The organism is Peptoniphilus sp. HMSC062D09 (assembly GCF_001811425.1).
In the GTDB taxonomy this organism is placed as follows: domain Bacteria; phylum Bacillota; class Clostridia; order Tissierellales; family Peptoniphilaceae; genus Peptoniphilus_A.
The window spans coordinates 90918-138754 of sequence record NZ_KV804706.1 but is presented as its reverse complement, the minus strand read 5'-3'; the positions used below and the strand labels follow the sequence as shown (position 1 = coordinate 138754).

Genomic DNA, 47837 nt, shown 5'->3' with positions numbered 1-47837 from the left:
ATTAGGTCCAACTTTATGGGGTCACAACATATATTAACGTAAGGGTTTTTTTTAGTTCATTTTTCTGTAAAGTCCAACAATTTTTCCCAATATATCGACTTTGTCAAAATAGAAAGGTTCCATATTATCATTTTCAGGTTGAAGTCTATACCTGTCCTTTTCTTTGTAAAAAGTTTTTATAGTTGCTTCATCTTCTATTAAGGCTAAAATTTTTTCTCCATTTCTAGCAGAATTTGTCTTTTCAATAATTACATAGTCTCCGTCATAAATTCCTGCATTGATCATACTTTCTCCCTTAACCTTTAAAATAAAAAGTTCTTTATTTGAAACAAATTCAACAGGGAGTGGCATAGTATCTTCAATATTCTGAACAGCTAAAATAGGAGCACCAGCTGTAACTCTGCCAACAATTGGCACATCCACAGTTTTCTTTTTAAGCATTAGTATGTCGTCATCTTGGGGAACAATTTCAATAGCTCTAGTTTTTGAAGCATCTTTTCTAATATAATTTGTAGATTCTAATTTTTCAAGGGCATAATAAACAGTTGAAGTTGACTTAATATTACAACCTGAACAAATTTCACGAACAGTAGGTGGGTAGGACTTAGATTCAATAAATCTTTTAATAAAAAACAAAATTTCAAGGTCTCTTTGGTTTAAATCTTCGTACATGGGTTTACCTCCTAATTTTTCTATATTAATAATATCATACTTAAACAAGTATTTCAAACGATAGTTTAAATAATTGTATTATTTCCTTGACATAATAGAACTTTAGTTGTAACATATGTTTAGAACTTATATTTGACACACTTGTTTACTACAGGTGTTTAAACTTGATTCAAACAAATTTAAATGAGGTGATTTTATGAAGAGAATTATTATTAATAAGCCAAAAGTTCTTTTATTTTTATTTATAATTTTTATATTTAATTCTGGGTTGATCATTAAAAAAGATGAATCTATAAATTTTATGAGAGAAGAAGAAGCTATAATAGATGTTTACACTGTAAAAAAGGGTGATACTTTGTGGTCGATTTCAAATAATTATGAATATAAGAATAAGATGAAATTTATTAATGATGTGGAAAAATTAAATAATATTTCACCCTACGAGATTAAACCAGGTTATAAATTAGCTATACCAATATACGAAAACAAATAGATAAGCTTCATGCACACGCTTTTATTTGACTTATGCTTTTAAAAGATATACAATTATTTTAAGGCTTATGCCTAAAAATGATTTTAAAATTTGAAACATGAAAACTAAATAGGAGGTGTGTATGAATGGATTTTAATACTTTAATTATTGTCGTTATTATCGGAATAATTGGTATGGCTGTTGGCTATGCTATTCGAAAATATATTTCTGAAGGTAAACTCAAAAATGCTGAAGAATTATCACAAAAGATGATTTACGATGCTGAAAATCAAGCTCAAACTCAAAAAAAAGTTTTACTTGTTGAAGCTAAAGAAGAGATTCAAAAACTTAGATCTGAGCAAGAAAAGGAAGCAAAAATTAGAAGAGCTGAAATCAAAGAAATGGAAGACCGCGTTATCTCTAAGGAAAAGCTTTTAGATAAAAAGTCTGCTCAAGTTGAACATAAGGACGAAAAACTTACTAAGAAATTAGAAGGTCTTAGAGAAAAGGAAGACCAAGTTGACGAACTTATTAAAAAGAGAGAAGATGAACTTCAAAAAGTTGCTGGTCTTACCAAAGATGAAGGTAAAGAGATTTTACTCAATGAATTGAAAAAAGAAATTACTAATGAATCAGCACTTATTATTAAAGAAAATGAAAATAGAATTAAAGAAGAATCCGGGAAATATGCAAGAAATGTAATTGCACAAGCTATTCAAAGATGTGCCGCTGACCAAGTTGCAGAATCTACTGTTGCTGTCGTAAATCTTCCAAATGATGAAATGAAGGGAAGAATTATAGGCAGGGAAGGTAGAAATATTAGGGCTATTGAATCAATAACTGGAGTAGATTTAATTATTGACGATACTCCTGAAGCTGTTGTGTTATCCTGCTTTGACCCTATAAGAAGGGAGATTGCAAGAGTAGCTTTAGAAAAACTTGTAAATGACGGCAGAATTCATCCGACTAAGATTGAAGAAACTGTTGAAAAGGCTAAAAATGAAGTTGAAACTATTATTAAGGAATCAGGTGAACAAGCAGCTTATGATGCTGGAGTTCACGGACTTCATCCAGAAATTATTAAATATTTAGGTAGACTTAAATATAGAACTAGTTATGGACAAAATAACCTTAAACATTCAGTTGAAGTTGCTGAAATTGCTGGAATATTAGCTGGAGAAATTGGTGCAGATGTTAAACTTGCCAAGAGAGGCGGACTACTACACGATTTAGGAAAATCTGTAGACAGAAACCTTGATGCTCCACATGTTGATATTGGAGTTGAAATTGCAAGAAAATATCACGAATCTGAATTTGTAATTAACGCAATTCAATCACATCATGGCGATGTTGAACCAAATTGTGTTGAATCAGTTCTAGTTCAAGCAGCTGATGCTATTTCCGCAGCAAGACCTGGAGCAAGACGCGAAACAGTTGAATCTTATATTCAAAGGCTTGAAAAACTTGAAGAAATTGCCAATGAATTTGATGGTATTGAAAAGTCTTACGCTGTTCAAGCTGGTCGTGAAATTCGTATAATAGTAAAACCTGAAAAAATATCCGAGGCGGAAATCACTATTACTGCTAGAGATATTGTTAAGAGAATAGAGGCTGAACTAGATTTCCCTGGACAAATTAAAGTTAATGTTATAAGAGAAACTAGAGCAGTTGAATACGCTAAATAATTAAGAACCTGACTTGTGTCAGGTTTTTATTTTTGTAGGAGGTGATAGATTGATAAGTTCAAATCTAGTTGATGATTTTTTAGATTATATGAAGTCAACTAAAGGATCTTCTGATAACACTGTTAAAGAATATTACTACGATTTAAGAGTATTTGTTAGGTTTATAAAAAGAAGAAAAAACTTAGTAGATGATTCCATTGATTTTAATGACATTCCCATTGAAGATATAAGTCCAGAAGTGCTAGAAAGTGTTACTAAACAAGATATATACGCCTATAATGCTTTTTTAGAGAGAGAAAGAAAGATTTCCAATAGATCAAAATTTAGAAAAATTTCATCAGTTAGAAGCTTTTATAATTATTTATATGCTAAAATTGAGGTAATTAAGAAAAACCCAATTATTGATATAGATATGCCTAAGGTTGAAAAAACTCTCCCTGTATATTTAACCTTGGACCAAAGTTTAAACCTTTTAAAGACAATTGAGAAGGCAAAAATGAAGCCAGTTTATAAAAAAAGAGATTATGCTATTGTAACCTTGTTTTTAAACTGTGGCATGAGGCTTTCAGAGCTTGCTGGTATAAATATTTCTCACTTACAAGATGATAATACACTAAAGGTAATAGGCAAGGGCAATAAAGAGAGAACTATCTATCTAAACGAAGCTTCTGTTTATGCTGTTAACGAGTATTTAAAGCTTCGTCCTCAAATAAAAGATGACGCCTTATTTTTGTCCATGAGAGAGCAGAGAATGAGTAACAGGTCGATTCAGCACATGATTGAAAAACATATTAAAAACTCTGGACTTGACACAAATAAATACTCTGTCCACAAACTCAGACATACTGCTGCAACACTGCTTTATCAATATGGCAATGCTGACATAAGGTCTTTACAAGAGATATTGGGGCATGAATCTGTTAATACTACAGAAATTTACACTCACGTAAACAAAAAGTCCCTTAAAAAAATGGTAGAATCAAATCCTCTTGCCAAAGTAAAAGAAGAGGATTAACATTTAAAAACTTATAATAAAGGAGTAATTATGAAAAAATTTAAAAAACTTGCTATTGTTGGAATAATGTCTATGCTATTAAGTACATCTGTTTTTGCAGCTGGAAAATTGCCTAAGGACGCTCTTGATAAAAATATAAATATCTATATCAACAATAACCTTCAAAGCATACCAGAAGGCATGGGTAGGGCATACCTTGACAAAAACACTAATAGGGTAATGGTTCCTATTAGGTATATATCTGAAAATTTAGGCGCTCAAATCAATTTTTATCAAAGAAAGGAAACTAATACTAGTGGAATTTTAATTGGTGCCATAGATGTCCTTGTAGAGCTTGATATTAATTCAACTAAGGCAAAGCTAAACTTAGGAGGAGAAGATTCAGTTGTAAACTTAGATTCTCCAGCAATTTTATATGATGGAAGGACTTATGTGCCTATAAGATTTATTTCTGAAACTTTAGGTCTTAATGTTGATTGGAAAGATGATTCAGTTTATATTTCTGGTAAATTTAAAACTAAGGGCAAGAGATATAATTATGAAGAAGATAATAAGGAAGAGGAAATAAAGAAAGAAAACACTGCTGATAAATATTTAGATCAATTTAATATTCCAAGAGAAAAAGTTCAAGAAGGAAAAGAATCAAATTCTATTTTCCAATAATTTTTAGTTGATTTATATGATATTTTAAAATAAAAGGCAAAGTTAATTTGTTTAAATCTTTAAAATATCAATTTTCTCTATTAAAAGTTTTATTGGTATGATAGGGTATTGGAAAATATTTGAATTAAGAGAGACAAAAATAGTCACAAAATAATAATTTTGTGACTATTTTTTATGTTTTTCATTTAAATTAGCTTAAAATATGTTATTTTATAAGTTCTCTCATATTGGCAATAAATCAATGATTATTGAAGTATTTACATTAAACTTCAAGCAAAAATATTTTTTTACATAACCTTCAACCAAATTTTTTTTATTTTGTTCTTAACATATTATTTTTAAATCAATCTTTAATTTATATTGCTCTCATTATTTTTATTTTATTTATCACACACATTGATATTATTTTAAATAGCTTTTAATAATAATCATCATATAATATTATCCTTATTAAACTAATTAATTACGTTAAATTATTTTAAGCTCAAAAAACTTAATCAATTTAATAATTCTAATTTTTGCAGCAAATTATTTTTTTCTTAAATGATCTTATTTCTATACCACCAATAAAAATTTTTGTTTATGTCTAATTCTGTATTGTTAATTGTTTTAAAAATTTTCATTAATTTATAACATACATATGTTCTAAACATATATTTGTTTGGACATCTAAATCTGTAACTATACTCCATCAAATAAATTCCTAAAATATGTTATAATTATTTTCAGGTGATAAAATGTCATTAGACGGAACAGTAGTAAAAAACTTAGTTTATGAAATAAATAATCGCGTTATTGATGGAAGAATCGATAAAATTTACCAGAATAACAATGATCTTTTGATTAATATAAGAGCTAAAGGTCAAAGAGAAAGACTCTTTATATCCATTTCTGGAAGCCCTAGAATGTATTTTAGTGATGAAATCTTCGACAGCCCGCAAAATCCTCCAGCATTTTGCATGCTTTTAAGAAAACATCTTGAGAACAATCAAATTCTTAAAGTAAGTCAATATAAAATGGATAGAATTATAAAAATTCTGGTTAAATCTCGCGATGAGCTTGGCGAATATAGCAAGAAAGCTCTTATAATTGAGCTTATGGGCAAACATTCCAATGTAATACTTATTGATGATGATTCAAAGAAAATTATTGACTCATTAAAGAGAATTAATTTTAATTTATCTAGCGTGAGAGAAATTTTACCAGGCTTAACTTATAATCCTGAAGATATTTCAGAAGGACTTGATCCTTGCCAAGTAGATTCTATTAGTGATTTGATTAAAGATTCAAGGGAAAATTTAAACATAAAATCTTTTTTCTTAAAAAATTTTACTGGCATAAGTCCACAGATGTGTAACGAAATTGAATATATGTCTAATATTGACTTTAAACGAAACCTGTCAGCCTTAACTGAACCTGAGATTATTGAGCTTGATAAAATATTTTCTAAAATCTTTAAAATTGTAAGAGAAAATAATTTTAGTCCAATAAAAATTTATAGAGAAGATTTATTTAAAGACTTCTATTCCCTTGATTTAGAAAGCTTAAATGATAAGGAAAAAATAAAGGTTGAAAGCATCTCTTCCCTACTTGAAGAATTTTATAATTCTAAATTTTTAAGAGACAGTCTTGGTTCAAAGAGTAAAGAGCTAAAAAAACTTGTAAAGAAAAATATAGAAAAATTAAACAGAAAACTTTCAAATCAAGCCAATGAATTAAATGTAGCCCTAAATAGAGAGAAATTTAAGGTTTACGCAGACTTGATTTCTTCAAACTTTTATAAAATAGAAAAAGGTGCCGATTCAGTTACTGTGGAAAATTTTTATGACGAAATGAAAGAGATGATAATTCCCCTAGATCCAACTTTAGATGGACCATCTAATGCTGCTAAATATTATAAAAAGTACTCCAAACTAAAAAACGCAGCTAGCTTTTTGACTGAACAAATTGAAATTGGCAAATCAGAAATTTCTTATTTAGAATCAATTTTACTTAATATTGACTTTGCTGAAAGGCCAGATGAAATTGATGAACTCTATGAAGAGTTGGAAAAAGAAGGATACTTAAAGAAGAAAAAGAAAAATAATAAAAAGAAAAAAGATTCTGATGAAAATTATATTACAGTAAAGACTGAGGATGGCTTTGATATTTATGTAGGAAAAAATAATAGACAGAACGACTACTTGACGCATAAAAAGGCGAAAAAAAATGACCTCTGGTTCCACGTTAAGGACGCACCAGGATCTCACGTAATCCTAAAAAATGACAACAGAGATTTTACAAATAATTCTCTTTTAACTGCTGCAAAACTCGCAGCTAAGTATAGCTCTCTTTCAAAGTCACAAAACATCCAAGTGGACTATACCTTTAAAATGTATGTAAAGAGACATCCCGCAAAGAAGCCAGGACTTGTGACTTACACAAATTATAAAACAATAAATATAAACATATAAAAAAGAATAAGGTCGCCCCTTATTCTTTTTCTTCGTCTTCATCTATAATATTTAATCTAGTTAAAACTAATTTATAGCCATCAGCTCCGTAATTTAGAGATCTATTAATTCTGGAAATAGTTGCTGTTGAAGCCCCAGTTTCACCTTCAATTTGATGATAAGTTTTATTTTTTACAAGTAATTTAACAACTTGTAATCTTTGAGCTATTGCTTGCAATTCCTTAACTGTGCAAATATCTTCAAAGAATCTATAACATTCCTCTAAATTTTCCAAAAGCAAAATAGCTTCAAATAACCCGTCTACTTCTTTGCTCTTTATTTTTGAGTCGTAAATCATTTTATCCTCCTGACTTTATAAGTAATAAAAAGTAATATATGAACAATTCATATTTTCACTAATATATTAACAATTTTACTTGCTAAAGTCAAGAAAAAATTACTGATTGTATACACTTACCTCGCTTATTCCCTTCTTATTTTTCACTTGGAAAGCTTTGTCACAAATTTGAGAAAGATAAGGATTATGAGTGACCATAATTATCTGTCTGTCAAATAAATTTGAGGATTTTTTAAGAAATTCTCCCAAGTTAAAAACATAATCATTGCTCACATGTTTTCCTGGTTCATCTAGTATTAGTGGTCCAGATAATTTTGGCTGATTTAACTGCAAAAAAGCAATTCGAAGGGCAAGGGAAATAATATCAACTACCCCACCACCTCTTGCAATTTCAGGCTTAGTCTTTACACTATAGCCTTCAGGGTAATTGCTTTGCACAAAAAATTCAGCTACAGGAACAGATCTTGCTTCTGAAAGTTCAATTAAAAATTCAATATCAGTTTCAAAAATAAATTGCAGACATTTTGTCACAGTATCCTCAATTTGTCTTTTTGATTGTTCCCTAGCAAATTCAGAAGTCTTTTGGAATAAGAGAGAAACTTGTGTGAGAATATCGCTGTAGTTTTCCCTATCCTTTAAAACTTTTTCTGTTTTTTCTAATTGCTCTGATAATATTTCTATTTTTCCCTCATCGCTTAAGATTTTCTTATTAAGTTGATTTAATTTTAAATCAAGTTCTTTTAAGTCCAAAATATCACAACCTAGGCATTAAATTGTTGGCTTCGTCAAAAAGTTTGTCTATTTCATTTTTTAAATTAGAAATTTCACTTTCAAGGTCTTCTGGCTTAATGCCAAGCTTTTCAATTTCAGCAAGAATTTCTTTTTTTTGTGAGTTTAACTGTTCAAGCCTAGCTTCAGATTTATATTTCATACTTTTTAATCTGTCTAGTTGATCCTTTAAATTTTTTAAATTTTCTTCGTAATTCATTTAATCATTCCTCAAGTGGTACTTAATGTGTTCAATTGACTCGTCATCGATTTTACTGTAACAGAAAGGACAAACCCCCACAGCAAGAATTGTCTTTTCATAAGATGCAGTGCAATTCCTTATATTTTCATCTAAATTTTTTAATTCATTCTTTGTTTCAAAAATTTTAAGAGATAAATCTTTAAAACTTCCCTTAATATCCTTTAGTATTTTTAGATTCTTGGATTTATCTTCAATACTTTTTGAAATAAAATCAATTTTATCATTATTGTCAAAATTTTTTATGTAATTATTACCTAGAGCAAGCTTAGAATCAATATTATTTAAATCAGTTCTGTATCTATAAATTTTTGAATAAAAATCCATTTTATTTTCTAAATTTTCAGAAATTCTTTGAATTTCATCATTATTTTTATAATTTTTTAAATCCTTATTAACTTCTGAAAGTTCTTTAATATTTTTCTTGTATTTATCGTATAAACTTTCATAAATAAAGAGTCTATTTTTATTTTCACTAATTTTTGAAACCCTTAAAGATAAGTCATCCAAAGATTTAAGTTTATCCAAATTATTTTTTATTAAATCAATCTCCCTATCAGTTTTTACGATTTTTTCTAAATGATTTTCAAAATTATTTTTCTTTAAGAGAGAATTTTCCAAATTAGGAATTACTATCTCTAGTTTATTTAAATTTTTAAACTTTTCAACTAAATTAGAAACTTCTTCTAGCTCAATTTTATTTTTATCGAGATTTTCTTTTAATTTAAAACATAAATCGAGTCTGTCCTGTAAATCTTTTATTTTATTTCTAATTCTTGTAATTTTTTCATACTTTTCTTTATAATCTTTTATATAAGAAAATTCATCTAATTGTTCCTTAAGGTCGTCCCTATTTTTTCTCAATTCAACAATTTCTTGGTTAGTTCTCTTATTATCCCTAACTACATTTCTGAGAGCATCATCTACATAATTGACGCCAATTAATCTTCCAATAGCAGAAGCCCTAAGTGATGCCTGTTCATTTAACAGAAAAGGACCATCTAGTTGCTCAGCTATATTTAAAATCGTTTTATTGTTTGAATTGTCCAAGGGAACCTTATACATATTAGTGACATCAGTGATTTCTTTTGGCACATCTATACCAAAGCCTTCAAATCTCATTTCATTTCCTGAAGAATCTACAAGAAAGTATGAATTTTTCGATGGAGTTTTCGCTCTCTCAACTACAACGCCATTGGAGAAAGTGACTTTTACTGAGACCTCCTTCTCCCCTTGTCTAATAAAATAATCGCCCTTAGGTTCATTGTAAAGAGCCCACTTTATTGCTCTTAATATTGCAGTTTTTCCCACATCAGAATTGCCGAGGATTACATTTAGTCCTCGGTCAAATTCCATCTCTGTGTATTCATGAGATTGAAAATTATGAAGTTCAATTTTTTTTATATAAATCATAAATAACTAACTCCATTAATTTGAGCTTCTTCAACTCTCTTTAAAGCTTCTTTTTTTACTTCTTCAGAAATATTTTCGCTTTTAGAAATTTTTAAAAGCAAATCAAAAATATCTAAACTATTATAATTAGTGGTTGCATCAATACTTTCCTTAAATTCAGCAAGCTTTATTCCCTTAAATTGATGTCTTTCCATTTCAGACCTATCTAAAACTTCTTCGCCTGGCTTAGCACATTTTAAAAATCTGTCTTCAATTTTTATTTCATCAGCTAAGCTTATGATATTTACCTTTGGTCTTCTATTGATTTCAGCTTTTGAATTTGAAATTCTTATTAAGGCACCAGGGTTTACAAAGTATTTATTGTCTAGCTCAACTGTTTTGAAGCCAAAATGATAGTGTCCACCAAGAGTTATATCTGCTTTAGTGCTTCTTATGTCCTCTATTAAAGTATGTGAAACCTCTTTTAAAAAAGGTTTGTCAATTAAAAACCCATGGGTCATGTGGATTGAGTACTTGCAAGTATTATCCACTTCATCTAAAATATAATTTTCCCTATTGGAAGCATCATCCATGGAATATACATAGGGTGAACCAGTAAGCTGCACCCTAATATCCTTTTCTAAAATAATTTTTTTGTAATTGACTAAGTTCATGACTCCTAAATTACAAAGAAGTCCAAGCATAGTTCTATCAAGAGTATCGGGATTGTGACCAAAAATATCGTGATTGCCACTAATAATATAAATTGGTACTCCAAAACTTTGGAAAATTTTTGCGAAATCAGAGACTATGCTTACAGAGACATCAGGTCTATCAAAGAGATCTCCTCCGTGAAGGACGTAGTCAATTTTTTCTTCTTTAATAATACTTGCTACCTCTCTTAATTTTTCCTTTAAAGTCTCCTGGTAATCATCAAGTCTATTTTGTGGGCTTGTGCCTCTTATGTGAGTGTCTGTTAAATAGAGTAATTTCAAAAAATCACAACCTATTTATCTTCTAAAAAATTTTCTGATTTTGCATCTGTATTTTCAGCTTCGATTTCATCTTCTGGGATTAAATTATAATGAAGTCTAACTTTATGTTCAATTTCCTTTAAAAGTTCAGGATTTCCTTCTAAAAATTCTTTTGCATTTTCCCTTCCTTGACCAAGTCTTTCTTCACCATAAGAATACCAAGCTCCTGCTTTTTTTACAATTTCTGCTTCAGTAGCTACATCGAGAATATTTCCAACGCTAGAAATACCCTTTCCATACATAATATCAAATTCAGCTTGTTTAAAAGGCGGAGCAATTTTGTTTTTAACAACTTTAACTCTAACTCTGTTACCTATCATTTCATCGCCCTTTTTTATGATTTCTGTCCTTCTAATGTCAAGTCTTACTGAAGAATAAAATTTAAGAGCTCTTCCTCCAGTAGTTGTTTCAGGATTTCCAAACATAATTCCAACTTTTTCTCTCAGTTGATTTATGAAAACCACTGTACACTTTGATTTATTTATAGCACCAGTAAGTTTTCTAAGAGCTTGTGACATAAGTCTTGCTTGAAGACCAATTTGAGCTGCACCCATTTCCCCATCGATTTCTGCCTTTGGAACAAGTGCTGCTACTGAATCAATTATAATTAAATCTACAGCATTAGACCTAACTAAAGCCTCTGTTATTTCAAGAGCTTGTTCACCAGTGTCTGGTTGAGAAATAATCAAGTTTTCTATGTCAACGCCAAGATTTTTTGCATATCCTGGGTCAAGAGCGTGTTCTGCGTCTACAAAAGCACCAGTTCCACCCATCTTTTGAGCTTCTGCCAACATATGAAGTGCTAATGTAGTCTTTCCTGAAGATTCTGGTCCATAAATTTCAATAATTCTACCCTTAGGTATTCCACCAATTCCAAGAGCAATATCTAGTGCAAGTGAGCCTGTAGGAATTGAATCAATATCAAGCTTAACATCGTCTCCTAAAACCATTACTGATCCTTCACCATATTGCTTTTCAATTTTTGACAAAACATTGTGAAGGGCTTCTTGTTTTTCTTTGCTTAAATTACTATCTTTCATAATTACTCCTTAAAATTTTTTCTAAGTACAAAAAGTATTTGAGATAATACTCTGTTGACAGTGCTTCTTCTTATTTTATTTCTATCTCCGCTAAAGAAATAGTGCTTAGTATAAAAATTATCATCTGAAAAATAAATGCAAGTGAAGACATTTCCCACTTCAGTTTCAGATGAATTAGGTCCAGCTTCTCCAGTTGTAGAGACTCCAATATTAGCATTGGATCTTTCCTTAACGCCCCTTGCCATTTCAAAAGCTGTATTTTCGCTAATGGCTCCAAAATCATTTAAAGTATTCTTTGAAACCCTTAAATTTTTATTTTTTGAATCATTGGAATATGTGACAAGGGAAGTTTCCATAACCTTTGATGCTCCACTAATATCTGTAATTGCAGTGCTAAGCATTCCACCAGTTATGGATTCGGCAAAGGAAATTTTTAAATTATTATTTTTCAAAATTCTCACAATTTCTCCTGCCACATCATCATTATTTTCAGAATAGACATGAGTGTCAAATTCAGCATATAGAGACTTTACAACTTTTTCAATAGAAAATTGCAGTTCATCTTTTTTAGTGCTCTTGCCAATAATTTTAACTTCAGTATAAGTTCCATGAGCAAAGGTATTTATGCTGACAGAATCATCGTCAAAGGACATCTTTCTAATTCTATCTTCTATAATTGATTCTCCAAGACCTATAATGTCTATGGATTTTACCATTATATTTTCCTCAGTAAAGGATTTATTGGCAAAATAATAGTCCAGCATTGGCTCCATTTCATTTGGTGGTCCTGGAAGAAGAATTATTCTCTTTCCTTTAAATTCAATTGACTCACCAAGGGCTACTCCCCACTTGTTTTCAATCTTTTCTGAGCCTTCTATTAACATAACCTGCTTTAAATTATTTGGAGTCATGGTTCTGCCAAGTCTTGTAAATGTATCAATCATCTTTTCCTTTTCAGCTTGGTCAAGATAAATTTTTCTATTTAAAAACTTTGCCACAGCATCTCTAGTTATGTCGTCATTAGTGGGTCCAAGCCCACCACTTATTATGATTAAATCAGATGATTTTGTAGAGTATTCTAATTCCTTGACTATTTCATCTAAGTCATCATCTACAGAAACTTGCCTTACAACATCTATTCCCATGTCAGTTAACTTTACAGAAATGTACTTGGAATTAGTATTTGTAATTGAGCCAATTAAAATTTCTTTTCCAACTGTCAAAATGCTAGCTTTCATATTTCTCCTTAAATGTTTTCTAAATCAAGAACTTTTTTATTTTTAATTAAATAATCTGCACCTGAAATTACAGTAAATACAACAGCTAAATAAAATATTCCCATGCCAATAGGTCTAAATTTTTCTATTCCAGTTAGTAGTAAAATATTTGATATTAGCTGGGTAACAGTCTTAAATTTACCAAGAGGACTAGCTGCAATTGTAATATTTTCAGAAGCTGCAATAATTCTAAATCCAGTAATAGTAAACTCTCTTGCTATAATAATAATTACAGCCCATGCTGGCATTTCTCCAGTGCTAACTAGCATAATCATAGCTGAGCACACTAAAATTTTATCTGCAAGGGGGTCAGCAAATTTTCCAAAATTAGTAACTAAATTGTCCCTTCTTGCAAGATAACCATCTAAAAAGTCTGTAAAAGAAGCAATGGCAAAAATAAGTGTTGCAACTATTCTCGAATTATTAAAATCTAAATACATGCATAAGACAAAGATGGGAACCATTAAAGTTCTCATGAGAGTCAATTTATTTGGAGTATTCATATAGCTTCACCTACTAAATCATAATCTAAAGTATCAATAACTTTAACCTTAACAAAATCTCCTATTTCTAAATTCCTATTAGACTCAACATAGGTCACTCCATCAATTTCTGGAGCATCCATATATGTTCTTCCTACATAATTATTTTCGTCAATCTTTTCTTCTATTAAGACTTCTAAAGTTTTATCTAAATTTTTTGAAAGGATTTCATTAGAAATATCGCTTTGTATTTCCATAATTTCATCTTTTCGTCTCTTTTTAACTTCATCAGGAATTTGATTATCTAAAAGATCCGCCTTCGTTCCCTCTTCTCTGGAATATTCAAAAACTCCAAGCTTGTCGAATTTAATATCTTCTATAAAGTCTACAAGTTCTTTAAAGTCTTCTTCATTTTCTCCAGGAAAACCAACTATAAAAGTTGTTCTAATTACAATTTCTGGAATGGCTTTGCGTAAATTTTTAAGAGTCTTTATAATATGGTCCTTGCTAGTTTTTCTGTTCATACTCTTTAAAACATTGTCAGATATGTGTTGAAGAGGCATGTCCACATATTTCACTAATTTTTCATTAGTTCTAAATTCTTCTATTAATTCATCAGTAAAATGATCAGGATATAAATATAAAACTCGAATCCACTTTAAATCTTCTATTTTTGAAATTTCTTTAATTAATTTAGCCAAAGAATATTTTGAGTACAAATCAATTCCATAATCAGTAGTATTTTGTGCAATTAAAATAATTTCCCTTGCGCCTTTACTTACTAAGTATTGGACTTCAGCATATATATCTTCAATTTTTCGAGACCTGTTTTTGCCTCGAAGCGATGGAATTATACAGTAAGAGCAGTTGTTATTACAGCCTTCTGAAATTTTCACAAATTCTGTGGTCTTAACATCTTCTTTTTTTATTCCCTCAATATAAGCTGAGTTTAAATTGTCAGTCTTTACAAATAAATCTCCAGCCATACTTCTGTCTAAGAGCTCATTTATATAATTAATATTTCCTGTGCCAATAATCCCATCAATTTCTGGGATTTCCTTTAAAAGTTCCTCAGGATATCTTTGGGCAAGGCAACCTGATAGAAGAACTTTTTTGCATCTTCCCTCATTTTTATATTCAACTGACTCTAAAATTGTGTCAATTGACTCTTCCTTGGCTGCATCGATAAATCCACAAGTGTTTACAATTAAAATATCAGCATCACTTGCATCCTCTACCATTTTGTATCTATCCTTATTTAAAAGTGAGTACATCATAGATGAGTCGACTTCATTTTTGGAGCAACCCAAGGTAACTATATGCACATTATTCATCTTCATCACCTAAAATTGTATCTATTTCTTCCTTGGTCTTTAAAAGTTTTCTGGGCTTGGAACCTTCATGAGGTCCAATGATGCCCATTTCTTCCATTTGATCTACTATTCTTCCTGCTCTTGAATAGCCAACCTTTAATTTTCTTTGAATATAAGAAATTGAAGCTTGTTCGTCGTTAACTACAAGTTCAACTGCCTCTTTAAAAAGTGGATCCTTTTCATCATCAACTTTAATTTTCTTGTTTTCTATTGCTTTTTCTATTTTTGATTCAAGGTTAGTTTTTATTTCGTTATTATTTTTTACAAAGTCAACTACTCTTTCCACTTCGCTGTCACTAATTAGTGCACCCTGTATCCTTTTTGGTTTTGGATATTTACTTGGATAGAACAACATGTCGCCCTTGCCAAGAAGTTTTTCTGCACCGCCCATATCAAGAATAGTCCTTGAGTCCACAGAAGAGGCTACAGCGAAAGCAATTCTTGATGGTATGTTAGCCTTAATAGTTCCTGTAATAACATCAACAGAAGGTCTTTGCGTAGCTAGAATTAAGTGCATTCCAGCAGCCCTTGCCTTTTGTGCAAGCCTTGCTATATATTCTTCTATTTCCTTTGATGCAACCATCATAAGGTCAGCAAGTTCGTCAACAATAATTAAAATCTTAGGAAGTTTTTCATCTTCTCTTCCCTCTTCAACCATCTTCTTGTTGTAGCCCTTAAGGTCCCTAACATGATTTTCTGCAAAGGCAAGGTATCTTTTTTCCATTTCATCAACAGCCCAGTTAAGTGCAAAAGCTGCCTTCTTAGGATTTGTTACTACATCAATTAAAAGATGTGGAATGCCATTATAAACACTAAGCTCAACTACCTTAGGGTCAATTAGCATTAACTTTACATCCTTTGGTGATGATTTATAGATTACACTAGTAATTATAGAATTAATGCAAACTGATTTACCAGAGCCTGTTGCTCCTGCAATTAGTAAATGTGGCATATCTTCCATGCCAGAAATTAAAATATTTCCTTCAACATCTTTTCCAAGAGCTAATGGAAGATCAGACTTAATAGTTTTAAATTCATTGGAATCAATTAACTCTTTAAGTCCAACAGCATCCTTTTCGTTGTTTGGAACTTCAATGCCCACAACAGTTTTTCCAGGTATTGGAGCTTCAATACGAAGATCTGAACTTGCAAGAGCCATGGCAATATTGTCACTAAGTCCAACAATTCTAGATAGTTTTATGCCAGGCGCTGGTTTTAACTCATAGGAAGTAATGACAGGTCCACGATTTATGGCAACAACTTTAGATTCAATTCCAAAGTTTCTCATAGTATTTTCTATGATTCTTCCCTTTTCTATTACCTCATCTTTGGAAAATCCGCCCTTTGATTTGAGCCTATCTAAAAGGGCTGTATCTGGATAAGTATAGATATATTCTTCTTTATTTTTATTTTCAATATCATCTTTTATTGTATCGAGAACTTCTTCTTCGTCTATTTCAATATATTCAATATTTTTATCTACTGACTTATCCTTCTTGTCAATAAGACTAATATCGTCAGATTTTTCTTCTTCAGGTTTTTCCAAAGTATTATCCTCAGAATAATCTTTTATAACTAAATTTTCTCCAAATTCTTCGACTTCAATTGATTTTTCTTCTTTAGCTTTTTTTAACTCTAATTTATCTTTCTTTAGATTTTCTCTTTCAATTTTCTTCTTTTCTTTTTCATCTTGCTTTAATTTTTTTTCAGCCTTCTTTACTTCATGGGCTTTCTTTTTGTCTTCAAAATACTCGCCAAGATCTTCAGTAAACATGATTATTTGATCGATGTTAACTTTAAGCATGAAATAAATTGATGCCACAATTATTAGTCCAAGAACTAAATAAGTTCCAAGAGATCCTAAAAGTTTATAAGAGAAAAATCCAAAGATGGCGCCAATTATACCGCCACTTCTTGTAATGTCCATATACTCTGTTGACTTGATAATTCTCTCAATTAAAGTCATATCCATTTCCTTAGAACCATCGAGGAAGACTAAAATACAGAAAAATATTACAAGAGAGCAGATTATATATCTTCTCATGTGAAATTTCGTGGCTTGAAGATTGTATAGAATGCCCCAAAAAATAAGTAGAAGTGGAATTATAAAGTTACCTGAGCCTGAAATAACAGAAAATAATTTATAAATTAATGTGCCAATTATTCCCATTCTCTGACTGTAGAGAGAAATAAAAAATACTATGCCTATTACAATTAAAAATAGACCCATTATTTCTTTGCCAGAAGATGTTTCAGAACTTGTCCTTCTTCTTTTGCTAACATTTTTTTTATTGTTTTTTTTATTTTTTATCAAGAGATAGCACCTCAATAATATTATAACAATTTGTTGTCTTAAAGACCAGTGTGACCAAAGCCTCCATCGCTTCTTTCAGTTTCACTTATCTCTTCAACTTCAACAATTTCTGGAGTTTCTATTTTCATAAAAACAATTTGTGCAATTCTTTCTCCATCTTTAATGACAACTTCATCCTTGCTCATATTTATAAGAATTACTTTTAACTCTCCCCTGTAATCAGAATCAATTGTTCCTATTCCATTAGGTAGACCTAGACCTTTTTTTAATGCAAGACCAGATCTAGCTCTAACTTGAGCTTCGTAGCCCTTGTCAAATTCTAAAAATAATCCAGTTGGAACCAAAACTCTATCAAGTGATTTTAAAACTAAATCTTCATCAAGATTAGCCCTAAGATCCATTCCTGAGGAGCCTTCTGTTTCATATTTAGGAAGTGGATGCTTGCTTTTGTTAATAATTTTTAATTTCATAAATTCCCCTTTAAAAAATCGCATTAAAATAAATCTTAATGCGACTAAAATTTTATTTACTTATCTTGTTCTTTCTTATTATCTTCTCTCTTTAAAAGAGCTTTTCTTGAAAGTGAAATTTTACCAGTATCATCGGAAATATCAATAACTTTAACTTCTACTGTATCGCCAACTTTTAGAACATCATCAACACTATTTGTTCTTTCGTGAGCAATTTCTGAAATGTGAAGAAGTCCTTCAGTTCCCTTTTTAAGTTCAACAAAGGCACCAAACTTAACAATTTTCTTTACTTTACCAGTGTAAACTTCTCCGACTTCAATTTCTTTTACTATGTCTTCTATTATAGCAATTGCTTCCTTAGCTCTTTCATCACTTTCTGAAAGAATAGAAATTCTTCCGTCATCATCTATATCGATTTTAACGCCAGTTTGTTCAATAATTTTATTAATTATCTTTCCACCAGCACCAATTACTTCGCCAATTCTTTCAGGGTCAATAGAAATCATGTGGATTATTGGAGCGTACTTAGAAAGTTCAGCTCTTGGCTTTTCAATAGTAGTTGCTAGGTAATCTAGTATTTCAAATCTTGCAACCTTTGCTCTTTCAAGGGCAACTTCAAGGATTTCTTTTTTAATTCCTTCAACTTTAATATCCATTTGAATAGCAGTGATACCTTCTCTAGTACCAGCTACCTTAAAGTCCATATCTCCAAAGTGATCTTCAAGTCCTTGAATGTCAGTTAAAATTTTTATAACACCATTTTCTTCAATAAGACCCATAGCAATACCTGCTACTGGTGCCTTAATTGGCACACCTGCATCCATTAATGCAAGAGTAGATCCACATATAGATGCTTGAGAAGATGATCCATTAGATGATAATACTTCAGATACAACTCTTATTGTGTATGGGAAAGTTTCGCTATCAGGTATTACTGGAAGAAGTGCTCTTTCAGCTAAAGCACCATGACCAATTTCACGTCTTCCTGGTGATCTTGATGGTTTAGTATCTCCTACACAAAATCCTGGGAAATTGTAGTGGTGAATATATCTCTTTGGCTTGTCATCTCCAAGTCCATCAATTACTTGTTCTTCTGAAATTGCACCAAGAGTTGCAATAGAAAGCACTTGAGTTTGACCTCTAGTGAATAGTCCAGAACCATGAGTTCTTGGAAGGACTCCTACTTCAGAAGAAAGAGGTCTGATTTCTGTAAGTTTTCTATCATCGGGTCTTCTTTCATCTTCAAGAATACCACGTCTAACTTCAGTTACTTCTATTTCTTCTAAGGCAGCTTCTACGTCTTTTGCATTTTCTTCCATTAGTTCTTTAAAATGTTCTCTAATGTCTTCTTTTGCTGCTTCAGTTTTTTCAACTCTTACAATTTTATCCTTTTGTCTAATTGCATCAACTAATAAGTCTTTGCCATATTCCTTAACTTTAGAAACAATTTCTTCATTAGCTTTAAATACTTCGTAGGCTGCTTTTTCTTTTCCAACTTCTGAAGTGATTTCATTGATAAATTTACAAATTTCTTTGATAACTTCGTGTCCCTCTAAAATTGCTTCAAGCATTTCAGCTTCACTTACTTCTTGTGCTCCTGCTTCAACCATCATAATGGCAGATTCAGTTCCAGCAAGTGATAAGTTAATTCTAGATTGGTTTCTCTCTTCTTCATTAGGGTTTATAATATACTTTCCATCAATAAATCCTACTTCAACTGAACCAGTAGGTCCATCAAAAGGAATGTCAGAAATAGAAAGAGCAATAGATGAACCAATCATGGCAACAATTTCTGGTGAATGATCTTGGTCAACACATAAAACAGTTGCAACAATTTGCACATCATTTCTATATCCTTCAGGGAAAAGAGGTCTAAGAGGTCTGTCGATTAATCTAGCAGAAAGTGTAGCCTTTTCGCTTGGTCTTCCTTCCCTTTTAATAAATCCACCAGGAATTTTTCCAACGGCATACATCTTTTCTTCGTAATCAACACTTAGAGGAAAAAAGTCGATTCCCTCTCTTGGTTTAGATGAAGCTGTTGCTGTCACTAGGACAACAGTGTCTCCATATTGTACTAAACAAGCACCGTTAGCTTGTTCTGCAACCTTTCCAATTGTAACTTTTAACTGGGAACCTGCGAGATCCATAGTATAAGTTTTTTCCATTATTTCCTCCTTTTAATAAGAAAGAGCGGAATTACCGCTCCTATTATCCTCTTATTTGTAGTTTTTTAATAAGTGTACGATATCTTTCTATATCACTATTTTTTAAATATCTTAATAAGTTTCTTCTCTTACCTACCATTTTAAGAAGTCCCCTTCTTGAGTGGTGGTCTTTCTTGTGAACTCTTAAGTGTTCGTTTAAATCGTTAATTCTTCTAGTAAGAATTGCAATTTGTACTTCTGGTGAGCCTGTGTCACCTTCGTGAGTTTTAAATTCGTCAATAATAATTTTTTTAATATTTGGTTCTAACATATTTTCCTCCTAAATTTTTAATTCAGCTAATCAAAGTAGGCGTCGAGGAGCGACCAACTGTGAATAGCTATTTAACCTTTTATATATTACCACGAAATGTCATAAATGTAAAGTTATCTATTCCTTGTAATTAAAACATCTTTTGCAATTTGGTCAAATAATTCTTCTAGACTATTAAACTTTAATTCAGGTCTAACAAAATCTAAAAGTTCAAGCTCTACAATCTCTCCATATATATCTTCGTTAAAGTCTAATATGTGTGCCTCAATTTTTATGCCATCATGTTCAACTGTTGGATTAGTTCCAATATTAGTAGATGCCCTATATTTTTTGCCCTTAATTATAATATCTGTGTCATAGACACCAAACTTTGGAATAACAAAATTGTCAATTAGTTCAAAATTAGCCGTTGGATAACCCATTTTCTTTCCCAAACCCTTGGCATGAATAATTTTTCCAATGAGTTTATAGGGTCTAGACAACAAAAAATTTGCATCTTTTATATTTCCATCTTCAATTAAATTTCTAATTAGAGAAGAAGAAATTTTTTCGCCATTGTAAGAAATTTGATCAATCACTTCAACAGATTTAAATAAGTTTTTATTTTCCTTTAAAAACTTTACATCTCCAGATTTTTTATATCCATAGGTATAGTCATAGCCCACTACAACTCCCTTTATTTTTAAATTTTTTGCTAAAAAATCATCTAAAAACTTAATTGGACTGTAAGACATAAACTCTCTCGTAAAATTAATCAGGTAAATTATATCTACGCCTAAATTTTCTAAAATTTCAAATTTAGTCTTATTAGTTGTTATAATATCTTTTTTCCCTACTTTTACAAGATTATCTGTGTGCTCGTTAAAAAGCAATAGACTTGACTTAATATTTAATTTTTTTGCATTTTCAATTGCCTTACTTATTAATTCAATATGACCTCTGTGGACGCCGTCAAAATTGCCAAGGGCTATAACTGATTCTTGCTCTGCCTCATAATTTAAGTCAATTTCAATTATTTTCATAAATCACCTATTAAATTCTTCTTCATCTTGAGAAAAAATTCTCCATCTTTTTTCCTTATTTCTCCAATACCCAAAAATTTATTATCTGAATAAACTCTATAATTTTCATCAGAAAAATCTTCCTTTAATTTATAAAACTGTCCACTAATGAATTTGTCGCAAAAACTCTTTGGAATATCAATTCTCTTAAAATCCATTAGCGCTAAATCAATGGGTAAAATTTTTTCTTTTATTTCATCTAGGCTTGATTTTTCAAAATCAGAAACTTTTATGGCATCTTCAATTTTAAAAGACCCAGTCCTAATTCGTCTAAGCTCAGTTAATGCACCATATGTGCCTAAATATTTTCCTATATCGTAGGCAAGAGATCTAATATATGTTCCCTTTGACACGTGAACTAAAATAGTAAACTCATCTTTTCCATTAAAGTCTAAGAGTTTGTTTTTATAAATTTCAACATTTCTTTTTTTTATTTCGACGTCTTTTCCTTCTCTTGCATATTCATAAAGTTTTTTCCCCTTAACTTTTAGGGCAGAATAAATTGGAGGTTTCTGAGAGATTTTACCAGTGAATTTAATTAAAGCATCTTTAATTTCTTCTTCAGTAAAAATTACATCTTCTTCCTCCAAAATTTTTCCAGTTATGTCATAGGTGTCGGTCAAAATTCCAAGTCTTACTTTCGCTTCATATACTTTGTCACTTGATAAAATATAATCACTTGTCTTTGTGCCCTTCCCTATGGAAATCACTAGCACACCTGTAGCCATTGGATCAAGTGTGCCTGTGTGACCTACTTTTTTTATTCCCAATTTTTTTCTAACTTTATAAACTAAATCGTGAGAAGTGATTCCCTTTTCTTTGTCAAAAATTAAAAGTCCGTCCATCATAATTGTTCTTCAGCTACTTTTACCACATCTTCTTTGGCCTTTTTTAAATCAGTATGATTTATTGTGCCACCAGATGCTCTTACATGACCTCCGCCATTAAATTTTGATGCAACTTTTGTGCAATCAACATCAGACTTTGATCTAAGAGAAAGTCTTATGCAGTCGTCTTTTTCCTTTAATAAAACTGCAAGCTCCACTGTATCAATATCTCTAACAAATTCAACTATGCCATCAGCATCAGATTTTTCTGCCTTTGATTTTTCCATGTCTTCTTTAGTGACAAATACAACAGCAATTTTGTTGTCATGAAAATACTCAATTGAATTCATGGCTCTAATTAATAGATCTGTCTTTTCTCTAGACCTACTTTGATATACATTTACTGTGACTTTATCAATATCAATATCATATTTAAATAAATTTGATGCAGTTAAAAAAGTATCTGAAGAAACAGAACTATATTTAAAAGAACCTGTGTCAGTGGAAAGTCCTGTATATAGTGAAGTTGCAATTTCTTTGTTTAGTTCGAAATTCAAAGTTTCAAAAATCCTTGCAAGGACTTCACAAGTCGCTGGAGATTTTGAATCAACAATATTTAAATCAGCGTAATTGGTGTTACTAAAATGGTGATCAATATTTACAGTTTTCTTTGATGCTTCAAAGATTTTTTTTATATTATCTCCCATTCTATTTTCGTCAGATGAATCTAAGGCAATAAATAAATCAAAATTGTTATTTATTTCATCGGGAGCCTTAGAAAAGGATAAGTTTGGCAAAAATTTAAAGGATTGTGGAATCTTGTCATCTAAAACAAAAACAACATTTTTGCAAAGTTTATTTAGCATGCCCACCATAGCTGTAGCTGAACCTAAATTATCTCCATCTGGATTTAAGTGAGATGCAACTGCAATAATTTCACTTTCATCAATTAGTTTTTTTAATTCAGAGGAAAGTTCTACTAGATTATTCATTTCCACGATTTACCTCATCAATTAATTTGTCAAGTTCAAGAGCTCTCTCTATGGAATCGTCTTTTATAAAGATAAGTTCAGGCATTGCTCTAAGTTTAACTCTTTTAGACAATTCTTTTTTAATATATCCCTTTGCAGAATTTAATCCTTCCACGGCTTCATCTCTGTCAAAGTCATTTCCAAGCACAGACACATATACCTTGGCAAAGGATAGATCGTTAGTTACTTCAACATGAGAGATGCTTGTAATAGATGGAATTCTAGGATCCTTTAGTTCATTTTGGACAATATTTGAAATTGTTCTTTTTACTTCTTCAGATATTCTATTAATTCTCTTATTGTTCATTATGCTCTCTTAACTTCCTTTAGTATATATGACTCAAGAAGGTCTCCTTCTTTGATGTCGTTAAAACCATCGATAACAAGTCCGCCTTCAAAACCAGTAGCAAGTTCCTTTGTATCATCTTTAAATCTCTTTAGTGAAGCTATGTCTCCTTCGTGAATTACGACATCGTCTCTAAGAACTTTTACTTTAGAATTTCTTAAGATTTTACCATTTAAAACATATACTCCTGCAACCATTTGGTTATTAGGAAGTTTAAAGGTTTGTCTGATTTCACATCTACCAAGAATTTCTTCAACAATATCTGGATCTAACATACCCTTAGCAGCTTGTTCAATATCATTTATGATTTCATAAATTACTCTGTAAGTTCTAATTTCAACATCTTCAGCCTTAGCAAGTTCAATGGCATTAATATTTGGTCTAACATTAAATCCAATTACTATTGCATTAGATGCAGAAGCAAGTGTTACGTCAGATTCATTAATTCCGCCAACTCCAGAGTGAATTATTGAGATTTTTACTTCATCAGTAGATAGTTTTAGAAGTGATTGATTTAAAGCTTCAACAGAACCCTTAACATCAGCCTTTACAACTATGTTTAATTCCTTTACATCTTCTTCAGAAATTTTTTCAAATAAATTGTCTAGACTAATCTTTGTAGTTTGGCTAAGTCTTTTTTCTCTAGTGATTTCTGCATTTTTGTCAGCAATAGCCTTTGCAGTCTTATCATCATTAACTGCATAAATTGTATCACCTGCATTAGGAACTTCGTTAAGACCAAGAACTACAACTGGCATAGATGGACCAGCCTTTTTAACTTGCTTGCCCTTATCGTCTTGCATAGCCCTAATTCTTCCTGAACATACTCCAGAAACTATTGAGTCGCCAAATCTTAAAGTACCATTCTTAATGAGAATAGTTGCCATAGGTCCCTTTGCCTTGTCAAGGTTTGCTTCGATAATAGTTCCAATAGCTCGTCTATTAGGATTTGCCTTAAGCTCTCTCATTTCGGCAACTAGAAGAATCATTTCAAGAAGTTCATCTATGCCTTCTCCTGTTTTTGAAGAAACACCTACAACAATTGTGTCTCCTCCCCACTCTTCAGCTAGCAAGTTTTCATTCATAAGCTCTTGCTTTACCCTTTCAGGGTTAGCTTCTGGCTTATCAATCTTTGTTATAGCAACAATAATAGGCACTTCAGCAGATCTTGCGTGAGAAATTGCTTCAAGTGTTTGTGGCATTACACCATCATCTGCGGCTACAACAAGCACAGCAATATCTGTAGTTTGAGCTCCTCTAAGTCTCATAGAAGTAAAGGCTTCGTGACCAGGCGTATCTAGGAAGGTAATTTTCTTTCCAGCTAAATTAACTGTGTAAGCTCCTATGTGTTGAGTAATTCCACCAGCTTCTGATTGTGTTACATGAGTCTTCTTGATTGAATCAAGAAGAGAAGTCTTGCCGTGGTCAACGTGGCCCATTACTGTAACTACAGGTGGTCTAGTCTTTAAGTCTCTTTCTTTATCCTTTTTTAGAAGACCGTATTCTTCTTCAATTGATTCGTCTAGCTTTGGCTCTTCAATGTCTATTTCAACACCAAGTTCATCTGCTAATAAAATACAAGTGTCTTCATCAATGCTTTGATTTTGATTAGCCATAACTCCAAGGCCTATTAATTTTGTAATTACTGTAGATACAGATACTCCAAGTTGATCTGCAAAATCTTTAACTGTAATTGGTGCAATCACTGTTATAGGATCATCTCCTCTATTTTCTTCCTCTGTTTTATGTCTTGATTTAACTTTTTTCTTTGGCTTTTTCTTAGTTAAATCTCTGTTGTAGGAGTTGTTATTTTCCCTTTTATTATCTTTTTTGTTTTTAAATCTATTTTTTCTATTACTGTTAAAATCCTCATCTTCAAAAGATTCTTCTTTTTTATTTTTGTGATTTTTATTGCCTTTATGATTTTCTATTTTTCTTTCATCAAAAAATTCTTTGTCATAATCTTTTTTTTGCCTTTGGTCATTAGAAGTTTTAACTTTATTTGTTTTTTCTTTCTTATCCTTACTATTTTTAGCAACTTCACTTTTTGCTTTTACATCTCTACTATTTTTAGAATTATCATTCTTTACAGGAGATTCATTCTTAGAAGAACTTTTTTTGTATAATTTTCTTATTCTTTCTTCATCAGCACTTTCTAAAGTTGACATATGGTTTTTTACAGGTATTTCCATTTCATTTAATTTTAAAATTAATTCTTTGCTTGTAATACCAATTTCCTTTGCCAAAGCGTGCACTCTAATTTTTGACAAATTGAACACCTCCTCAAAAGAAGCTTAATCCACAGAATTTATTAGTTTCTCATATACTTCCTCACTAATTTCTGTCGTAAATGCCCTATTTAGGGCCTTTGACTTTATCGCTTTTTCCAAACAACTTTTGTCATTACATAAATAAGCTCCTCTTCCATTTGCCTTTCCCGTTTTATCAATAAAGATTTCATCTTCCTTGTTTTTAACAACTCTGATTAAATCTTTTTTTGGTTTTTGTTCCCTACAACCTATACAAGTACGCATAGGTATTTTCCTAATTTTAGTCATTTATTACTCCGTTAAATTAAGAATTTTTTAATCTTCCTTTTCTTCAGATTCTTCACTATTTTCTCTAGAAGATTCTACTTCTAAATCATCTTTTTCATTGATATCTAAATCATTATCTTGAGAAACTTCTTCACTGCTAACTTCATCAGAATTCTCTAAAGTTATATCATCTTCAGCTTCAAGATCATCAGACACATCTTTCTTTGCATTTTCAAATTCTTCAGCTAATTCTTCTTCAGAGATTCCCCTATCTTCAAGATAAGCTTCAAACTGTTCCTTAGACTTAATATCAATTTTCCATCCTGTTAGCTTTGCTGCAAGTCTAACATTTTGTCCCTCTTTACCTATTGCAAGAGATAATTGATAATCTGGCACTATAGCCAAAGCAGATTTTTCAGCTTCATTTACAAAAACTTTTTCTACCTTAGATGGACTTAGTGAGTTTGCAATAAATTTGTCCATTTCCTTTTCGTAAATAACAATGTCAATTTTTTCATTGTGTATTTCATCTACAATTGCATTTACCCTTTGACCCTTGTATCCAACGCAAGCCCCTAGTGGGTCTACTTCAGGATCTCTTGAAAATACAGCAATCTTTGTCCTTGATCCAGCTTCTCTAGAAATAGAATAAATTTCAACAATTCCTTCACTTACTTCAGGCACTTCTAATTCAAAGAGTCTCTTTATTAAGTCAGGGTGTGACCTTGAAAGGACAATTTGTGGACCCTTTGTAGACTTTTCAACAGATAAAATTAACATCTTGTATCTGTCGCCATGGTCGTATCTTTCATTACTTATTTGCTCACTATAAGGCAAAATTGCTTCAGTAGTTCCTAAATCAACATATACATTATTGTAGGCCTTCCTTTGAACTACTCCCGTAATGATTTCCTTTTCTCTTTCAACATATTCGTCAAAAACAATATCTCTCTCAGCGTCTTTTATTCTTTGGATAACTACTTGTTTAGCTGTTTGAGCAGCAATTCTTCCAAAGTTTTTTGGATGTATTTCTAAATTATATACATCTCCAACTTCATAGCTTGGGTCAATCTTTTTTGCCTCTTCTAAAGATATTTGAAGTTGATCGTCTTCTACTTCATCAACAACATCCTTAGATGCAAAAAGTTTTATCTCTCCAGTTTCTCTATTCATGTTAACAATCACATTTTGAGATGTACCATAATTTTTTCTATAACTAGAAACTAAAGCTGATTCCAAAGCCTCGAAGACAATTTCTTTTGAAATCCCTTTTTCTTTTTCGATTTCATTCAAAGCGTCTATAAACTCTTGGTTCATTTATTCCTCCATTAAAATTTAATAGTTTGTTTCATAGATGAAATTGATTTAATAGGAATTTTTAATTCTTCACCATCAATGTTACAATATACAAATTCATCATCATATTTGTCTAAAACAAAACTAAATTCTTTTTTTCCGTCAATTGGTGCATAAAGTTTAAGTTCAATTTCCTTGCCAACATTTCTTCTATAGTCATCTTTTGTTTTTAAAGGTCTATCAAGTCCTGGCGAAGAAATCTCAAGATAATAAGGACTTTTTAAAATGTCAAGATCGTCTAACTTTTTCTCTAAATTTCTACTCATTTCTGTGCAGTCATCAAGATCAATTCCTTCTTTTTTATAAATAAAAATCGAAAGAAGATCGTGCTTTGATCCATTTTGAAATTCTATGTCTACAATTTCGTAGCCAAGTTCTTCTGCTACCTCTTCAGCTAGTGGGTAAATCTCTTTTCTTAATTCTTTTTTATTCACTTAACACCTCACTACTAAAAAACAAAGAGTGGGCTAACCCACTCTTTACACTAAAATATCTTTCTTATTAAATTATAACACAAATTAGTAGAATTACAACTTATAACAAAAATTACTTAATTTACAAATTTTAAAAATTAAATAGAGAAATTTGGTTTGTCTCATCAAGATCAATTAACATTCCATTTTTTTGTAAAATTGTAATTACTGAGTTGCCTGCCTTAGTTCTTTTAGAAAAGTCTTCTATGGATAAAAACTTTGACTTCATAGCCTCTTCTTCTATGTTATTAGCACAGTTCTCACCAATGCCTGGTATTGCCCTTAGTGGCATTCTTATCTTTTTATCTTCTATAGTAAACTTGGATGCCTTTGATTTATATAGATCAGCTGGCAAAAATTCAAAGCCTCTTGCATACATTTCAAGAGCAACTTCAGACACTCTTATTTCTCCCTTGTCCTTTGCAGTTGGTTTTTGAATTTCCCTTAAAATTTTTATTCTATTCTTTAAAAAGCTTGGACCTTCAATAATATTTTCTCCATTAAAGTCATTTAATTTAATAGTGAAATAGGTTGCGTAAAAGGCTAGAGGATAATTTAATTTATAGTAAGCTATTCTAAAGGAGAGCATTACATATGCAACAGCATGTGCCTTAGGGAACATATACTTGATTTTTTTACAGGAATCAATATACCATTCAGGTAAATCTAAATTCTTCATTATCTTTTCTTGTTCTTCAGTAAGCCCCTTTCCCTTTCTAACTTTTTCCATGGTGTCAAAGGCCATTTTATTTTCTGCACCTGCATTTATTAGGTAAACCATAATGTCTTCTCTTGTTGAAATTACATCTTTAAGTTCTGCCCTTCCTGAGTCAACAAGCTCTTGGGCATTTGAAATCCATACATCAGTTCCATGTGATAGCCCAGAAATTCTTACCAGGTCCGCAAAATTCTTTGGCTTTGTTTCCTTTAGCATAGAAATTACAAAAGATGTACCAAATTCTGGTATGCCCAGAGTTCCTGTTTCGCAAGAAAAAATTTCTTCATCCATGTTAAAAATTTCTGCACTATTAAATATGGATAGAGTCTTTTCATCGTCTAGTCTAATTTTATTTGAATCAAGTCCAGTGAAGTCTTCAAGCATTTTAATAATAGTAGGACCATCGTGACCAAGAATATCAAGTTTTAAAATCTTTCCATGAATGAAGTTGTAGTCAAAGTGAGTAGTTATTACTCCTGATGTTGCGTCATCTGCTGGATACTGAATTGGGGTGAAATCGAAAATACTTTTGCTCTTAGGCACAATCATAACACCGCCTGGATGTTGTCCGCTAGTTCTTTTTCCGTCAGTTATTTCCTTTGCTAACCTATCTATTTCAACAGGCGAAATATTTTTGCCCTCAAAATATTTTTTTACATAGCCATAGGCAGTTTTCTCTGCAATTTTTCCAATAGTTCCTGCCCTAAATACATAACCCTCACCAAATAATTCTTCTGTGTATTTATGTGCTTGTGGTTGATATTCACCAGCAAAGTTTAAATCGATATCTGGTTCCTTGTCTCCATAAAAGCCTAAAAATACTTCGAAAGGAATGTTGTGTCCATCTTTTCTCATTGGACTTCCACATTCTGGACAAATTTTATCAGGCATGTCAACACCAGAACCGTATGTTAAATCTTTTGTAAACTCTGAGTGTTTACAATTTGGACAGATATAATGTGGTGGAAGAGGGTTAACTTCTGTTATGCCAGACATTGTTGCAACGAAAGATGAGCCAACAGATCCCCTTGAACCAACTAAAAATCCATCATCATTTGATTTTTTTACAAGCTTTTGAGCAATTATATAAAGGACTGAATATCCATTTGAAATTATAGATTTTAATTCTTTCTCTAATCTCTCTTCAACTATCTCCGGGAGCTTATCACCATAAATTTCGTGAGCCTTCTTATAAGTCATTTCTCTTAAACTTTCGTCAGAACCTTCTATTACTGGTGGATATTTGCCATCGGGAATTGGTTTAATGGCTTTTATTTCATCCTTCAACTTATTTGTATTTGTTACTACTACTTCATACGCTTTTTCTTCACCAAGATAAGAAAATTCATCAAGCATTTCTTCTGTAGTTTTAAAATAAAATTTTTGCTCTCGACTAGCCCTTGGATCAGGTCTACCTGGCTTTCCATTTAAAACAATTCGCCTTAAAATATCTTCTGACTCTTCAAGATAATAAGTGTCTGAATCAGCAATAACTGGAATTTCTAATTTTTCTCCAAGCCACAAGATCTTTTTATTTATTTCTCTTATATCTTCTATTGTGAATTTTCCATCTTCAATTGCCATTATATTATCGCTTGCTGGTTGAATTTCTAAAAAGTCATAATACTTTGCTATTTCTAAAAGTTCATCATCGGGACACATTCTGTAAACTGCATCGAAAAGTTCTGAGCTGGCATTGCCTGAGCCCACTAAAATTCCTTCCTTATATTTATCCAATAATGTTCGAGGAACTTTTGCGGTAAAATTATAAAATTGCATATGAGATGCAGATATCAGTTTGTATAAATTTTTTAGTCCAACTTCATCCTTGGCTATTAATAAGAGTGAACTTTCGAACAGTCGTTTAGAATCTATGTTTATAATTTCTTGGTTTAAATTGTCAAAATTAAATTCCTTATCTCTTTTAAATCTTTCAATTAATTTTATAAACATTGCAGCAGTAGCTTCAGCATCATTTACAGCTCTGTGAGCTCCAACAAGTGAAACTCCAAGATTTTTACAAAGTGTTCCTAAGTTAAATCTCTTCACATCAGTCATAAGAGCTCTTGACAATACTAGGGTATCTAAGATTGGGTGACTAAATTCTAAATTATTATTTGCATATTCCCTTCTTATGAAAGATATATCAAATTTCGCATTATGTGCAACTAAGACGGAGTCCTTTGAAAATTCATAAAATTTTGGGATTACTTCTTCGATTGTAGGTTCATTTTCTACTTTTGCATTGCTAATGCCAGTAAGTTCAACTACTACTTGTGGAATTTCTCTTTCAGGATTCACTAATTGTGAAAATCTATCTACAATTGTTCCATCAACAATTTTTACTGCACCAATTTCTGTAATTTTATCATTTCTAGAAGATAGTCCAGTAGTTTCTATATCGAAGACAACATAAGAATTATAATTTTTATTAGAATCATAATTTGTAACGATTTTTTCTTTGTCGTCAACAAAATTTATATCTGTGCCATATAAAATTTTAAGTCCAGTAGCTTCTCCTGCTTCCATTGCTTCTGGAAATCCCTGAACATCATTGGTGTCAGCTATAGCTAGTGCATCGTGACCCCATAGTTTTGCTCTTTTTGCAAAATCAGTAAAGGAAGTTACACCAGACATTTGGGACATTTTTGAGTGAATTCTAAATTCCGTTCTCTTTTCCTTGGAGTAATCCATGCGAATTACTTTTTCCCTTTTTTCAATGTATCTTATCATAAGAGTCTCACATTTTGAAAAACTATCATAATTTACATTTCCAGTTATTAAAACATGATCGCCCTTTTTGAAACTTTCCAAAAATTCTTCAAGCTTTTCTGGCTTTAAAAATATTTTGGCAAGACTTGAAGAAGTATAGTCTGTCACAGATAGGGAAACTAAAAAATTCCCAGATTTTATTTCTCGACTATCAATGTTAAAGATATCAACTTCTACAGTGACTTTTTGCGAATTGACATTTATATCAATAAGCCTTTGAGTATTATCAATATCTTTTTTTCCATAAGAATTTACTTTTTTTGCTTTGCTTTCCTTTATATTATTTTCTGCCTTTGTTTTAATTTCCAATTCATGCTTTGCAGAAATCACTTCTTCTGCCTCGTCAATCTGCGAAATAAAGGACTCAATATTGTCTTCTTCTACAATTTCTTTTACAAAGTCAAAGTCGATTTTATAGGAACCAAATACTTTGAGTTCTTCTTCCAAATAGTGACCAAATCCATTTTTTGTTAGGGTGTAATAGGCTTCCTCACTTGGAAGTTTTATTTCAATTTTATTTTTTTCTTTTTTAATTTCAATTTCTTCAATCCATATTTTTGAAGATGGATTGTACTTTTGTATTTCCGCACAAATTAAATCATCTTCACTTTTATAGAGAGAAGATGACTTGAATTCAATATAAATTTTATATTCTTCTAAATTTTTAGAAAAAATCTCTTTAATTTTTTTCTTTAAATTTGTATCTAAACCTTCTTTAGAAGTTATTACAAAAAATACCTCGCCACTATTCTTATTTCTCTTAATAGAATCTATGGATATATCATCTGAAACTTCTAAAGATGTGATTTCTAATTTTTTAAAAATATCTTTTAATAAAAGCAACTTCTCACCCGATTTTTTCTATTTCTGATAAAAGTTCACTTAAAAGTTTTTCTTCAGGAACTTTTTTTACGATTTCGCCCTTTTTAAAAATAAGTCCATTTCCATTTCCACAGGCAATTCCAATGTCTGCTTCCTTTGCTTCACCTGGACCATTTACTGCACAGCCCATTATTGCAACTTTTAAATTCTTATCCATTGCATATAGTCTGTCTTCAACATTTTTTACAATTTCAATTAAGTCTACCTTGGTCCTTGCACAAGTTGGACAAGAAATTAAATCTATTCCTTCCCTTCTGAGATCTAGTGCCTTTAAAATATCTTTTCCAGCTATTACTTCATCTAAGGGATCAGATGTTAGAGAAACTCTTATTGTGTCGCCAATTCCTTCAGCTAGAAGAGTCCCGATTCCAATTGCAGACTTAACAATGCCCTTCTTTGGTGTACCTGCTTCAGTGACACCAAGATGAAGTGGATAATTTGACATCTCAGAAAATTTTCTATAGCTTTCTATGGTCAAGTTTACACTGGAAGCCTTAAGAGATACAGCAATATCGTAAAAATTATTTTTTTCAAGAATTTCCACTTCTTCCATTGCACTATAACATATAGAAGATGCATTGACACCCTTAAACTTATCCAAAAACTCCTCTTTTATAGAACCAGAATTCACGCCAACTCTTATGGGAATGTTATAAAACTTACAAGCTTCTATTACTTCTTTTATCTTCCATGATTCGCCAATATTTCCTGGATTTAATCTTATAGCATCACTTTCGTTTTCAGCAGCAGCTATAGCCAGTTTATAATCAAATTGAATGTCAGAAATTATTGGAATTTTTATCTCCTTTTTTATCTCTCTAAGTGCGGCTGCATCATCTAAATCATTTACAGCCACTCTAATAATTTCGCAACCAGCTTCTTCCAATTTTTTTATTTGCGAAACAGTAGATTTTACATCTTTCGTATTGGTGTTAGTCATTGATTGGATTGAAATAAAAGAATCTCCTCCAACTGGCACCTTGCCAACATAAATTTTCTTTGTCTCTTTTCTCTTTATCATTTACTAAACAACCTTCCAATATCATTAAATATAGTTACATAAATCATTAAGCTAAATAAAATACTAATTCCAATTAGTGAAAGACCTTGTTCAAATTTTTCATTTATAGGCTTGCCTCTTAGAGCTTCAATTAACAAAAATAAAAATTTTCCTCCATCAAGAGCTGGAATTGGAATTAAATTAAATACACCGAGATTGACAGAAATCAGAGCCAAAATCTGTAAAAAATTTAAAAAGCCCTTAGATGATTCTGAGCCAATCATTTGTACAACTGCAACAGGTCCAGAAAGATATTCCATTTTAAAGGAACCATCAAAAATCATTTTTAAGCTCTTTAAAAACATGAGGGACATTTCGCCTGTCCTCTTGGCACCAAGTTCTATAGACTTAAAAAAAGAATGCTTAAGCTTAGATGTAATGCCAATTAAATACATTTTATTTTCTTCCGAATATCTTGGCTTTAAATTAATATCTAAGTTTTCGCCATTCCTATTTATTTTTAGATTAATTTCTTCATCCTTTTTGTCTCTAATTAAAGAATTAATATCGTAAATATCCTTAGTTTTAATTTTATCTATTTCTACTATTTTATCTCCAGCTTTTAATCCAGCAATTTCTGCTGGAGAATCCTTAATTACTGTGTCAATTTCATTTGAACCATAGCCAAAAATAGAAAAAATTATGGTAAAGGCAAGAAAGGCTAAAATAAAATTCATAAAAGCTCCAGCAAGAACAACTGCCATTCTCTTTAAAATAGGAGCATTGTTAAAGGATCTGGGATCGTGAGAACTTTCCTCTTCCCCTTCCATGGCAACATAACCACCAATGGGTAGTGCTCTAAGACTGTAAGAAGTCTCGCCCTTTTGTTTTTGGAAAAGTTTTGGTCCCATACCTATGGAAAATTCATTGACTTTTATTCCTGATAGTTTTGCCACTGTGAAGTGCCCAAATTCATGAAGCATTACAACTAATAGAAAAACTACTAGAGAACTAATTAAAGTGATCATCTGTCCTCCTTAAATAAAGTTGTACAAGATATAAATAAAGGGACTGATAAAAATTAAACTGTCAAACCTATCCAAAATACCACCATGTCCAGGAAGAATTTGTGCGTAGTCCTTTATCTCTGTGTATCTTTTTATCTTAGACGCAAATAAATCGCCAAATTGACCAGAAATAGAAGATAAGAATATAATAATTACTACAAGAGCATTAATATCATAAATTGCATTGTCCTTATTGAGCATTACAAAATAAATACTTGTAATGACAAGGGCAAAAAAAGTTCCCCCAATTGCACCTTCAATAGATTTATTTGGGCTTACCCTTTCAATTAACTTGTGCTTTCCAAAAGTTGATCCCACGAAGTAGGCAAAGGTATCTGTTGAAAAAGAAATAATAAAGCCAGCTATGATTAAGTAAATATCGTCAATACTTCCAAGCAAATTAAGCAAAAATATTGCATAAAAATAAGTAAATGTTGTATAAGCATAGTTGCTCAACTCATAATCATCTAAATGAACAAAAAGGCATGAGTTTACAACAAAAAATAAGACAAGAGAGAAAATTAAGTTTTTATCAAAAAAAGAGCATAAAAAAGTTATAAGAGCTCCAAAAAACAAGATTGGCAAAAATAATTTTATGCCTTTTTTGTAAAGAGCATTGTACATTTCTCTTACAGCTTCAAGACTTATAATAAAAAAAGAAATTTTTATTGCCTTTAGCCCCAAATAAAAAATTAGAATTATTAATAAAATACCAACTGCACCAGTGGTAACTCTCTTTTGTAGATCTGTCAAATTTAAAGTCCTCCATACCTTCTATTTCGTTTTTGAAAATCATATATAGCCTTGTAAAAATCATTTTCATGAAAATCTGGCCACAAAATATTTGAAAAATAAAATTCACTATAGGCTAATTGATAAAGTAAAAAATTAGAAACTCTAAGCTCACCACTTGGTCTAATTAAGAGATCCAGATCATCTTGTCCTGTGGTATATAAATAATTTTTAAAGCTTTCTGTATCAATATCATCAAGAGAAATTTTCCCATCAATAATATCCTTACAAATATTTTTACTAGCTCTAACTATTTCACTTTGGCCGCCATAATTTAGCCCAATATTCAATATCATTTTATCATTTGATTTTGTTTCCTGCAACGCATCTTCAATTAGTTTGACAATTGGGTCTGGAAAGGCTCTGTAGTCACCTAGAACTTTAATTTTTACATTATTCTTTTTAATTTTTTCCAACTGGCTTTTTATGTAAAAGGCTAATAAATCCATTAGCTTTGAAATTTCTTCTTCTGGTCTCTTCCAATTTTCTGTTGAAAAAGCATATAGGGTTAAGGATTTAATATTTATTTTATAAGCTGCTTCAACAATTTCAATAACTCTTTTAGTACCTTCTTTGTGACCAAAGCTTCTCGGCATATTTCTATTTTTTGCCCATCTTCCATTGCCATCCATTATTATTCCAACGTGTTTTGGAATGTTATTTAAGTCTAATTCTTCGTAATAATTCATAAAACTCCTTAAAAAAAGAGCCTTAGAATAATCTAAGGCTAAAATTTAAATTTCCATAAGTTCTTTTTCTTTATTTTCTGCTACTTTGTCAACTTCTTTAATATATTTATCTGTCAACTTTTGAATGTCTTCTTCATAGGAAGCTTTATCATCTTCAGAAATTTCTTTAGCTTTTTCTGCTTTTTTAATATCTTCCATAGCATCTCTTCTTACATTTCTAATAGATATTTTTGCCTCTTCAGCATACTTTCCAACTAGCTTTGTAAGATCTCTTCTTCTTTCTTCTGTAAGTTGAGGAATAGCTAATCTAATAATTTTTCCATCATTAGAAGGAGTTATTCCTAAATCAGATTTTAATATTGCCTTTTCAATATCTGGGATTAAATTTGCATCCCATGGTTGAATAGCAAGAAGTCTTGGCTCTGGAGCAGAAAGACTAGCAACTTGATTAATTGGAGTTTTTTGTCCATAATAATCAACATGAATTTTGTCAAGTAAAGTAGTATTAGCACGACCTGCTCTTATAGACTGAAGTGATTCAGTAAGTGAGCCTACAGTTTTATTCATTCTAGACTCAGTATTCTTTTTTAGATCAGATATCATAATATCCTCCTATTTAACGCTTGTACCAATATCTTCGCCACATACAACTTTAAACATTGCATCTTCTTCATCTATTCCAAATACTCTTAAAGGAATACTGTTGTCCATGCAAAGAGTTGTTGCTGTGCCATCCATAATCTTTAAGTTTTTATTTAAGATTTCTCTATAACTTAAATTGTCATATTTTTTTGCATTTTCATTTATATTAGGGTCAGAATCATAAATTCCATCTGTTCCCTTTTTAGCTAGTAATATAACATCAGCATCAATTTCTGCAGCCCTAAGTGCAGCCGCAGTGTCAGTTGAAAAATATGGATTTCCAACTCCAGCTGAAAATATTACAACGCGACCTTTTTCTAAATGTCTAATAGCACGCCTTCTAATATAAGGTTCAGCAACTTGCCTCATATCGATAGCAGTTTGCACACGAGTAATAACGCCTAATTTTTCAAAAGAGTCCTGCAATGCTAAAGCGTTCATTACAGTACCTAACATACCCATATAATCAGATGTAGCACGATCAATATTATTTTCGTCGCGTCCTCTCCAAAAGTTTCCGCCACCTACAACAATACCAATCTCAACACCTAAGTCATAAATTTTCTTTACTTGCTTTGCAATTAAATTGACATAATTAATGTCAATGCCAACGGAATTTGAACCAGCTAAGGCTTCTCCGCTGAGTTTTAAAACAATTCTCTTATATTTTGGCATTTACTCCTCCAATTTGTTAACCTATTTGTTTTGCTACTTCTGCAGCAAAGTCTTCTTCTCTCTTTTCAAGACCTTCGCCTACTTCAAATCTAACAAATCTTCTGATTTTAATGTTTTCACCAATTTTTGCAATTAAATCATTTAAAATATCTTGGATTTTTTTGTCTGGATCCTTAATGAAATCTTGGTCTAGTAAACAAATTTCTTCATAGAATTTTTCAAGTCTACCTTCAACCATTTTTTCAATAATGTGTTCAGGTTTATTTTCGCCTCTAGCTTGTTCAGTAAGCACTTTTCTTTCATGTTCTACTTCTTCAGCTGGAACTTCTTCACGACTTACATATTTTGGAGCAACTGCTGCAACTTGCATTGCAATATCTCTTACAAAAGATTTAAACTCATCGTTTTTAGCAACGAAATCTGTTTCAGAGTTAACTTCAACAAGAACTCCAATTCTTCCACCGTGGATGTAAGAATCAACAAGACCTTCAGATGCAATTCTTGAAGACTTCTTTGCTACAGATGCAAGGCCCTTTTCTCTTAGAAAGTCTATTGCCTTGTCCATATCACCATTTGTTTCTGTTAAAGCCTTCTTGCAGTCCATCATGCCTGCTCCAGATTTTTCTCTCAATTCTTTAACTAATGCTGCTGTAATAGCCATTTTAATTCACTCCTTATTTATTTTAAAAAAAGAGAGTCTTAAAGGATTACTTTAGAACTCTCGAAATATCTTTACTCTTCTATAGTTGACTTTTCTTCCTCAACAGTTTCTTCAACTTCTTCAATTTCTACAGAAACTTCTTGAGCGGATTCATCATAATCGTTGTCGCTATCTTCAATTTGACTACCTTGTTTTCCTTCAATAACTGCATTTGCAATAGTTTCAGTAATAAGTTTTACTGCTCTAATTGCATCATCGTTTCCTGGAATTGGAATATCAACTTCTTCAGGATCACAATTTGTATCAACGATACCGATAACTGGAATTCCTAGAATATGAGCTTCTTTAACTGCAATTCTTTCTTTTTTAGGGTCAACAACAAATAAAGCTTGAGGCATTCCCTTCATTTCTTTAATTCCACCAAGGAATTTTTCAAGTTTTTCTCTTTCATGTAATAATTGAGCAACTTCTTTTTTAGGAAGAACATCAAAAGTACCATTTTCTTCCATTTCGAATAACTTGTAAAGTCTTTCGATTCTCTTGTTAATAGTTTTGTAGTTAGTTAAAAGACCACCTAACCATCTTTGGTTAATGTATGGCATTCCACATTTTGTAGCTTCTTTTTCTATTGCATCTTGAGCTTGCTTTTTTGTACCAACAAATAGAATTTCTCCATTGTTTGCTGCAATCTCTCTTACAAAGTCATAAGCTTCTTCTACTTTTTTTACAGTTTTTTGAAGATCAATTATATAAATACCGTTTCTTTCGGTAAATATAAATCTCTTCATCTTAGGGTTCCATCTTCTAGTTTGGTGTCCAAAGTGAACACCAGCTTCTAATAAGTTTTTCATTGAAATTACTGACATTTAAGCCACCTCCGTGTTTTTTTCCTCCATTTTTATCATTTATCAAAGGGACCAAATTGGCAACTCCTTCAATATCAAAAAATGTGTGTATTACTTACCGCATAAAAGTATAACATAGGCAAATAAAATTATCAATAATTTGTTTCTTTTCTATTAAAATTTGTATTAAATAATTTTATAAAAGTTATATATAATAGATTTAGATAATAAATTACTTATAAATATACTTACAAAAATCTTAAGGAGAATTTATGAAAAACTTTGAATATGAATATAATAAAGATAGAATGGCACTTATATATTTTTCAGGTACAGGAAATACCAAACTTATTGCAAACAGAATTGCTGAAAATTTGAAAATCCAAATAATAAACATTGAGAATAATTATAATTTTGAAAAACTTTTTTCTGAAATAGAGACACTAATTATTATGTACCCTGTCTACTACTCAACTCCTCCTATAATAATAAGAGAGTTTTTAAATAAATATAGAGAAAATTTGGAAAATAAAAATATTATGAGTCTTGTTACTCAAATGTGTTTTTCTGGAGATGGAGCATATGTAATAAGAGATTACTTACCAAAGTCAGCTAATTTAATTTATTCCAGACACATTGATATGCCAAGTAATATTTCTAATTTACCTATACTTCCCTTTTTTGAAAATTTTTTAATAAATTTTAAAATTCATCATGCTTTAAAAAAGTCTGATAAAATATCTATTGAAATCAAAAATGGAAATCTGAAAACTCAAGGAAATACAAATTTTGGGAATAAAATGGGACTATCCCAAAGAATTGGTGGCCTAGAAAAAGAAAGTGAAAAGAGAAATAATCTGTGGATTGATGATACTTGTATTGCTTGTGGCCTTTGTGTAAAGAATTGTCCAGTCAATAATTTATTCATAGAAAATAAAATAGCTCATTCAAAGGGGAGTTGCATATTCTGCACAAGATGTGAAAATATTTGTCCTAAAAAATCTATAAGGGTATTGCTAGATAGAAAAGTAAAATATCAGTACAAGTTACCTAAAAAGTTCTTAAATAATTATAGATAATTTATTTTAAAATTTAATTTAATTATTTTTTAATTTTGTCCATAAAAAAACTCTCCACTAATTTGGAGAGTTTTTTCTTAAAAAAAATTAGTAAGCAACAAATTTGCTTCCTGCGCATCCGCAAATTGGACATTTATCTTCTTCTTCAAAAGTGATATATCCACATACAGGACATAGATAGATTTTTTCAACATCAAGATCTTTTCCTGCATCAACTGCTTCTTTTGCTTCTAAATATCTTTCAGCATGAACTTTTTCTGCAGCTGTGGCGAATTTCATAGCCTTAACCGCTTCTTGTTCACCTTGCATTTCTGCAACTGCTATAAATGCTGGATACATTTGAGTTGATTCAAATATTTCACCATTTCTTGCAGCTTCAAGGTTATCAGATGTGCTGTTGATTCCAAATCCTGCCATAGAAGTTACAGGAAAATCTCCAGATACGTCTCTTAAAGCTTTGAAGTGAAGTGTTGCGTGAATTTTTTCTGCATCAGCAGTTGCATCAAAAAGTCTTTTAACATTTTTGAAGCCATCTTTTTCAGCTACATCGCCCCAGATATTATATCTAGTACGAGCTTGAGATTCTCCACCGAATGCGGATCTTAGATTGTCACTTGTCATTTGATTCATAATATTACCCCCATAAAATTAATTTAATAATAAAATTACAATTAATATTATAGACTATTGTTTATGAAAAATCAAATATATGCACTAAATAAATCTAATATTTATTTTTTGTTTTTTAATCAATATTTTCGATTTTTTGAGTTTGATCATGTGTTATCAACGCATCAATTATTTCATCTAAGTCACCGTCGTTAATGGCGTCAATTCTGTGAGATGTGAAGTTAATTCTGTGATCAGTTACTCTTCCTTGCGGATAATTGTAGGTCCTAATTCTTTCAGATCTATCTCCAGTTCCAATTTGTGAAGATCTCTCCATGGATTCTTTTTCATTTTGTTCTTGAAGTTTTAAATCATATAATTTTGATCTAAGTAACTTCATTGCCTTCTCCTTATTTCTAAGTTGGGACTTTTCATCTTGGCAAGAAATAACTATTCCAGTAGGAATGTGAGTAAGTCTAACGGCAGAGTCAGTAGTGTTTACACATTGTCCACCATTGCCTGATGCACGGAAGACATCAAATTTAATTTCAGATGGATCAATTTCAATATCCACATCTTCAGCCTCTGGTAAAACTGCAACAGTTGCTGTAGAAGTGTGAATTCTACCGCCACTTTCTGTTTCAGGAACTCTTTGAACTCTGTGAACTCCTGATTCGTATTTAAGTCTTGAGTAGGCGCCATTACCTATTATCATAAAGACAATTTCTTTAAATCCGCCAATGCCAATTTCATTGGAAGAAATAGTTTCTACTTTAAAGCCTTTTCTTTCGGCGTATCTAACATATTGTCTGTACAATACTCCAGCAAAAAGTGCTGCTTCATCTCCGCCAGCACCTGCACGAATTTCTACCATAACATTTTTGCTGTCATTTTTATCTTTAGGAATCAATAAAACCTTTAAATCATTTTCCAAAGTTTCAACTTTTTTTGTTCCTTCGTTTATTTCTTCTCTAACTAAATCTTTAAATTCATCATCTAATTTTTCTTTTATCAATTCTTTATTTTCGTTTAAAGCCTTTAGCGTATTTTTATATTCTCTATATTTTGCAACAATTGGCTCAATCTCTGCATGTTCAATGGCCTTTTGTTGGTAAAGTTTAGAGTCATTAATAATTTCTACATTGCTCAAATCTTTTTCAAGCTCTACTAACCTATCTTCAAAAACCGAAAGTTTTTCGTACATATTTACCCCTATACCTTTAATCGTCCAACTACTACTCTATCTAAATTATTCAAATCCTTATAAATTTTAAGGTCAAAATTTTCCCTCATTATTGAAGAAATATCCTCAGCTTGGTCATAGCCTATTTCAAATACTAAAAATCCATGACTGTTTAAAAACTTTGGTGCATCTTTAATGATCTTTCTGTAAAAATAAAGTCCGTCGCTTCCGCCATCTAGTGCAAGTCTAGGTTCATGATCTCTTACTTCTACTTGCAAGTTTTCTATGTCATGAGATTTAATATAGGGCGGATTTGAATAAATTAAATCAAATATCTCATTAATTTCATCGAATAAATCGCTCTCTAAAATTTTAATATTTGAATTTAAATTATTTTTATTTATATTTGTATTTTTAATAGCCTGAGGACTTATGTCAACTGCAGTTATACCCACCTGTCCCTTAGTCTCAAGGCCCAGTGTAATACTAACAATCCCACTTCCACATCCAATTTCAAGAAGATTCTTAATATTGTTATTTTTTAGAATTTTTAAAATTACTTCTACAGAAATTTCTGTATCCTGCCTTGGTATTAAAACGCCTTCTAATACAGTAAAAGTTCTTCCGTAAAAATCTTCTCTTCCCAAAATATATTGTAGAGGTAGACCCTCTTGCCTCTTTTTTAATATATCAAAATATTTTCTTTCAACTGACGCAGATAGTTCTTCATTTTCGTGAGAAACTAAATAAGATAAGTCTCTCTCCAAAATTTCACCTAAAATTTTTCTAGTTTCATAAATTGGATCTGTATATTCTAAGTTTTTTAAAAAATCTCTTCCCTCTATTAGGGCTTCTTTTATCTTCATAAATTTAAGTAATAAAAAAGGTTAGCTAGGCTAACCTCATTGTCATTTATTTCTCTTGTATCTGCTATTGAATTTTTCAATTCTTCCGCCATGATCAGAGAGTTTTTGCTTTCCTGTAAAGAAAGGATGACAAGCTGAACAAATTTCAACTTTTAAATCTTCTTTAACAGATCCTGTTTTAAAAGTATTGCCACAAGCACAAGTTACTGTAGCTTCTTTATAATCTGGATGAATTCCTTTTTTCATTGTTTAGCCCCCTTAAACTTTTTTATAACTCAATTTTAATATTATAACACAATTTTCATTGTAGTACAAATATATTTATTACCTTAATCATTATACAATATATAAGGCTATAAATCAACATTTGAAGCAAGAAAGATAATTATTTTTCTAAAAATTCTTTGTTGTTTTTCGTCTTTGATAATTTATCTAAAAATTTTTCTGTCACATCTTCAATGTTGTCTTCATTTAAATTATTTCTAAATTCATAATTAAAAGCAAGTTCTTCCTTAGTCAACAAGAACTCTTCTTTCCTAGTGCCTGATTTTAAAATATCAATTGCTGGGAAAATTCTTTTTTCTGAAAGACTTCTGTTGAGGTGAAGCTCCATATTGCCTGTTCCCTTAAACTCTTCGAAGATTACATCGTCCATCCTTGAACCAGTATCTACAAGAGCAGTGGCAAGGATTGTTAAGCTCCCACCCTCTTCAATATTTCTTGCTGCTCCAAAAAATCTCTTTGGTTTGTGAAGAGACAATGGATCAAGACCACCCGAAAGAGTCTTTCCACTTGTTGGTGTAATTAAATTATAAGCTCGAGAAAGTCTTGTTAAAGAATCTAAAAGAATCACAACATCTTCTTTATTTTCCACGAGCCTCTTTGCCCTGTCAATTACCATTTCTGCAACTCGAGTGTGGTTTTTAGGATTTTCATCAAAGGTTGAATAGACAACTTCTCCCTTCACTGATCTTTTCATGTCAGTAACTTCTTCAGGCCTTTCATCTACAAGAAGAACGATTAAATGTAAGTCAGGATAATTTGTATTTAAGGATTTAGAAATCTTTTTTAATAGGGTTGTCTTTCCTGATTTTGGCTGTGAAACTATTAGTCCCCTTTGACCTAGACCTACTGGTGAGAGTAAATCAATTACTCTCATGGCAATATCTTCTTCCTCAGTTTCAAGATTTATTTTCTTCTTAGGATAAATTGGTGTCAAGTTGTCAAAATAAGGTCTATTTAAAATTTTTGAAGGGTGCATACCATTTACTGATTTAATAAACAGGAGGGCGTTGAAATTTTCTCCATCCTTTGGAGGTGATTTAATTCCAAGAATTTCATCTCCATTTCTTAGCCTAAATTTTCTTATTTGCGATGGAGATACATAAATGTCTTCTTCGCTTGGAAGATAATTAATTCTTCTCAAAAATCCATAGCCATCTTGATGTAGCTCTAAAATACCCTTAACATAGTCCTTATCTTCTAAATTTTTTAATGTTTCTTGAGCATTTTCAGAAAGGTCTAATTTTTCTATTTTTTCATTATCTCTTATTGAGTTTATTTTTTTAATTAAGTCTTCTTTTTTTAAATTGTAGGATTTTTCTATTCCATAATCCTTTGCAATTTCCCTAAGCTCAGCTACCTTTAATTTGTCTAAAGGCATATCTTTTATTGGCAATTCTCCTCTTATAATATAGTGCTTCAAATCATCAATATCGTAATTATCTGCATCTTTTAAACCCAAGGATTTAGAAATTCTCCTCAAATCATCAATTGACTTATTTTTTAATTCATTGTCATTACTCATAATAAATTATTTAGCGTAGTCTGGTTTTAAGTCAAGTGAATGGATTGATTTAATAAATCTTTGAGTTCCACTTGGAAGTCTTAAAACTAAAGTATCAGTTTTTGCCTTATTGTCTCCGTAATATTTTACTCCTTCAAGAATTTCTCCTGAAGTGATGCCAGTTACTGAGAAAATAACTTCATTGCCCTTAACTAAATCTTCAATTGTATAAACTTTTTTCAAGTCTGAATCTAAGTCTCTACATCTTTGTTCTTGTTTTTCATCTGTTGGATGAAGTCTTCCTTGGAAATCTCCACCTAAACATTTTAGAGCTGCTGCAGCAATTACACCTTCAGGAGCACCGCCACGACCAATAACAAGGTCCACTCCAGAATCTTCATAACAAGTTTCAATAGCTGTAACTACATCTCCGTCAGAAACTTTTTTAACTCTTGCACCAATAGAAATAATTTCATTTATTAAGTCTTCATGTCTAGGTCTATCAAGAACTGCAACTACAATATCATCAATGTTTTTGTTTAAGGCCTTGGCAACTCTCTTAATATTTTCTGATGGACTATCATCTAACTTTATAAGTCCCTTAGCCTTAGGTCCGCAGGCAATTTTATCCATATAAATATCAGGAGCATTTAAAAGGCATCCCTTTGGAGCTACTGCCAAAACAGCAATAGAATTATCCATACCATTGGCAATAGAATTTGTTCCGTCAATTGGGTCAACGGCAATGTCTACTTCTTCTTCCCCATCTTTTGTGCCAATTTTTTCGCCAATGTATAGCATAGGAGCTTCATCAATTTCTCCTTCGCCTATTACAACAGTTCCGTCAATGTCAACTGTGTCAAACATTCTTCTCATGGCATCTACTGCAGCCCCATCTGCTGCGTTTTTGTCGCCTTTTCCAAGCCATTTGCCTGCTGAAAGTGCTGCTGCTTCTGTTACTCTTGCTAAGTTTAATGCTAAATTTCTGTCCATCTTATTTCTCCTTTGTCTTTACATTTTTAAAATCTTCTAAAAATTTTTCTAAACCACTATCTGTCAATTGATGCTTAATCATTTCTTTAAATATTTTATATGGAATTGTTGCAATATCAGCACCAGTTCTTGCAACATCTTCTACATGATTAATGTGTCTTATGCTTGCCGCAATAATTTTAGTTTCATATCCATACTCTTTAAAAATATAGGCAATATCAGCCACAAGATCCATGCCAGATTCACCAATATCGTCTAGCCTACCCATAAAAGGACTTACGAAAGTAGCTCCAGCATTTGCTGCAAGAAGAGCCTGTGAAACTGAAAATACTAAAGTGACATTGGTTCTTATGCCTTCTTTACTTAAAATACTTACAGCCTTAAGTCCTTCTTCAATCATGGGAATTTTTATTACAATATTTTTGGAAATTTTAGCAAGTTCTCTCGCCTCTTTAATCATTCCATCTAAGTCTGTAGAAATAACTTCTGCTGAAATATCTCCATCAACAATATCTGAAATTTCTTTAATTACATCTTCAAAAACTCCACCGCTCTTTGCAATTAAACTTGGATTAGTTGTAACTCCAGAAAGCACTCCCCAAGAATTAATTTCGCGTATTTCTTCGATATTTGCTGTGTCAATAAAAAATTTCATCTTTTTTAATCATCCCTTTCAAGTAAACATACTGCTTCTGAGGAAATTCCCTCTCCTCTGCCAATAAAGCCAAGTTTTTCAGTTGTTGTCGCCTTTATAGAAATATTTTCTACATCAGTGTTTAAAATTTCAGCAATTACCTTTTTCATGTCATCAATATAAGGTGCCAGCTTTGGCTTTTGGCAAGCAATAACTGAGTCTATATTACCAATTTTATAGTTTTTTGCTTTCATTATTTCATAAACTCTCTTTAAAAGAATTTTTGAATCAATATCCTTGTATTCATTGTCAGTATCTGGAAAATGATAGCCAATGTCACGAAGGGCAAGGGCTCCTAAAATTGAATCCATAATTGCGTGGATAAGCACATCTGCATCTGAATGACCAAGAAGTCCTTTCTCATAGGGGATTTCTATGCCGCCAATAAAAAGTTTCCTATCATCTACCAACTTGTGGACATCATAACCAATTCCTATTCTCATGTCTTCACCTTCTTCACAAGTATATTTGCAATAGATAAATCTTCTCTTGTAGTAATTTTTATATTGTCATAGGAGTTGTAAATTAATTTCACCTTAACTCCAGTTTTTTCAACTAAGGAACAATCATCAGTCCCATAATAGCCTTCTGAATAAGCTTGCTCATAGGCTTTTATAAGAATTTCTTTTTTAAAAACTTGTGGAGTTTGAACTTGCCAAAGTCTATTCCTATTTGGCGTGTAATCAACTATTTCTCCATCCATGGAGACCTTTATAGTGTCCTTAACAGGATTTGCCAAGACTGTTGCCCCAGTTTCCATTACACTTTCAATGGCTTCATCAATTTTTTCTACTGAAACAAAGGGCCTTGCACCGTCATGAGTAAGGACTATGTCAGTTTCCTCAGGCATATTTAAGAGACCGTTATTTATAGAATCTTGCCTCTCCTTGCCTCCGTAGACAATTTTATAGTTCATGTTGATTTTGTATTTATCAATTATGTCATTTACATAGTGCATGTCACTTTTCTTTACGATTAAGATCAAAAAGTCAACATACTTAGATTTTTCAATTTTTTTAATAGTATGAGCAAGAATTGGCTTTCCATCAATGGCAAGGAATTGCTTGTTAATTCCCATTTTCATCCTCTTGCCCATGCCTGCTGCTGCAACAAAGGCTGTTACAAAATTATTATTAAACATGGCATCACTCTTCTTCAATCTGCAAATTATTTACAGCGTATTTTAAAAGTTCACCTGCTATAGGAGCTGCAGCTTGTGACCCAAAATCCTTTACATTTGGAATTACAACTGCAATTGCAACCTTTGGATCATCTGCTGGAGCAAAGCCAACGAACCAGGCGTTGTTTGTTCCTTCTTTTAAGTCTAGTTGTGCAGTACCAGTCTTACCTGCAACCTTCATGCCAGATACATAGGCTTCTGTACCAGTACCATTGTTGACAACATTTATCATATATTTTGTAATTTGATCTGCATTTTCCTTAGAAGTAACTTCACTTAAAACTGTTGGTGTATTTCTCACAATATTCTTGCCATCAGAAGAATCAATTCTCTTAACTATGTGAGGTTGCATCATTACTCCATCATTGGCAATAGTTGATGCCACCATGCACATTTCTAGAGGTGTAACTAAAAGCGTATCATGGCCAATCCCTGCAGCTCCAAGTGCAGTTTTGTCAAAACCACTTCTCTTATAGTCCCAAGTCGAAGTTTCTAGTGGAAGTTCAAATTCAACTTTTTTATTTATCATGTATTTTTCTGCAACTTGTGACATTACATCTATGCCCATATCTACAGATTTTCTTACAAAGTAAGTGTTTAATGAATTTGTAAATGCCTTTTTAAGGTCAACTCTTCCATAAGTTTTATTGCCGGCATTTTTAAATTCACGACCATTGTCAATTTTTTCCACACCTTCATCTGTATATTTTTGAGAAATTCCAGACTCAAGTATAGCAGTTGTTGTAACTATTTTAAAAACTGAACCAGGAGCAAACTTGCCCTTTGTTGAAGCATTAAAGAGAGCTCCATTGTTGGCTTCATTAATAGCTTGCATATCCTTGGCTATATTTTGAGAATTAAAATCTGGCAGAGATACCATTGACAGAACCTC

The 47837-nt window shown here is 31.5% G+C and carries 47 protein-coding genes (1 of these 47 only partly in view); 6 read left to right on the top strand and 41 right to left on the bottom strand.

From position 1 onward, the window contains the following. Positions 1-51: 51 nt before the first annotated feature. Positions 52-672 (bottom strand): transcriptional repressor LexA, encoded by a 621-nt coding sequence (lexA, locus tag HMPREF2801_RS04645; RefSeq protein WP_070610808.1) that lies wholly within the window; start codon positions 670-672, stop codon positions 52-54. A gap of 196 nt (positions 673-868) precedes the next feature. Between lexA and HMPREF2801_RS04640 the strand changes: the two genes are divergently transcribed. From HMPREF2801_RS04640 to HMPREF2801_RS04620, 5 genes are all read left to right on the top strand, one after another. Beyond that, positions 869-1165 (top strand): LysM peptidoglycan-binding domain-containing protein, encoded by a 297-nt coding sequence (locus HMPREF2801_RS04640; RefSeq protein ID WP_070610806.1) that lies wholly within the window; start codon positions 869-871, stop codon positions 1163-1165. A gap of 125 nt (positions 1166-1290) precedes the next feature. Further along, entirely contained in the window at positions 1291-2829 is a 1539-nt protein-coding gene (gene rny, locus HMPREF2801_RS04635; protein ID WP_070610804.1) for a ribonuclease Y, read from the top strand. 49 nt (positions 2830-2878) lie between these two features. After that, entirely contained in the window at positions 2879-3844 is a 966-nt protein-coding gene (locus HMPREF2801_RS04630) for a tyrosine recombinase XerC (protein WP_070610802.1), read from the top strand. Between the two features lie 30 nt (positions 3845-3874). Then, entirely contained in the window at positions 3875-4507 is a 633-nt protein-coding gene (locus tag HMPREF2801_RS04625) for a copper amine oxidase N-terminal domain-containing protein (RefSeq protein WP_070610800.1), read from the top strand. A 737-nt stretch (positions 4508-5244) separates the two neighbouring features. Then, a complete protein-coding gene (locus HMPREF2801_RS04620; protein ID WP_070610798.1) occupies positions 5245-6960 on the top strand; it encodes an Rqc2 family fibronectin-binding protein in 1716 nt (571 codons plus the stop codon). Positions 6961-6979: 19 nt separating this feature from the next. Here the strand turns inward: HMPREF2801_RS04620 and HMPREF2801_RS04615 are convergent, their stop codons facing one another. The 30 genes from HMPREF2801_RS04615 to rpsB all read right to left on the bottom strand — a co-directional run bounded on the left by HMPREF2801_RS04615 (position 6980) and on the right by rpsB (position 38576). Then, entirely contained in the window at positions 6980-7297 is a 318-nt protein-coding gene (locus HMPREF2801_RS04615) for a YerC/YecD family TrpR-related protein (protein ID WP_019124432.1), read from the bottom strand. A gap of 99 nt (positions 7298-7396) precedes the next feature. Then, entirely contained in the window at positions 7397-8047 is a 651-nt protein-coding gene (locus HMPREF2801_RS04610) for an OLD family protein (RefSeq protein ID WP_070610797.1), read from the bottom strand. A 4-nt stretch (positions 8048-8051) separates the two neighbouring features. Then, complete coding sequence (locus tag HMPREF2801_RS04605; protein WP_070610795.1) at positions 8052-8285, bottom strand: hypothetical protein; 234 nt, start codon at positions 8283-8285, stop codon at positions 8052-8054. Continuing rightward, positions 8286-9737, bottom strand: a complete 1452-nt coding sequence (locus HMPREF2801_RS04600) for an AAA family ATPase (protein WP_070610793.1) — start codon at positions 9735-9737, stop codon at positions 8286-8288. It lies immediately after the preceding gene. After that, on the bottom strand, positions 9734-10711 hold the full coding sequence (locus HMPREF2801_RS04595) for a metallophosphoesterase family protein (RefSeq protein ID WP_070610792.1): 978 nt from the start codon (positions 10709-10711) through the stop codon (positions 9734-9736). The genes HMPREF2801_RS04600 and HMPREF2801_RS04595 overlap by 4 nt, the downstream gene beginning before the upstream one ends. A gap of 11 nt (positions 10712-10722) precedes the next feature. Further along, entirely contained in the window at positions 10723-11790 is a 1068-nt protein-coding gene (recA, locus tag HMPREF2801_RS04590) for a recombinase RecA (protein ID WP_070610790.1), read from the bottom strand. A gap of 2 nt (positions 11791-11792) precedes the next feature. After that, positions 11793-13028, bottom strand: a complete 1236-nt coding sequence (locus tag HMPREF2801_RS04585) for a competence/damage-inducible protein A (RefSeq protein ID WP_070610788.1) — start codon at positions 13026-13028, stop codon at positions 11793-11795. An 8-nt stretch (positions 13029-13036) separates the two neighbouring features. Beyond that, the gene (gene pgsA, locus HMPREF2801_RS04580; protein WP_070610786.1) at positions 13037-13570 is read right to left on the bottom strand and encodes a CDP-diacylglycerol--glycerol-3-phosphate 3-phosphatidyltransferase; all 534 of its coding nucleotides are present in this window, start codon (positions 13568-13570) and stop codon (positions 13037-13039) included. Beyond that, the gene (gene rimO, locus HMPREF2801_RS04575) at positions 13567-14883 is read right to left on the bottom strand and encodes a 30S ribosomal protein S12 methylthiotransferase RimO (RefSeq protein WP_070610784.1); all 1317 of its coding nucleotides are present in this window, start codon (positions 14881-14883) and stop codon (positions 13567-13569) included. Before rimO ends, pgsA begins: the two co-directional genes overlap by 4 nt. Further along, complete coding sequence (locus HMPREF2801_RS04570; protein ID WP_070610782.1) at positions 14876-17236, bottom strand: FtsK/SpoIIIE family DNA translocase; 2361 nt, start codon at positions 17234-17236, stop codon at positions 14876-14878. The genes rimO and HMPREF2801_RS04570 overlap by 8 nt, the downstream gene beginning before the upstream one ends. A 38-nt stretch (positions 17237-17274) precedes the next feature. Next, positions 17275-17706: a dUTP diphosphatase gene (gene dut / locus HMPREF2801_RS04565; RefSeq protein ID WP_019124421.1), complete on the bottom strand. Its 432-nt coding sequence runs from the start codon at positions 17704-17706 to the stop codon at positions 17275-17277. A gap of 56 nt (positions 17707-17762) precedes the next feature. Then, positions 17763-19871: a polyribonucleotide nucleotidyltransferase gene (locus tag HMPREF2801_RS04560; RefSeq protein WP_070610780.1), complete on the bottom strand. Its 2109-nt coding sequence runs from the start codon at positions 19869-19871 to the stop codon at positions 17763-17765. Positions 19872-19914: 43 nt separating this feature from the next. After that, the gene (gene rpsO / locus HMPREF2801_RS04555) at positions 19915-20181 is read right to left on the bottom strand and encodes a 30S ribosomal protein S15 (RefSeq protein ID WP_019107165.1); all 267 of its coding nucleotides are present in this window, start codon (positions 20179-20181) and stop codon (positions 19915-19917) included. A gap of 113 nt (positions 20182-20294) precedes the next feature. Then, positions 20295-21203: a bifunctional riboflavin kinase/FAD synthetase gene (locus tag HMPREF2801_RS04550; protein ID WP_070610777.1), complete on the bottom strand. Its 909-nt coding sequence runs from the start codon at positions 21201-21203 to the stop codon at positions 20295-20297. After that, a complete protein-coding gene (gene truB, locus HMPREF2801_RS04545) occupies positions 21200-22090 on the bottom strand; it encodes a tRNA pseudouridine(55) synthase TruB (RefSeq protein WP_070610775.1) in 891 nt (296 codons plus the stop codon). The genes HMPREF2801_RS04550 and truB overlap by 4 nt, the downstream gene beginning before the upstream one ends. Further along, positions 22087-23061: a DHH family phosphoesterase gene (locus HMPREF2801_RS04540; protein ID WP_070610819.1), complete on the bottom strand. Its 975-nt coding sequence runs from the start codon at positions 23059-23061 to the stop codon at positions 22087-22089. Before HMPREF2801_RS04540 ends, truB begins: the two co-directional genes overlap by 4 nt. Beyond that, positions 23054-23407, bottom strand: a complete 354-nt coding sequence (gene rbfA / locus HMPREF2801_RS04535) for a 30S ribosome-binding factor RbfA (RefSeq protein WP_019124415.1) — start codon at positions 23405-23407, stop codon at positions 23054-23056. Before rbfA ends, HMPREF2801_RS04540 begins: the two co-directional genes overlap by 8 nt. Further along, on the bottom strand, positions 23407-25716 hold the full coding sequence (infB, locus tag HMPREF2801_RS04530) for a translation initiation factor IF-2 (protein WP_070610773.1): 2310 nt from the start codon (positions 25714-25716) through the stop codon (positions 23407-23409). Before infB ends, rbfA begins: the two co-directional genes overlap by 1 nt. Before the next feature lie 24 nt (positions 25717-25740). After that, the gene (gene rnpM, locus HMPREF2801_RS04525; RefSeq protein ID WP_070610771.1) at positions 25741-26004 is read right to left on the bottom strand and encodes an RNase P modulator RnpM; all 264 of its coding nucleotides are present in this window, start codon (positions 26002-26004) and stop codon (positions 25741-25743) included. A 27-nt stretch (positions 26005-26031) separates the two neighbouring features. Then, positions 26032-27300, bottom strand: coding sequence for a transcription termination factor NusA (gene nusA, locus HMPREF2801_RS04520; RefSeq protein WP_070610769.1), 1269 nt, complete (start codon positions 27298-27300; stop codon positions 26032-26034). An 11-nt stretch (positions 27301-27311) separates the two neighbouring features. Further along, positions 27312-27773: a ribosome maturation factor RimP gene (gene rimP, locus HMPREF2801_RS04515; protein WP_070610768.1), complete on the bottom strand. Its 462-nt coding sequence runs from the start codon at positions 27771-27773 to the stop codon at positions 27312-27314. A 130-nt stretch (positions 27774-27903) separates the two neighbouring features. Further along, positions 27904-32145 (bottom strand): PolC-type DNA polymerase III, encoded by a 4242-nt coding sequence (locus HMPREF2801_RS04510; RefSeq protein ID WP_070610766.1) that lies wholly within the window; start codon positions 32143-32145, stop codon positions 27904-27906. A gap of 4 nt (positions 32146-32149) precedes the next feature. Then, the gene (gene ispG, locus HMPREF2801_RS04505) at positions 32150-33205 is read right to left on the bottom strand and encodes a flavodoxin-dependent (E)-4-hydroxy-3-methylbut-2-enyl-diphosphate synthase (protein ID WP_070610764.1); all 1056 of its coding nucleotides are present in this window, start codon (positions 33203-33205) and stop codon (positions 32150-32152) included. Next, the gene (rseP, locus tag HMPREF2801_RS04500; RefSeq protein ID WP_070610762.1) at positions 33202-34212 is read right to left on the bottom strand and encodes an RIP metalloprotease RseP; all 1011 of its coding nucleotides are present in this window, start codon (positions 34210-34212) and stop codon (positions 33202-33204) included. The genes ispG and rseP overlap by 4 nt, the downstream gene beginning before the upstream one ends. A 9-nt stretch (positions 34213-34221) precedes the next feature. Then, positions 34222-35004 (bottom strand): phosphatidate cytidylyltransferase, encoded by a 783-nt coding sequence (locus tag HMPREF2801_RS04495; RefSeq protein WP_070610760.1) that lies wholly within the window; start codon positions 35002-35004, stop codon positions 34222-34224. 2 nt (positions 35005-35006) lie between these two features. Next, complete coding sequence (locus HMPREF2801_RS04490; RefSeq protein ID WP_070610758.1) at positions 35007-35732, bottom strand: isoprenyl transferase; 726 nt, start codon at positions 35730-35732, stop codon at positions 35007-35009. A gap of 45 nt (positions 35733-35777) precedes the next feature. Further along, entirely contained in the window at positions 35778-36335 is a 558-nt protein-coding gene (gene frr / locus HMPREF2801_RS04485; RefSeq protein ID WP_070610756.1) for a ribosome recycling factor, read from the bottom strand. 9 nt (positions 36336-36344) lie between these two features. Continuing rightward, positions 36345-37049: a UMP kinase gene (gene pyrH, locus HMPREF2801_RS04480; protein ID WP_019124404.1), complete on the bottom strand. Its 705-nt coding sequence runs from the start codon at positions 37047-37049 to the stop codon at positions 36345-36347. A 16-nt stretch (positions 37050-37065) separates the two neighbouring features. Beyond that, complete coding sequence (gene tsf / locus HMPREF2801_RS04475) at positions 37066-37710, bottom strand: translation elongation factor Ts (protein ID WP_070610754.1); 645 nt, start codon at positions 37708-37710, stop codon at positions 37066-37068. 71 nt (positions 37711-37781) lie between these two features. Next, positions 37782-38576 carry a 30S ribosomal protein S2 gene (gene rpsB / locus HMPREF2801_RS04470; protein WP_019124402.1) on the bottom strand — a complete coding sequence of 265 codons (795 nt, stop codon included), beginning with the start codon at positions 38574-38576 and terminating at the stop codon, positions 37782-37784. A gap of 251 nt (positions 38577-38827) precedes the next feature. Here rpsB and HMPREF2801_RS04465 point away from each other — a divergent pair, with 251 nt between their 5' ends. Then, on the top strand, positions 38828-39634 hold the full coding sequence (locus tag HMPREF2801_RS04465; protein ID WP_083303710.1) for an EFR1 family ferrodoxin: 807 nt from the start codon (positions 38828-38830) through the stop codon (positions 39632-39634). Positions 39635-39721: 87 nt separating this feature from the next. Here the strand turns inward: HMPREF2801_RS04465 and HMPREF2801_RS04460 are convergent, their stop codons facing one another. From HMPREF2801_RS04460 to HMPREF2801_RS04415, 10 genes are all read right to left on the bottom strand, one after another. Next, the gene (locus HMPREF2801_RS04460) at positions 39722-40264 is read right to left on the bottom strand and encodes a rubrerythrin family protein (RefSeq protein ID WP_070610752.1); all 543 of its coding nucleotides are present in this window, start codon (positions 40262-40264) and stop codon (positions 39722-39724) included. A 115-nt stretch (positions 40265-40379) separates the two neighbouring features. Next, positions 40380-41447 carry a peptide chain release factor 1 gene (prfA, locus tag HMPREF2801_RS04455; RefSeq protein WP_019124400.1) on the bottom strand — a complete coding sequence of 356 codons (1068 nt, stop codon included), beginning with the start codon at positions 41445-41447 and terminating at the stop codon, positions 40380-40382. An 8-nt stretch (positions 41448-41455) separates the two neighbouring features. Beyond that, positions 41456-42292, bottom strand: coding sequence for a peptide chain release factor N(5)-glutamine methyltransferase (prmC, locus tag HMPREF2801_RS04450; RefSeq protein WP_070610750.1), 837 nt, complete (start codon positions 42290-42292; stop codon positions 41456-41458). A 42-nt stretch (positions 42293-42334) separates the two neighbouring features. Further along, positions 42335-42538 (bottom strand): 50S ribosomal protein L31, encoded by a 204-nt coding sequence (rpmE, locus tag HMPREF2801_RS04445; protein WP_005956574.1) that lies wholly within the window; start codon positions 42536-42538, stop codon positions 42335-42337. Positions 42539-42677: 139 nt separating this feature from the next. Beyond that, positions 42678-44099, bottom strand: a complete 1422-nt coding sequence (rho, locus tag HMPREF2801_RS04440) for a transcription termination factor Rho (protein ID WP_070610748.1) — start codon at positions 44097-44099, stop codon at positions 42678-42680. 6 nt (positions 44100-44105) lie between these two features. Then, positions 44106-45071, bottom strand: coding sequence for a class II fructose-bisphosphatase (glpX, locus tag HMPREF2801_RS04435; protein ID WP_070610746.1), 966 nt, complete (start codon positions 45069-45071; stop codon positions 44106-44108). 1 nt (position 45072) lies between these two features. Then, a complete protein-coding gene (gene fsa / locus HMPREF2801_RS04430; protein WP_070610744.1) occupies positions 45073-45726 on the bottom strand; it encodes a fructose-6-phosphate aldolase in 654 nt (217 codons plus the stop codon). Positions 45727-45731: 5 nt separating this feature from the next. Then, on the bottom strand, positions 45732-46208 hold the full coding sequence (ispF, locus tag HMPREF2801_RS04425) for a 2-C-methyl-D-erythritol 2,4-cyclodiphosphate synthase (protein ID WP_070610742.1): 477 nt from the start codon (positions 46206-46208) through the stop codon (positions 45732-45734). Then, complete coding sequence (gene ispD / locus HMPREF2801_RS04420; RefSeq protein WP_070610815.1) at positions 46205-46906, bottom strand: 2-C-methyl-D-erythritol 4-phosphate cytidylyltransferase; 702 nt, start codon at positions 46904-46906, stop codon at positions 46205-46207. Before ispD ends, ispF begins: the two co-directional genes overlap by 4 nt. Positions 46907-46910: 4 nt before the next feature. Then, positions 46911-47837, bottom strand: the 3' portion of a protein-coding gene (locus tag HMPREF2801_RS04415; protein ID WP_070610740.1) for a peptidoglycan D,D-transpeptidase FtsI family protein. Its footprint extends 516 nt past the window's final position; only the last 927 of its 1443 coding nucleotides appear in the window; its start codon lies off the right edge, out of view — the gene reads right to left on this strand; it ends in the stop codon at positions 46911-46913.

Excerpts from the sequence above, each read along its gene's own strand:
- lexA (WP_070610808.1), bottom strand. The coding sequence starts at position 672 with ATGTACGAAGATTTAAACCAAAGAGACCTTGAAATTTTGTTTTTTATT.
- HMPREF2801_RS04640 (WP_070610806.1), top strand. The coding sequence starts at position 869 with ATGAAGAGAATTATTATTAATAAGCCAAAAGTTCTTTTATTTTTATTT.
- rny (WP_070610804.1), top strand. The coding sequence starts at position 1,291 with ATGGATTTTAATACTTTAATTATTGTCGTTATTATCGGAATAATTGGT.
- HMPREF2801_RS04625 (WP_070610800.1), top strand. The coding sequence starts at position 3,875 with ATGAAAAAATTTAAAAAACTTGCTATTGTTGGAATAATGTCTATGCTA.
- HMPREF2801_RS04620 (WP_070610798.1), top strand. The coding sequence starts at position 5,245 with ATGTCATTAGACGGAACAGTAGTAAAAAACTTAGTTTATGAAATAAAT.
- HMPREF2801_RS04615 (WP_019124432.1), bottom strand. The coding sequence starts at position 7,297 with ATGATTTACGACTCAAAAATAAAGAGCAAAGAAGTAGACGGGTTATTT.
- HMPREF2801_RS04605 (WP_070610795.1), bottom strand. The coding sequence starts at position 8,285 with ATGAATTACGAAGAAAATTTAAAAAATTTAAAGGATCAACTAGACAGA.
- HMPREF2801_RS04600 (WP_070610793.1), bottom strand. The coding sequence starts at position 9,737 with ATGATTTATATAAAAAAAATTGAACTTCATAATTTTCAATCTCATGAA.
- recA (WP_070610790.1), bottom strand. The coding sequence starts at position 11,790 with ATGAAAGATAGTAATTTAAGCAAAGAAAAACAAGAAGCCCTTCACAAT.
- HMPREF2801_RS04585 (WP_070610788.1), bottom strand. The coding sequence starts at position 13,028 with ATGAAAGCTAGCATTTTGACAGTTGGAAAAGAAATTTTAATTGGCTCA.
- pgsA (WP_070610786.1), bottom strand. The coding sequence starts at position 13,570 with ATGAATACTCCAAATAAATTGACTCTCATGAGAACTTTAATGGTTCCC.
- rimO (WP_070610784.1), bottom strand. The coding sequence starts at position 14,883 with ATGAATAATGTGCATATAGTTACCTTGGGTTGCTCCAAAAATGAAGTC.
- dut (WP_019124421.1), bottom strand. The coding sequence starts at position 17,706 with ATGAAATTAAAAATTATTAACAAAAGCAAGCATCCACTTCCTAAATAT.
- HMPREF2801_RS04560 (WP_070610780.1), bottom strand. The coding sequence starts at position 19,871 with ATGGAAAAAACTTATACTATGGATCTCGCAGGTTCCCAGTTAAAAGTT.
- rpsO (WP_019107165.1), bottom strand. The coding sequence starts at position 20,181 with ATGTTAGAACCAAATATTAAAAAAATTATTATTGACGAATTTAAAACT.
- HMPREF2801_RS04550 (WP_070610777.1), bottom strand. The coding sequence starts at position 21,203 with ATGAAAATAATTGAAATTGACTTAAATTATGAGGCAGAGCAAGAATCA.
- truB (WP_070610775.1), bottom strand. The coding sequence starts at position 22,090 with ATGATGGACGGACTTTTAATTTTTGACAAAGAAAAGGGAATCACTTCT.
- HMPREF2801_RS04540 (WP_070610819.1), bottom strand. The coding sequence starts at position 23,061 with ATGAATAATCTAGTAGAACTTTCCTCTGAATTAAAAAAACTAATTGAT.
- rbfA (WP_019124415.1), bottom strand. The coding sequence starts at position 23,407 with ATGAACAATAAGAGAATTAATAGAATATCTGAAGAAGTAAAAAGAACA.
- rnpM (WP_070610771.1), bottom strand. The coding sequence starts at position 26,004 with ATGACTAAAATTAGGAAAATACCTATGCGTACTTGTATAGGTTGTAGG.
- nusA (WP_070610769.1), bottom strand. The coding sequence starts at position 27,300 with ATGAACCAAGAGTTTATAGACGCTTTGAATGAAATCGAAAAAGAAAAA.
- ispG (WP_070610764.1), bottom strand. The coding sequence starts at position 33,205 with ATGATAAAGAGAAAAGAGACAAAGAAAATTTATGTTGGCAAGGTGCCA.
- rseP (WP_070610762.1), bottom strand. The coding sequence starts at position 34,212 with ATGATCACTTTAATTAGTTCTCTAGTAGTTTTTCTATTAGTTGTAATG.
- HMPREF2801_RS04490 (WP_070610758.1), bottom strand. The coding sequence starts at position 35,732 with ATGAATTATTACGAAGAATTAGACTTAAATAACATTCCAAAACACGTT.
- frr (WP_070610756.1), bottom strand. The coding sequence starts at position 36,335 with ATGATATCTGATCTAAAAAAGAATACTGAGTCTAGAATGAATAAAACT.
- pyrH (WP_019124404.1), bottom strand. The coding sequence starts at position 37,049 with ATGCCAAAATATAAGAGAATTGTTTTAAAACTCAGCGGAGAAGCCTTA.
- tsf (WP_070610754.1), bottom strand. The coding sequence starts at position 37,710 with ATGGCTATTACAGCAGCATTAGTTAAAGAATTGAGAGAAAAATCTGGA.
- rpsB (WP_019124402.1), bottom strand. The coding sequence starts at position 38,576 with ATGTCAGTAATTTCAATGAAAAACTTATTAGAAGCTGGTGTTCACTTT.
- HMPREF2801_RS04465 (WP_083303710.1), top strand. The coding sequence starts at position 38,828 with ATGAAAAACTTTGAATATGAATATAATAAAGATAGAATGGCACTTATA.
- HMPREF2801_RS04460 (WP_070610752.1), bottom strand. The coding sequence starts at position 40,264 with ATGAATCAAATGACAAGTGACAATCTAAGATCCGCATTCGGTGGAGAA.
- prfA (WP_019124400.1), bottom strand. The coding sequence starts at position 41,447 with ATGTACGAAAAACTTTCGGTTTTTGAAGATAGGTTAGTAGAGCTTGAA.
- prmC (WP_070610750.1), bottom strand. The coding sequence starts at position 42,292 with ATGAAGATAAAAGAAGCCCTAATAGAGGGAAGAGATTTTTTAAAAAAC.
- rpmE (WP_005956574.1), bottom strand. The coding sequence starts at position 42,538 with ATGAAAAAAGGAATTCATCCAGATTATAAAGAAGCTACAGTAACTTGT.
- rho (WP_070610748.1), bottom strand. The coding sequence starts at position 44,099 with ATGAGTAATGACAATGAATTAAAAAATAAGTCAATTGATGATTTGAGG.
- glpX (WP_070610746.1), bottom strand. The coding sequence starts at position 45,071 with ATGGACAGAAATTTAGCATTAAACTTAGCAAGAGTAACAGAAGCAGCA.
- fsa (WP_070610744.1), bottom strand. The coding sequence starts at position 45,726 with ATGAAATTTTTTATTGACACAGCAAATATCGAAGAAATACGCGAAATT.
- ispF (WP_070610742.1), bottom strand. The coding sequence starts at position 46,208 with ATGAGAATAGGAATTGGTTATGATGTCCACAAGTTGGTAGATGATAGG.
- ispD (WP_070610815.1), bottom strand. The coding sequence starts at position 46,906 with ATGTTTAATAATAATTTTGTAACAGCCTTTGTTGCAGCAGCAGGCATG.